The organism is Glycomyces arizonensis DSM 44726 (assembly GCF_000482705.1).
Lineage (GTDB): Bacteria > Actinomycetota > Actinomycetes > Mycobacteriales > Micromonosporaceae > Glycomyces > Glycomyces arizonensis.
Genome location: NZ_AXWO01000013.1, coordinates 1 through 56,101, shown reverse-complemented (window position 1 = coordinate 56,101; position 56,101 = coordinate 1). Strand labels below are relative to the sequence as shown.

The following is a 56,101-nucleotide window of genomic DNA, read 5'->3' as shown; positions in this document are numbered from 1 at the left end:
CAGGACCTCAAGCCGCGGCCGCTGGCCGACATGTTCCAGGGCACGGGCGTGCGGCTGCGCGTCGACCGGGTGACCGCCGTCGACGTCGAGGCCAAGACCGTCGCGCTCAAGAGCGGCGACGAGCTCGCCTACGACACCCTCGTCTACGGTCTGGGCAGCGCCGCGGCCGACCACGGGGTGCCCGGCGTCGCCGAGCACGCCTACGAGCTCGCGAGCCGCCCGGGGGCGCTGCGCCTGCGCGAGCGCCTCGCCGAACTCGGTGCGGGCGCGCGGGTCCTGGTCGTCGGCGGCGGGCTGACCGGCCTGGAGGCCGTCACCGAGATCGCCGAGACCCGGCCCGACCTCGACGTCGCGCTCGCCGCGCGCGAGGGCCTGGGCGGCTGGCTCAGCGGCAGGGGCCGGAGTCACCTGCGCGGCGTCGTCGAACGGCTCGGCATCACCGTCCACGAGCGCGCGGCCGTCGAACGCGTCGAGGCGGGCGGCGTGGTCCTTGAAGGCGGCCGGGCCGTCGGGGCCGACGTGACGGTGTGGACCGCCGGTTTCGCCGTCCACCCGATCGCCGCCGCCTCCACGCTCGAGGTCTCCGGCACCGGCCAGATCGTCGTCGACGCCACCATGCGCTCGGTCTCGCACCCGGACGTGTACGCCGTCGGCGACGCCGCGCTGGCGATGGGCCCGGGCGACAAGCCGCTGCGCATGTCCTGCGCCTCGGGCGTTCCCGTGGCCTGGCAGGCCGCCGACGCGATCGCCGCGCGCCTGACCGGCCGCAAGATCCCCAAGGCCCCGCTGCGGTACTTCAACCAGTGCATCAGTCTCGGCCGCCGCGACGGGCTCATCCAGTTCGTCACCGCCGACGACCGGGCCAAGGGCTCGCTGCTCAAGGGGAGGACGGCCGCCCGCTACAAGGAACTCGTCTGCAAGGGCGCGGTGTGGGGCGTCGCCCACCCGACGCTCGGGCTGCCGGTGCGCCGCCACCGCATGGAGCGGGAGGCGGCCGCCGAAGGCCGGGCGGTCGAGGCGACGGCCTGAACGGATGATCGCCGGGCGCCCCGAGAGGGCGCCCGGCGTCTCGCTATCGGGCGGCAGTGCTATTCGGTGACGATGCTATTGGGCGACGATGCTCGGGTGGAGGTCCTCGGCCGGGGGCTCCCAGGCGTCCACGTCGACCGCGACCTGCTCGCCTGAGCGGATGTCCTTCATCTGATGTCCGTCTTCCCCTGAGAAGAGCACGAACGGGATGCCTCGCTTGTCGGCGAACTTGATCTGCTTGCCGAACTTGGCCGCCGAGGGCGAGACCTGCGTCGGGATGCCGCGGGCGCGAAGCCTCTGGGCGATCGCGTTCGACGCGGGCCGCTCGTCCTCGTTGGCGAGGGCCACGAGCACGCAGGTGGGGACCTCGCGGGTGGCCGTGAGGCTTCCAGCCTGGAGCAGGGGCACCAGGATCCGCGAGACGCCGATCGACAGGCCCACGCCGGGGTAGGTGTGCTTGCCGTCGGAGGCGAGCGTGTCGTAGCGGCCGCCCGAGCAGATCGAGCCGAGACTCTCGTAGCCCTCCATGACGGTCTCGTAGACCGTGCCGGTGTAGTAGTCGAGGCCGCGGGCGATCTTCATGTCGGCGACGACCAGGCCGGGGGCCTCCTTCGCGGCGGCCTCGACGACGGCGGCGAGCTCGGCGAGGCCCTCCTCCAGGAGCGGGTCGGTGACGCCCAGGGCCTTGACGCGGTCGACGAAGGAGGCGTCCTCGGCGCTGATCTCGGCCAGGCTCAGGCACGCCTCGGCCTGCTCGGGGGTGGCCCCGACCTCGTCGACGAGGAGCTTCGCGACCGCGTCGGCGCCGATCTTGTCGAGCTTGTCGACGATCCGCAGGGCCCCTTCGGTGTCGCCGATGCCCACGCCCTGGTAGAAGCCCTGGGAGAGCTTGCGGTTGTTGACGTGCATGCGCACCGGCGGCAGCGGCAGGCCGCGCAGGGCGTCGGCGATGACGAGCGGGATCTCGACCTCGTAGTGGGCGGGCAGCTCGCCTTGGTCGACGATGTCGATGTCGGCCTGGAGGAATTCGCGGTAGCGGCCCTCCTGGGGGCGCTCGCCGCGCCAGCACGGCTGGATCTGGTAGCGGCGGAACGGGAAGTTGAGCTTCCCGGCGTTCTCCAGGACGTAGCGCGCGAACGGCACGGTCAGGTCGAAGTGGAGACCGAGCCCGGCGTCGGCGCCCTCGGCGTCGGCCTGGAGGCGGCGCAGCACGTAGACCTCTTTGGACGTCTCGCCCTTGCGGAGCAGCTGGTCCATGGGCTCGACGGCGCGGGTCCGGAGGTTCGCGAAGCCGTGGAGTTCGAAGGCCCGGCGGAGATGGTCGACGACCTGCTGCTCGACGATGCGCTGCCGGGGCAGCAGTTCGGGGAATCCCGAGAGCGGCTGGGGTCGTGGCATGGCGGTCTCCTCGTTCGGACTGGCTGCGTGCGATGTGCGGACGGTGGCAGGGCGGCGCTCAGCGCCGCGAATGCTCCGCCACCTGCTTGAGGTACGGGTTGGACTCGCGCTCGGCGGCCATCGTGGTGCGCGGGCCGTGCCCGGGCAGGACGACGACCTCGTCGTCGAGCGGCAGGACCTTGCGTTCGAGGCTGTCCCGCATCTGGGCGTCGCTGCCGCCGGGCAGGTCGGTGCGGCCGATGGCGCCCGCGAAGAGGACGTCGCCCGAGAGCGTGTGCGGGGCCTCGGCGCCGGTGCCGTGTTCGGCGCCGGTGTGGAACATGACCGAGCCGGGGGTGTGCCCGGGGGCGTGGTCGACGCGGAAGCGGAGCCCGGCGAGTTCGAGGGTGGCGCCGTCGGCGAGGACCTCGACGTCGTCGGGTTCGGTCCAGTCCAGGCCGGTGCCGAACATGGCGCGGCTGGCGGGGCCGAAGCCGAGCGCCGGGTCCTCCAGCATGTGGGTGTCGCCGGGGTGGATGTAGGCCGGGACGTCGTTCGCGCCGCAGACGGGCGCCACCGAGTACGTGTGGTCGATGTGCCCGTGGGTGAGGATGACGGCGACGGGCTTGAGCCGGTGCTCGGCGAGCACGTCCTCCAGCCGCGGGGCGATCCCGACGCCGGGGTCGACGACGACGCACTCCGAGCCGCGGCCACCGGACAGCACGTAGCAGTTCGTGCCGAACGCATCAGCCACAAGCGTCTCGATGAGCACCCGCTCCCCCTTCTCTCGCCGCGCCTCAGGATACACCTGGCAGGCAGCAGTGGCCCGCCTGACAGCGCCCGATACACTCCAGTTCGCGTAACCCCTTGCTACGCGAACCGGGCCGATGCACGGCCCGGCGGCTTCAAGACCGGTAACCGAGGAGGCCCCGCAGTGCCCGCCAAGTCCAAGCACATGGAGCGGCGCAAGCAGCGCATCGCGAACGCGAAGAAGAACGCGCGCCTGGCGGGCAGGCTCCGCAGGCGCCGCCAGCTCCAGGCCGCCTTCGGACTGCTGGCCATCGCCGTGCTCCTGACGGCCGGGTACCTGTGGCAGAGCGGCTTCTTCGACTCCGAGGAGCCCGCCGACGACCCGGCCGTGACCCAGACCCCCACCTCCCAGGTCACCGACGCGCCCAGCACCGAGCCGACGGACGCGGCGAGCGAGGCCCCCAGCGGCGAGGCCAGCGCCACCGCCGAGGCGAGCGAGACCCCCAGCGGCGAGTCGACCGAATAGCCCCCTCAGCAGACGACGAATTCGAAGGAGAACCGACGGTGGCGTCGAAACAATCCCAGCGCATGGCCGCCCGCCAGCAGCTCCAGCAGCGCATGTCCCAGAAGGCGGAGCAGGAGCGCAGGCAGCGCACCGTCTGGTGGAGCCTCGGCGGCGTCGGCGCGCTCGTCGCGCTGGTGCTCATCGCGTGGATCGCCGTCACCGTGTTCTCGCCGGACGACGAGAGCGACTCGGCGACCCCGGGCGACACCGAGACGAGCGCCGAGACCCCCGCGGGCGGCAACGACACGCCGATCGAGGAGACCGTGGCGAACGCCGAGGGCGCCGCCGCGCGCTGCGACGGCATCGAGCCCAGCGGCGAAGGTGCGACCGGCGAGTCGAGCGGGGCCGGCGACGGGCAGCCCGCCACCGACGTCTACCTCGAGTGCATGTCGCTGAGCGCCCCCGACGCGTCGTCCACCGCCGAGTGCGCGTACACGCCGACCGGCGGCGACACCGTGCCCGCGACCGTCGAGCCCGCCGCCGGGACGCAGGAGATGACGATCGTCACCAACCTCGGCGTCGTCACCGCCGACATCGACACGGCGAACGCCCCGTGCACGGCCGGCTCGTTCACGCACCTGGCCGGGCAGGGCTACTTCGACGGCCAGCAGTGCCACCGGCTGACCACCCAGGGCATCTATGTCCTCCAATGCGGTGATCCCGACGCGCGCGCCGCGATCGAGTCCGGCAACCCGCAGGGCGCGGGCATGGGCGGCCCGGGCTACGAGATGGCCGAGGAGAACATGCCCGCGGGCACCGAGAACAACTACCCGGCCGGGACCCTCGCGATGGCGAACGCCGGGGCCGGGACCACCGGCAGCCAGTTCTTCATCGTCTACGAGGACTCGACGCTGAACCCGGCGAGCTACACGATTCTGGGGCAGATCACCTCCGGTCTCGACATCGTGCAGGAGGTCGCCGCCGCGGGCGTCATGTGACCTGGTCGCTCTGGTCCGCTGGTAGACCCGGCTACGATGGGAGCCTAAGCTTGATGAGCGTTGCAGGCTCCCACGGCGAGTCCTGCGGGCCGCTACTTGGTTCAGTGAGTTCGAGGAGGCGACGGTGGTGACCGAACGAGCCGCAGGGCCGGACGGCAAGGCCGCGGACACCGGGACGCGGGCCTCCGGCTCGGAGGCCGTCTCGGTCGGGCCCCCCACCGGCAGGCGCATGCGCGCCCGCTTGGCGCGGTTCAACGCGCCATGGCAGTCCTCGACGCTGCCCGAGGTCCTCGAACCCCTGGTGGCGGCCCACCGGGCCGCCCACCCGCGGGCCGACGTGCGGCTGCTCCAGCAGGCCTACACGAGGGCCGAGGGCCTGCACAGCGGCCAGTTCCGCAAGTCCGGTGACCCGTACATCACGCACCCGCTCGCGGTGGCCTCGATCCTCGCCGAGCTCGGCATGGACACGAACACGCTGGTCGCGGCGCTGCTGCACGACACGGTCGAGGACACCGAGTACACGGTCGAGGAACTGTCGGAGGAGTTCGGCGGCGAGGTCGCGCTCCTGGTCGACGGCGTCACCAAGCTCGACAAGGTGAAGCTCGGGGACGCGGCCAAGGCCGAGACGATCCGCAAGATGGTCGTCGCGATGGCCAAGGACCCGCGCGTGCTGGTCATCAAGCTCGCCGACCGGCTGCACAACATGCGCACGCTGACGTTCCTGGCGCCCGAGAAGCAGGAGCAGAAGGCCCGCGAGACGCTTGAGATCCTCGCGCCGCTCGCCCACCGGCTCGGGATGAACACCATCAAATGGGAGCTCGAGGACCTCTCGTTCGCGACGCTGTACAAGAAGCGCTACGCCGAGATCGCGCGCCTGGTCTCCGAGCACTCCCCGCAGCGCGAGATGCTGCTCCAGCAGGTGACCGCGCAGGTCAAGGACCAGCTGAAGGACTCCCGCATCAAGGCGGAGGTGACGGGGCGGCCGAAGCACCTGTACTCGATCTACCAGAAGATGATCGTGCGCGGCCGCGACTTCAACGACATCTACGACCTCGTCGGCCTGCGGATCCTCGTCGAGGACGAGCGGGACTGCTACGCGGCGCTCGGGGTGATCCACGCGTCCTGGCAGCCGGTGCCGGGCCGCTTCAAGGACTACATCGCGATGCCGAAGTTCAACATGTACCAGTCGCTGCACACGACGGTCATCGGGCCGAACGGCAAGCCGGTGGAGATGCAGATCCGCACCATGGCGATGCACCGCACCGCCGAGTACGGCATCGCGGCGCACTGGAAGTACAAGGAGACGAAGAACTCCACCGTCGCCGGTCCCCCGGCCCACATCGACGACATGGCGTGGCTGCGCCAGCTGCTGGACTGGCAGCGGGAGGCGGCCGACCCCTCGGAGTTCCTCGACGCGCTGCGCTTCGACCTGGCCTCCTCGGAGGCGTACGTGTTCACTCCCAAGGGTGATGTGATCGCGCTGCCCGCGGGCTCGACGCCGGTCGACTTCGCCTACGCCGTCCACACCGAGGTCGGCAACCGGTGCATCGGCGCGCAGGTGAACGGCAAGATCGTGCCGCTGGAGTCGACCCTGTCGAACGGCGACGTGGTCGAGGTGTTCACCTCGAATTCGGAGACGGCCGCGCCGAGCGAGGACTGGCTGAACTTCGTCAAGAGCCCGCGCGCCCGCACCAAGATCAAGCAGCACTTCAAGAAGGAGCGCCGCGAGGAGGCGATCGAGCTCGGCAAGGAGGAGCTCACCCGCGCGATGCGCAAGCGCCGCATGCCGATGCAGCGGATGCTCACGCACGACAATTTGACCTCGCTCGCGAAGGACCTGAACCTCAAGGACGTCGAGGCGCTGTACGCGGCGCTGGGCGAGCACCACATCTCGCCGACGCACGTGGTGACGCGGCTGCTGGAGGTCCAGGGCGGCGCCGAGGGCGCCACCGAGGACATGGCGGAGGCGACGGCGCCGACGCAGCCGGCCAGGATCGTGCCGGAGGCGCACGGCGACATCCACGTCGCGGTGACGGTGGCGGGCATGGACGAGGGCGACATGCCGGTGCGCCTCGCGCACTGCTGCAACCCGATCCCGGGCGATTCGATCATCGGCTTCGCGACGCGCTACCACGTGATCAGCATCCACCGCAGGGACTGCGAGAACGCCGAGGAGCGCATCGAGCTGCAGCCGGACCGGGTGCTGGAGGTCCGCTGGTCCGACGAGGACGACCAGGCGACCTTCGTGGCGACGGTGCAGGTCGAGGCGCTGGACCGCCACCGCCTGCTGGCCGACGTGACGCAGGTGCTGTCCGGTGAGCGGGTGTCGATCCTGTCGGCCACGGTCACCACGACCAGGGACCGGGTGGCGCTGTCGCGCTTCACCTTCGAGATGGCGAACCCGGAGCACCTCGACCACATCATCAAGGTCATCCGCAAGGTCGACGGCGTCTACGACGCCTACCGCCTCACCGGGGCCGAGTCCAAGATCTGAGGCGCGCCGTCCTCTACTAGGCGGCGGCCTCCCAGTCGATGCGGTAGGCGTACTGCCAGGCGGTCTTCTCGGGCGTGTTGAACTTCTCCATGAAGAAGGGCATGAAGCGGTCGCGGAGCCTCGCCGCCACCGGGCCCGCGGCCTTGGCCCGGTTCGTCCTCGCCGCCATCGCGATGACGCGCTCGACGCGGTCGCCGCGGCGGTGCCGGTAGGCGCGGAAGGCCGCCTCGGGCGGGAGGTCGCGCAGGCATATGGCGAGTTCGACGGCCGACTCGGCCGCGAGCGACGCTCCTTGGCCCGAGGACGGGGAGGTGGCGTGGGCGGCGTCGCCGACGAGCACCGTCCGGCCCTTCGACCAGCGCGGCACGCGCGGCAGGTCTTCGAGCCTGTGCGCCGGGATGAAGGTCTCGGGCGTCACGCGGTCAAGGATCGCCAGGGCGGGGCTGTCGTCGCGGGCGAAGGCGAGGCGCAGGCGCTCGGTCCAGGCGTCGATGCCGGTCTCGCGCAGCTCGCCCTGGCCGATGCGCTTGACGGGGAGGTTCGCGTACCAGCCGCACTCGCCCGCTTCGATCTGGTATCCGAAGAAGGCCTTGCGGCCGAACACGAAGTGCTGGGCGCCGCCGGTGTCGGGCAGGCCGCCCGCGTCGACGTGGCCGCCGAAGCCGACCAGGCCGGTGTAGCGCGGTTCGGGCGCCTTCGGGTCGATGGCGGCGCGCACGGCCGAGTGGATGCCGTCGCAGCCGATGAGGACGTCGGCCTCGGCGGTGGTGTGGTCGTCGAACCGGGCTATGACGCTGCGGCCGGTGTCGACGGCGCCGACGAAGCGCTTGCCGTAGGCGAACTCGACGCCCTCGGACTCGGCGTGGCGCCCGAGCGCCGCGGTCAGGGTGCCGCGCGGGAGGGTCATGCGGGGACGCCGGTCGGGGGCGTCGTTCATCTCGCCGAGGACCTTGCCGGTGTAGCTCTGGACGATGAACCGGGGCGTGGGCACGGCGATGCCGTCGAGCAGGTGCCCGGCGCCGACGAGGTCGAGGGCGGCCTGGCCGTTGGCGGCGACCGAGAGCGGACCGCCGCCGGGCTCGGGGCGGGTGTCGCGGGCCTCGTGGACGACGGCCTCGATACCGGCCCGGCGCAGCGCGAGCGCGGCCGTCGGACCGGCCACGCCTCCGCCGACGATGATCGCTGTTCTGGCCTTGGCCTGGGGTTTTACTGTGTCGTTCATGTCGTCTCCACTGCCGGTGGTGCGTCGTTGCGGCCACGCTACGGCGGAGGCGGGGCGCGGCGAATCAGCCTGGAGTCGCGTCCGGGATTCGACCACGGGTGTACGCGGGGGCGGTCCGCGCTCTTCCGCGAGTGCGCCCCCGAGGCGCCTCTGAGCCCTTATATTGAACGGACTCACGCAAGGAGGGGGTTCACCGTGGGGATGGACGACAAGTTCAACGAGATGAAGGACAAGGCCAGGGACAAGGCCTCGGACATGGGCGACCAGGCCAAGGACAAGGCCGGCGACATGTTCAACAAGGACCAGGAGTCCGGCGAAGAGGACGAGCAGGGCGGCTTCATGGACGACCTCAAGGAGAAGGGCCGCGACGCCGCCTCGAAGATGCGGGGCGACGAGGAATAGCGGGCGACTCCCGAGGACGCGAAGGGCGGGCGGATCCGATCGGATCCGCCCGCCCTTCGCCGTGTCCTGCGCTAGCGGCGCTTCCTGCGGCGCTGCTGCGGGCGCGAGCCGCCCGATCCGGCGCCCGCCGTGGCCTTGGGCTCGTCGAGCAGTTCGAGCGGGATCTCGTCGGTCTTCGCGGTGCGGAGCCGGTCGTCGTCCTCGTGCTCCGCCGCCGCGTCGGTCTTGGACTCCGAGCGCTTGTTGGCGATCTTCTGGTTGTGGCGGCGGTAGACCGCGCTGCGCTCGGTCATGTCGACCACCCACGGCGCGGCCAGGATGACCGAGGAGTAGGTGCCGACGATCATGCCGATGAACAGCACGAGCGCCAGGTCGGTCAGGGTGCCGACGCCGAGGACGCCCACGCCGACGACCAGCAGCGCGGCCACCGGCAGCACGCCGATGATCGTGGTGTTGATCGACCGCATGAGGGTCTGGTTGATCGCGTCGTTGACCGCCTCGGCGAAGGTCTTCTGCCGCGTCTGGAGCAGGTGCGCGGTGTTCTCCTGGACCTTGTCGAAGACGACCACGGTGTCGTACAGCGAGTAGCCGAGGATCGTCAGGGCGCCGACGATGGTCGACGGCGTGACCTCGAAGCCGACCAGGGAGTAGACGCCCGCGGTCAGCACGAGGTCGTGGATCAGGGCCGCGAGGGCGGCCGCGGCCATGCGCCGCTCGAACCGCAGCCAGATGAACGCGGCGATGAGGACGAGGAAGACCCCGAGCGCGATGAGCGCCTGATTGGACACCGCCGCGCCCCAGGTCGCCGAGACCGTGGAGACGGAGATCTGTTCCGAGGCGATGCCGGCCTCCTCGGCCATGGCGTCGCGGACGGCGTCGGTCTGCTCCCGGTCCATCTCGCCGGTGCGGATGATGTAGGAGGCGTCGTCGCCCGAGCCGGCGATCTGGCCGGAGCCGAGGTCGGCGCCCGCGGCGACGGCCGCGTCCTCCACCTCGGTCAGGGACGCCTCGGTGTGGGGCACGGTGTACTGCACGCCGCCGGCGAAGTCGATGCCCAGGACGAAGCCCTTGGTGAGCATGACGACGGCGAGGCCGACGACGAGGACGGCCGAGACGAGGTACCAGCGCCTGCGGTACTGGACGATCGGGAACTGGGTCTCGCCGCGGTACAGCTGGCTCCAGATGGAGAGGCGCTTGGGGCTCTCGGCGTTCTTCTGCTTGGTGCTCATCGGTGCTCCTTAGCCGCGCGAGGCCGCTTTGCCGGGGGCCGGGACCGTCTTCGTGTGGAGCCCGGACAGGTGGACGTTGCTGAGGACCCGGCCGCGGGCCAGCCATTCGGCGATCGGGTGGGTGAACACGAACACCACCAGGACGTCCACGAGCGTGGACAGGCCGAGCGCGAAGGCGAACGCCCGGACGGGGCCGATCGCCAGGAAGTACAGGACGACCGCGGAGATCATCGAGACGGCGCTGGCGGAGATGATGGTCCGCCGGGCGCGCACCCAGGCCCGGGGGATGGCCGAGCGCGGCGATCTGCCTCCGGCCATCTCCTCCTTGATGCGTTCGAAGTACACCACGAACGAGTCGGCGGTGATGCCGATGGCGACCACGAAGCCCGCGATGCCCGCGAGGGTCAGCGTCATGCCGATCTGCGAGCCCAGGAGCGCGATGGTCGGATACAGGATCACCGTGGAGACGACGAGGCTGCCGAGCACGACGAAGCCGAGCAGGCGGTAGTACAGCATGCAGTAGAGGAAGACCAGGCCGAGGCCGACGGCCGCGGCGATCATGCCCGCCTGGAGCTGCTCGACGCCGAGGGTCGCGGTGACCTCGTTGAGGGTCTGGACCTCGAACGTGGTCGGCAGGGAGCCGAAGTTGAGCTGGTCGGCCAGCTGGTTGGCCTCGGTGGCGGTGAAGTCGCCGGAGATCCGGGTGGAGTTGGTCGACGCCTCCTGGATGTTCGGCGCGCTCACCACGTCGTTGTCGAGGACGATGGCGACCTGCTGGCCGACGTTCTCGCTGGTGAGGGCCCCCCACCTGTCGGCGCCGTCGGCGGTGAACTGCACGTTGACGACGAAGTTGTTGAGATTGGCCTGGTCGTTGCCGACGTCGGCCTTGGAGACGTCCGAGCCGAGCACGGTGGCGGGCTCGAGCAGGTACTTGGTGGAGAACTTCATGTCGGGCTCGTCCTCGGAGACCGGCTCGGGTTCGGAGCAGGCGACGACCGCGGCGTCGGGGTCCTGGACCGCGTTCGGCGGACGGTCGCCGAGCTGCTCGCAGGTGATCGAGGGGACGTAGAACTGCACGTTGGGGGGCAGGACGTTGACCTCGTCGCCGGTGAGCTCCCCGAACGGCGCGAGGGCGGCGATGGAGGCCTCGTCGGTCGGGGCGGCGGTCAGGCTCTGGGCGAGCGAGGCGGCCTGCTCGCCGACCTTGGCCCACACGTCCTCGACGGTGATGTCCTCGTCGGCGGTGGCGACCTGCGGGGAGCCGGTGGTCTCGTCCTCGGCCGACTGCGTCTCGGTGGACTCGGCGGTGGTGGACTCGCCCGTGGGCTCGTCGGTGGCCGCCGCGGAGGACTCCTCGCCGCCTTCGGCGGGCGCCTCGCTCTCGGTGGACTCGGCTTCGGGGGTGGTCTCCCCTTCGGGGGCCTCCTCGGCCATCGCGTCCTGGAGCGCCGAGTAGTCGGGGGCGGAGTCGGTGACGATGCGGAAGCGCAGCTCGGCGGGGGCGCCGACGTCGCGGAGGGCCTCTTCGCTGATGTCGTCGCCGGCCACGTTGACCACGATGTTCTCGTTGCCTTCGACGAAGACCTCGGGCTCGGCGACGCCGGTGGAGTTGACGCGGCCCTCGATGATCTGGCGGGCCTGCTCCATCGTGTCGGCGCTCGGCGGCTCGTCGCTGCCCTCCTGGAGGGCGGTGAGCGTCATCGACAGGCCGCCCTGGAGGTCGAGACCGAGTTTCGGCGTCGGGAACTTCCATCCTGAGCCCGCGAGGGCGGCGGCCCAGAGGATGCCCACGACGGCCAGCAGCGCGACAAAATAGGGGGCGACGGGCAGGCGCTTGCGCTGGATCTTCTTCCGTGGGCGGTCAGCGCCCGTGGTTGCACCCATGTTCGACGGCAATGGTCAGTCTCTTCCTCGCTTGGTGCGGAGCGGGCGCAGGGAGAGCCCGGTCCGGCGGTGCCGGCCTCCGCGGCTCCGCCCGGTAGGGCGGGCGCCGACCGGAGGGAGTGGCCTTGGACACGCAGTGTCGGCGCGGCTCATTCTAGACGGCCGCGATCGACGGCTTTGTCCGGCCTGACTGCGGGCCGGGAGCTTCGCGTCGCCGACCCCTCTAGTACTCCTTGCGATCGGACTTGCCGGTGTGCTTGTCGTCGCCCTCGTCGGTGGAGCGGAGCTTCTCGAGGTCCTCGTCGGTGAGCGTGGCCTCGTCCTCGTCGATCGGGGCGGTCTCGCCTTCGGCGGGGGCCTCCTCCTCGGTGGGCAGGACCCGGGCGACGGCCTGGCGGGCGAACACCAGGAAGACGTCGTCGGAGGCCTCAAGGGTCACGGTCTCCTCGTCGGAGTCCACCACGGTGCCGTACAGGCCGCCGATGGTCATGACGCGGGCGCCGGATTCGACCTGGTTCTGCATGTTCTGCTGCTCGCGCTGGCGCTTCCTCTGGGGCCTGATCATGACGAAGTACATCAGGACGATGAACCCGACGATCATGATCAGGAAGAGCAGGTTGCTGCCTCCGGCGGCGTCATCCTGCGCGAGAACGTCTACGGCTGAGAGCACGGCGGTGCCTTTCGTTGGTGGTCACTTGAGACGTGGGCGGAGTCTATCTCGCGCGCCCGGGCGTCCGGTTCGCGCCGCCCGCGCCTTTCGACCCGTCCGTGCCGGACGGGCGGAGCGGAGCTCCTGCTTGCGGTTCCAACCCTACGCGTCGCCGGTCCCGAACAGCCCTTCGGTGGCGGGCGGGGCCAGGCCCAGGTGGCGCCACCCCGCGGCGGTGGCCACGCGCCCGCGCGGCGTGCGGGCCAGGAGCCCGGCGCGGACCAGGTAGGGCTCGCTGACCTCCTCGACGGTGTCGGACTGCTCCCCCACGGCCACCGCGAGGGTGGTGAGGCCCACCGGGCCGCCGCCGAACGTCTTGACCAGGGCGCCCAGGACGGCCCGGTCGAGGCGGTCGAGGCCGAGCTCGTCGACGTCGTAGAGCGCGAGGGCTTCGGAGGCGACCGGCGTGGTGATGGTGCCGTCGGCGCGGACCTGCGCGAAGTCGCGGACGCGGCGCAGCAGCCGGTTGGCGATGCGGGGCGTGCCGCGGGAACGGGAGGCGATCTCGGCGGCGCCCTCGTCGGTGATCGCGACGCCGAGGATTCCCGACGAGCGCTTCACGATGGCCTCGAGCTCGGCGTCGCCGTAGAACTCGAGCTGGCCGAGGAAGCCGAAGCGGTCGCGCAGCGGCCCGGTGAGGAGCCCGGCGCGGGTGGTGGCGCCGACGAGGGTGAACGGCTCGAGTTCGAGCGGGATGGCGGTGGCGCCGGGGCCCTTGCCGACGATGACGTCGACGCGGAAGTCCTCCATGGCGGTGTAGAGGAGCTCCTCGGCGGGGCGGGCCATGCGGTGGATCTCGTCGATGAACAGGACTTCGCCTCTCGCGAGGCCGGTGAGGATCGCGGCGAGGTCGCCGGAGCGCTCGATGGCCGGGCCGGAGGTCTGGCGCAGGCCCACGCCGAGCTCGGCCGCGACGATCATCGCCAGGGTGGTCTTGCCGAGGCCGGGCGGGCCGGACAGCAGCAGGTGGTCGGGGGTGGCGCCGCGGCGCCTGGCCCCTTCGAGGAGGAGGCCGATCTGCTCGCGGACGCGGGTCTGGCCGATGACGTCGTCGAGCTTGCCGGGGCGGATGCCGGCCTCGGCGAGGCGGTCGAGCTCGGTGGCCTCGGCGGCGGTGAGGGCGGCGTCCCACTCCTCGGGGGTGTATTCGGGTTCGTCGTCCATGGCCTATCGCTTCCCGAGCAGTCGGATGGCTTGCTTCAGCAGCGTGGGCACGTCCGCGCCGTCGACACCCTCGGCGTCGAGCTTCTCGATGGCGGTCTCGGCGTCCTTGGCCGACCAGCCGAGCGCCTGGAGGCCCTGGCTGACCTGGGTACGCCAGCCGCCGGGGCGGGGGCCGGCCTGTTTCGGCGAGCCGAGGTCGACCGGGCCGATCTTGTCGGCCAGGTCGAGGACGATCCGCTCGGCGCTCTTCTTGCCCACGCCGGGGATCCGCGAGAGCGTGGCGGTGTCGCCGGTGGCGATGGCCTGGCGGATGACGTCGGGCCGCAGGGCCTCGACGGCGTCGCGGGCGATGCGCGGGCCGATCTTCTGCGCGGTCTGGAGCAGCTCGAACAGGTCGCGCTCGGCGGGGCCGTTGAAGCCGAACAGGGTGATCGAGTCCTCGCGGACGATCGTGGAGACGTGGAGGACGACCTGGGAGCCGACCTTCAGGTTGGCGAGCGTGTGGGCTCCGGCGTGCACGGCGTACCCGACGCCGCCGACGTCGACGACGGCGTAGGACTCCCCTACGGCGGCGACCGTTCCGGTCAGCTGGGCGATCATCGCGGTCCTCCCCTCCTGTGCGGCGCGCGCGAACCGCGGGTCCGCTCCGGGTTCGCGGCGGCGGCGATCCTGGCCTTCATGCCGCCCCTCCAAAGGTGGCAGATGGCGATGGCGAGCGCGTCGGCGGCGTCGGCGGGCCTCGGCGCCTCGCTCAGGCGCAGCACTCTTGTGACCATGGCGGTCACCTGGCGCTTGTCGGCGGTGCCGTTGCCGCAGATGGCGGCCTTGGCCTCCGAGGGGGTGTAGGTGGCGGTGGGGAGTCCGGCCCTGGCGGCGGCGAGGAGGGCGATGCCGGAGGCCTGGGCGGTGCCGATGACGCTGGCGACGTTGTGCTGGCTGAAGACCCGCTCGACGGCGACGGCCTCCGGTTCGTGCTCCTCGATGTGGCGGCGCAGGCCCTCGTCGAGGGCGAGGAGCCGGTCGGCAAGGGGCGCTTCGGGATCGGTGCGGACGACGTCGACCGCGATCATGCGGCCCGGCGCTCCGGGCCGTCCTTCGACGACGCCGACGCCGCAGCGGGTCAGCCCCGGGTCGATCCCCATGACGCGCAACTCGCCCCTCCGTTCTGTCGTTCGCGCCAGCTTATCCGGGCGGGGTGACAGGTGTGTTCCGCGACGCCCGTGGCATGGCCCATAAACCACTTGCCGGGCGGCTAGGCGGGGGTTACGTTCGTATGGGCCCGGAGCCGACGACGACGTACTCACGGCGACACTTGCGAACCGCAGCAAGCCGGCCCTCCCCCCATCCTGTTCTCTGCCAAGACGTTCTTTGTGAGATGCCTGTGTCTGCCGCTGCGCTCAATCCGACCGCTGCTCACGACGGCTATCCCCGCCGTTTCATCGCGATGATGGTGTTCGTGCTCGGCGCGCTCACCGCGACCGCGCCACTCGCCACCGACCTGTACCTTCCCGCCTTCCCCGACATGGCCGAGTCGCTGGGCTCGACCGAGAAGCACATCCAGCTGACCCTGACGTCCATGATGGTGGGTCTGGCGCTCGGGCAGGCCGTCCTCGGCCCGCTGTCGGACCGGTTCGGCCGCCGCGTCCCGCTCCTGATCGGCATGGGCGCGTTCACCCTGACGGCGCTGCTGTGCACGGTGGCCACCAACGCCGACCAGCTGATCGCCATCCGCTTCATCCAGGGCCTGTCCGGTGCGGCGGGGATGGTGATCGCCCGGGCGATCATCCGCGACCACTTCCAGGGCGACGACATGACCCGGTTCACCTCCAAGATGATGTTCATCACGATGCTCGCGCCGATGCTGGGCCCGATCATCGGGGCGCAGCTCATCATCGTGGCCCCTTGGACGGCCGTGTTCGTGTTCATGGCGGTCATGTCGGCGCTGGCGACGGTCCTGGTGTGGCGCTACCTGCCCGAGAGCCTGCCGGCCGACCAGCGCCAGACGCTCGAGGCCCGCGAGTTCGCGGCGACGCTGGGCCGCCTGGTGCGCGACAAGTACTTCATCGCCCCGGTCCTGGCGGTGTGCCTGAACTTCTCGATGCTGTTCACGTACGTCTCGACCTTCAGCTTCATCTCGCAGAACGAGATGGGCGCCTCGGCGGGAGCGTACTCGGCGATCTTCGCCATCGGGACGCTGTCACTGCTGGCGGGCAACCAGGTCAACCTGTTCATGATCGACCGCGTCGAGACGCACCGCCGCATGGTGATCGGCCTGACGTGCTCGCTGACCGGCGTCGCGCTGCTCACCGGCGTGCAGCTGGCCGGGGTCGACAACCTGGTGACCGTGCCGAGCGGCATCGCGATCATGATGTTCGGCTGCGGCGTCGTCTTCCCGAACCTCGGGGCGGCGGCCATGTCCTCGCAGGAGCCGAAGGTGGCCGGGACGGCCTCGGCGTTCATGGGCTGCCTGCAGATGGCCGCGGGCGGCGCGATGCCGGCCCTGGCCACGATGGGCGGCGTGACCCTGGCGAACATGACCGGCGGCATCATCGTCTACGGCATCGGCACCACCATCGCGGTCCTCGCCACGATCCGCATCTACCGCAGGCAACCGGTCCTCGCCGCGTAAGCGAGGAAGTGGCGGCGGGCGGCTCCGGCGGGGCCGCCCGTCGTGGTTGGACCGGGCCGTTTAACCGGGCCGGCCGGCGGGCATCTCCCCGGCATGCCGAACGTGGTCTTCCGCGATCGAGGCGACGCCGGCCATGCGCTGGCCGCGCTGCTCGACCCCTACCGGGGCCGCTCCGACACGCTGGTCCTCGGACTGCCGCGGGGCGGTGTGCCGGTGGCCTACGAGGTGGCGCGGGCGCTCAGGGCCCCGCTGGACGTGTTCACCGTCCGCAAGCTCGGCGTCCCCGGCCACGAGGAGCTGGCGATGGGCGCCATCGCCTCGGGTGGCGTCGAGGTCCTCAACGACGAGGTGGTGCGCCTCAGCGGCGTCGACCGGGCGACGATCGACCGGGTCGCCGAGCGCGAGGGCGAGGAGCTGCGCCGCCGCGAGCGGGCCTACCGGGGCGAGAGGCCCCCGCCGGACGTGTCGGGCAGGACGGTGCTGCTCGTCGACGACGGCCTGGCCACCGGCTCGACGATGCGGGCCGCGATCCGGGCGGTGCGCAGCCTCGGCCCGGCGGGCATCGTCGTGGCCGTGCCCACGGGATCGGCCGCCACGTGCCGGGAGCTGGGCGGCATGGTCGACGAGATGGTGTGCGCGACGAACCCCGAGCCGTTCAGCGCGGTGGGCCAGTCCTACCGCGAGTTCGGCCAGACGAGCGACGCCGAGGTCGAGGAACTGCTGGCGTCCGCGAACGGGCCGGACTCCGAGGAGGCGGCCGATCCGCCCCGCGCAGATCCACCTGATGCCGGCTCGGCGGTGGCGATCGTCCGCGCCGAGGCCCGGCCGGTGGCCGACGGCCTGCCCGACGACGACACCTGGCTGGACCTGGTGGGCGACGCCCGCTTCGTGCTGCTGGGCGAGGCCTCGCACGGCAGCGAGGAGTTCTACTCCGCCCGCGAGCGCTTGACGCGGCGGCTCATCGAGGAGCGCGGCTTCCGCGCCGTGGCGGTGGAGGCCGACTGGCCCGACGCCTACCGGGTGAACCGGTACGTGCGCGGCCACGGCGGGGACCGCAGCGCCGAGGAGGCGCTGCTCGGATTCGAGCGCTTCCCCACGTGGATGTGGCGCAACACGGCCGTGGTGCGGTTCGCCGAGTGGCTGCGCGTGAGCAACGACCGGCGCGAGCCGCAGGAGCGGACCGGCTTCTACGGCCTGGACCTCTACAGCCTCTACCGCTCGATCCACGAGGTGATCGCCTACCTGGAGCGCGTCGACCCGGACGCGGCCGCTCGGGCCAGGGAGCGCTACGCGTGCCTCGACCACCGGGGCGGCGGGGACGACGGCCAGGCCTACGGGTACGCGGCCGCGTTCGGCGCCGGGGAGCGGTGCGAGCAGGAGGTCACCGAGCAGCTGCTGGAGCTCCAGCGGCGCGGCGTGGAGGCGGCGAAGCGGGACGGTTTGCTGGCCGAGGACGAGCGGTTCTACGCCGAGCGCAACGCGCACACCGTCCGGGCCGCCGAGGAGTACTACCGGTCCATGTTCGGCGGCTCCGTCGACTCGTGGAACCTGCGCGACACCCACATGGTCGACACGCTCGACGCGCTCGCCGGGCACTTGAGCGAGCGGCGCGGCGAGCCCGCGAAGATCGTGGTGTGGGCGCACAACTCCCACCTCGGCGACGCGCGCGCCACCGACTCGGCCGAGCGCGGCGAGGTCAACGTCGGGCAGCTGGTGCGCGAGCGCCATCCAGGCGAGAGCCGCTCGGTCGGGTTCACCACCTACACCGGCACGGTGACCGCCGCCGACGACTGGGGCGGGCCCGCGCTGCGCAAGCGGGTGCGGCCGGGGCTGGGCGGCAGCGTCGAGGAGCTGTTCCACCAGGTCGGCCAGAAGGAGTTCCTGGTCAGGTTCGACACCGCTCATCGGGCCGCCGAGGTGCTGAGCGAGGACCGGCTCGAACGGGCCATCGGCGTGGTCTACCGGCCCGAGACCGAGCGGCTGAGCCACTACTTCCCGGCCAGGCCCGCCGAGCAGTTCGACGCGGTCATCCACATCGACGAGACGCGCGCGCTCGAACCGCTGGAGCGCACCCCGCACTGGGAGCGGGACGAGGCGCCCGAGACCTACCCGTTCAAGGTGTGACGCCGCCCAGGTGCTCGTTGAACCAGTCTTGGGCGAGTTCGGCGACGGACTCCAGGGCGCCCGGCTCCTCGAACAGGTGCGTCGCGCCCGGGACGATCGTCACGCGACTCGGGCCGCCGAGGCGGCGCTGCGCGTCGTAGTTCAGGCGCAGCACGTCCTCGTCGCGCTCGCCGACGATCAACAGCGTCGGCGTCCTGACGTTCGGCAGGTCATCGGCGGCCAGGTCGGGCCGTCCCCCGCGGGAGACGACGGCGCGCACCTCCACGCCGGGGGCGGTGGCGGCCCGCAGCGCGGCGGCCGCGCCGGTGCTGGCCCCGAAGTAGCCGACCCACTCGTTCTCCGGGCCGGGCCGGTTCTGAAGCCAGTTGGTGACCTCGACGAGCCGCTCGGCCAGGAGGTCGACGTCGAAGACCTTGGCCCGGTCGTCGGACTCTTCGCGCGTGAGCAGGTCGAACAGGAGCGTCCCAAGCCCGGCCTCGTGCAGTGACCGGGCGACGAAGCGGTTGCGCTCACTGTGGCGGCCGCTGCCGCTGCCGTGGGCGAACACGACCACGCCCGCCGCGTCGTCCGGCACGCGCAGCTCGCCTTCGAGCTCCACCGGCCCGGCCGGGACCATCATCGTCTCTTCGATCATCGGGCAGACGTACCCGCGGCCGGAGCCCTTAAGCCCTAGGCGTCGAGTTCGGCGAGGACCTCGTCGGAGACGTCGACGTTGGTGTAGACGTTCTGGACCTCGTCGGAGTCCTCGAGCGCGTCGACGACGCGGAACACCTTGCGGGCGCCCTCGGCGTCGACCGGGACGCTCGTGGAGGGCTGGAAACCGGCCTCGGCGGAGTCGTAGTCGATCCCGGCCTCCTGGAGCGCGGTGCGCACCGCCACCAGGTCGGTCGGCTCGCACAGGACCTCGAAGCCGCTCTCGCCGAGGTCGTTGACCTCCTCGGCGCCCGCGTCGAGGACGGCCATGAGGAGGTCGTCCTCGCTCAGCCCGTCGGCGGCGGGCACGATGATGACGCCCTTGCGGGAGAACAGGTAGCCGACGCTTCCGGCCTCGCCCAGCGCCCCGCCGTTGCGGGTCAGGGCGACGCGGACCTCGGAGGCGGCGCGGTTCTTGTTGTCGGTGAGGCACTCGATGAGGACCGCGACGCCGCCGGGCGCGTAGCCCTCGTACATGAGCGTCTCGTAGTTGACGCCCGCGCCGTCGAGCCCGCCGCCGCGCTTGACGGCCCGGTCGATGTTGTCGTTGGGCACCGAGCTCTTCTTGGCCTTCTGGATGGCGTCGTAGAGCGTGGGGTTGCCCGCGGGGTCGGGGCCGCCGGTGCGGGCCGCGACTTCGATGTTCTTGATCAGCTTCGCGAAGATCTTGCCGCGCTTGGCGTCGATCGCGGCCTTCTTGTGCTTGGTCGTCGCCCACTTGGAGTGGCCACTCATCCCGGCGTTCCCCTTGTCGTTCTACTCCACCGCTCCGGCGACGGCGCGCCGGACCATGTCCACGAAGTACTGGTGCACCCGCGCGTCCGGCGTCACCTCCGGGTGGAAGGAGGTGGCCATGCAGGCGCCCGCACGTACGGCGACGATCCTACCGCCCGCCTCGTCGGGCGATCCGTCCCCGCTGCTGACGCGGCCCAGGACCTGGACACCCTCGCCGACCCGCTCGACCCACGGCGCTCGGATGAACACGCCGTGGAAGGGCCCGCCCGCCATGCCCTCCAGTTCGATCGGGGCTTCGAACGAGTCGACTTGCCGTCCGAAGGCGTTGCGGCGCACCGTCATCGGTATGGTGCCGAAGGAGCGCTGGTCGGCTCGGCCGTCGAGCACCTCGCCGGCGAGCATGATCATCCCGGCGCAGGACCCGAACGCGGGCATCCCGGCGTCCAGGCGCTTCCGGAGGGGATCGAACAGGTCGAAGACGGTCAGCAGCTTGCTCATGGTCGTCGACTCGCCGCCGGGGATGACCAGGCCGTCGACCGAGTCGAGCTCGGATTCGCGGCGGACGGGCACCGCGCGGGCGCCCGCGGCCTCGATCGCGCGCATGTGGTCGACGACGTCGCCTTGCAGGGCGAGCACGCCGACCTCGGGTACGGCTCCCATCGGGACTCCTTCTCGGCGGGGAATGCGGTGGATCGGCCCGCGCGGCGGGCCGCGCCCCGGTCGGGCGGGTCGCGTTCGGCGGGCGATTCAAGGGTAATTCGAGCGGCCTCGACTGCCTACCTGGGCAATCGGCGCTGTGACAGGGCCGGGTCCGGCGGTGGCGTCCCGGTGTCGCCGAGGTGGGCGAATTCGGGTCACTGGGTGTGATCCGTTAGGCTCTGCGGGCGAACGTGCCGCACCCCTAGGAGCAAGAGGACCATGCCTGAGATAGTGAAGCGCAACCCTATGCCCCGTTCGGTCCGGGCCGGACGCAACGCCATGTGGTTCCAGGCGGCGATCAGCGTCGCCACCGGCGGCCTGATCGTGCTGCTCCACCACACCGCCCGCGACTTCGTCCCCTCGGCCGCGAAGGACGACGTCTACCGCGGCGCGGTGGGCCTCGGCGCCCTCGCGGTGTGGCTGGTCCTGGCCGTGCTGCTGCTGCGCACCCAGTGGCGCGTCCTGTGGATCCTGATCCTCATCAGCCAGGTCCTGAGCCTGGCCGGCCTGGCGTGGCTCATGGTCACCGGCGGTCTGTACTGGGCGCTGTGCATCGGATTGGCTATCGTTCCAATCATCATCATCGGAACGTTGACCGAGCGGTTCGCCCGCCGCTGGTTCAACCACTGACCGCCCCGGAAGGCTGACGCCAATGCTCCCGCAACCGAACTTCGGTCCCTCCTCCCCCGTCCCCGACAGCGTCGACGAGGAGGACGAGGGGCCGCCGAAGAAGCTCGGCCGGTTGCGGATCGCGCTGTGGGTCCAGACGGTGTTCGCCGTGCTGGCCGGGAACCTGCTCGTCGTCAACCTGATGGCGTTCCGCCAGGCGAGCCGCGACGAGCTGGTGGAGGCCCGCACGGACCTGTACCTGGACGGCGGCGCGACGCAGGCCGACGCCGAGTCGCTCGCGCGCGGCGACGCCGATTACTTCCACGGGACGACGTACCTGAGCACGACGATCGCGATCGCGGCGCTCTTGATCCTCGCGGCGATCCTGTCGGCGCTGTGCGCGATCCGGCTCAAGACGCGGCTGAAGGTCGTGCGCCGCCTGGCGATCACCGCCTCGATCGTCCTGCTGCTGCTGGGGATGCTCTCCACGCTCCAGAGCGGCGGACTGTTCCTGCTGCTCATGCTGTGGGTGTTCGCGTCGATCCTGGCGGTGTGGTGGCTGTTCTCCGGCGACGTCAAGCATTGGATGACGGAGTCGACGCGCTCGGGACCGGCCGCACTGTAGGCCGTCAGTCGACGGTGTCCTCTCCCTCGCGGAGGTAGTCGACGAACCGGGCGCGCGCCAGCGGTTCGGCCTCGCCCCATTCGCCTTCGGTCATCTGGCGCCACATCGCGACGAGGTCGTCGATGGCGACGCCGATCTCGGCGACGTCGGGGTCGAGGTTGTCGGCTTGGGCCGCGGCCGGGGTGTGGCGGAACAGGTCGATGAAGAAGCCCCAGTCGTGCCGGTGGCGGGCCAGGGCGAACGCCCGCTGCTGGAGTTCGGCGGTGGGGAGCTGGTCGAGGTCGTCTGCGTTCATGCCCCCAGACTAGGCCGGGCGACCGATTCGGGTGTGTCGATGGTGTTTTGCGAAGCTTGCGCACTTAGGATCGCGGGATGGTCAAGAAGCTCTCACGCGCCCTCGCGGTCCTCGGCCCGGCGGCGCTCACCGTGCTCGTCACCGCCGGAGCCGCCGGGGCGCAGGCGAATCAACCGGCCGAGCCGCAGCAAGGCGGGTCGGCCTACTACGTGGAGGTCGAGCTCCCCGACGGCACCGAGCGCCACGCGGTGCTGGTGTGCCCGGGCGGCGGCACCCATCCGCACGGCGCCGAGGTCTGCGCCCAGCTCGCCGAGGTCAACGGCGAGATCGCGGCGCTGACGTCATCGGGCGGCATGTGCACCATGGACTACCGGCCGGTGTCGGTCCGGGCGCACGGGATATGGAACGACGACTTCCACTCCTACCAGGGCCAGTTCGGGAACTACTGCACCGCCGTGGACTACACCGGCGGCCTGCTGTTCGACCTCGCGCCGCGGTAGCGCGACGGGCCCCGGCCCGCGGCCGGGACCCGCGGTGCGTCCGCGCGGCTACCAGCCGCGGGAGGCGAGCCTCTGGTCCGCCGGGAGCGTGTCGACGTTGATGCCGACCATGGCCTCGCCCAGGCCGCGGGAGACCTCGGCGATGACCTTCGGGTCGTCGTGGAAGGCGGTGGCCTTGACGATCGCGGCGGCCCGCTTGGCCGGGTCGCCGGACTTGAAGATGCCCGAGCCGACGAAGACGCCCTCGGCGCCGAGCTGCATCATCATGGCCGCGTCGGCGGGGGTGGCGATGCCGCCGGCGGTGAACAGCACCACCGGGAGCCTGCCGAGCCTGGCGACCTCGGCGACCAGCTCGTAGGGGGCGCGCAGCTCCTTGGCGGCGGCGTACAGCTCGTGGTCGTCGAGGATGGTCAGGCGGCCGATGTCCTGGCGGATCTGGCGCATGTGGCGGGTGGCCTCGATGACGTTGCCGGTCCCGGCCTCGCCCTTGGAGCGGATCATGGCCGCGCCCTCGGTGATGCGCCGCAGCGCCTCGCCGAGGTTGGTCGCGCCGCACACGAACGGCACGGTGAACTGCCACTTGTCGATGTGGTTGGCCTCGTCGGCGGGGCTGAGCACCTCGGACTCGTCCACGTAGTCGACGCCGAGGGTCTCCAGGACCTGGGCCTCGACGAAGTGGCCGATGCGGGCCTTGGCCATCACCGGGATCGAGACGGCGTCGATGATGCCGTCGATCATGTCGGGGTCCGACATGCGCGAGACGCCGCCCTCGGCGCGGATGTCGGCGGGGACGCGTTCGAGCGCCATGACCGCCACGGCTCCGGCGTCCTCGGCGATCCTGGCCTGCTCGGGCGTGACGACGTCCATGATGACGCCGCCCTTCAGCATGTCGGCCATGCCGCGCTTGACGCGGGCGGTCCCGATCTCGGCCTCGGTCTTCTGGGTCTCTGACACGGTCACCGGCTCCATCTGCTGGTCTCGTTGGGGGTGCCTGACCTGGTCGATTCTACGCCGCGACGGGCCTCACACCGCTGTGGCGGAACGCACGGCCGTTCTAGTGGAGCGGGTCCTCGATGTCCCAGTACTGCGGCCTGGGCAGGCGGTGGTGGAGGCGCATGAGCACGGCGATGGGGAGCGACCGGGAGGCGACGGCGTCGCGCACGAAGTCGGTGTGGATCTGGCGGGCCAGGGCGACGCGCCGGTTGGCGGCCTCCAGGTCGTCGGCGCCGACGTGGTCGCGGTCGAGCTCGCGCAGGGCCCGCGTCAGGTCGTTCTCGGCGTACTCGCGCAGCTCCCGCTGGCGGCGGGTCTCGGCGGGGACGGCGACGACGGACAGGGCGAGGGCGACGGCCTCCTCGAAGCCGGGGCGGCCGACGAACTTGAGGACGGTCTCGGCGCGGTCGTCGAGCTTGGTCAGCAGCGCGGCCTCGGCGGTGCGGGCGCGCCGGTGCAGCCGTTCGACGCGCGTGACCGTCCATGTCGCGTACGCGCCGACGGCCGCCACGATCGCTACGAGCACCGCCAGCCACCACACCCGGATCATCGTAATGGGGCCCCGCGCGTCCGGCCTCCCCGGCCGAGGCCGGTGTGGTCAGCGGCGTTCGGCGCCCGCCTCGATGGCGGCGCGGTAGACCTCGATGACGCGCCCGGCGACCTCGGGCCAGTCGTAGCGGCGGACCCACTCGTTCGCGCGTTCGACGTAGGCGGCCCTGAGGGCGGCGTCGTCGAGCAGGACTCGGGCCTTCACGGCGAGGTCGGCGGCGTCGCCGACGGCGAACAGGCCGCCCGCCTCGCCGTCGTCCAGGACGCTCTTGAACGCCTCGATGTCGCTGGCGAGCACGCAGGTTCCGGCGGCCATGGCCTCGGTGAGGATCATCCCGAACGACTCGCCGCCGGTGTTGGGGGCGACGTAGAGGTCGACGCCCGCGAGCATGCTCGCCTTCTCCTCATTGGAGACCGCGCCGAGGAAGTGGACGCGCTCGGCGAGCTCGGGGTCGAGCCCGGCGAGGGCGGCCTCGGGGTCGCCGCGGCCGACGACGAGCAGGTGCAGGTCGGGCCGGTCGGCGGCGAGGCGGGCGAAGGCGGTGCGGAGGATCCCGAAGCCCTTGCGGGGCTCGTTGTAGCGGCCCATGAACCCGATGGTGGGCCCCTCCGGTTTGGACTCGAGCGGGAGGGCCTTGCGGTAGAAGTCGACCGGGACGCCGTTGGGGATCTCGACGGCGCCGCCGCCGAGGTGCTCCACCTGGACCTTGCGGGCGTAGGGGCTGACGGCGATGCGCGCGGAGAGGTTCTCCAGGACCAGCTGGGCCATGTTCTTCCCGGCCGCGAGCATCCGCGAGCGGGTGATCGCGGTGTGGAAGGTGGCCACGACCGGGCAGCGGGCGGTGAGCACGGCCAGGCACGACAGGCTCGGTGTGAGCGGCTCGTGGACGTGGACGACGTCGAAGTCGCCGTCCAGGCACCAGCGCCGCACGCGCGAGGCCGAGAGCGGCCCGAAGGCGAGGCGGGCGATCGAGCCGTTGTAGGGGACGGCGACGGCCTTGCCGCCGGAGACGACGTAGTCGGGCAGGTCGGTGGTGTCGGTGGCCGGGGCGAGGACGGACACCTCGTGCCCGGCGTCGATGAGGGTGTCGGCGAGGTCGCGGATGTGGAACTGGACGCCGCCGGCCACGTCGAAGGAGTACGGGCTCACGATCCCGATCCGCAGGGCCCCCATCAGGACTCCGCGGCGGGTGCGAAGTCGGCGGCCCAGAACCGCTGGAGCATGTGCCAGTCGGCCGGGTGGTCCCCGATGCCCTCGGCGAAGGCGTCGGCCATGGCCTGGGTGGTGGAGGCGACGCGTTCGCGCAGGCGGCCGGTGCCGGTGTCGACCGGCCCGGTGATGTGGCAGACGGCCCGGTCGGCCTCGTAGTGGATGTGCGCGGTGTAGAGCGGGACGTTGTTGCGGATGGCCAGGAGCGCCGGTCCCGAGGGGAACGTGGTGGCCTCGCCGAAGAACTTCACCTCGACGCCGCTGCGGCCCAGGTCGCGGTCGGCGACGAGGGCGACGACGTGCCCGGCGTCGAGCGCTTCGCCGAGGATCGCCTGCGGGTTGCGGTCGCCTCCGGAGGCGGGGACGATCGTCATGCCCAGCGACTCGCGGTAGGCGACGAAGCGGCGGAAGACGCCTTCGGGTTTGAGGCGCTCGGCGACGGTGGTGAGGGGGTTGCCGGCGATCTGGGGCACCCAGGCCCCGGCGAAGTCCCAGTTGCCCGAGTGCGGCAGGGCGACGACGCTGCCCTTGCCCTCGGCGGCGCGTTCGGCGACCGGCTCGTAGCCGTGCATCTCGAAGCTGCGGCCCAGGGCCTCGCGGCTCATCGAGGGGAGCCGGAACGCCTCCATCCAGTACCGGGCGTACGAGCGCAGGGCGTCGCGCACCAGTTCGTCGCTCGGCTCACCGTCGATGACGCGGGCGAGGTTGCGGCGCAGCTGCTGGACGGCGCGGCCGTTTTTGGACCAGGCGCGGTCGGCGAAGCGGCGGAAGGTGGCCGCGGCGGACCGCTCGGGCATGAGGCGGACGCCCCGCCAGGCGGCCAGGTAGCCCCATTCGGTGAGCTTCTCACGCATCGACGCGCTCCTCGACGGCCTCCAGGACGGTTCGGGCGTGGACGAGGCGCTGGACGACCGTGATCGTCGACAGCAGTGCCAGCAGGGCCATGCCGACCTCCATCGCGAACGGGACGCCGACGACCTCGGCCAGGACGGCCACTCCGGAGAGGATGAGGCGTTCGGGCCGCTCGGCGACGCCGACATTGCACTCGGCGCCGAGGCTCTCGCAGCGGGCCTTGACGTAGGAGACGACCTGCGAGGCGATGAGCGCCAGCAGCGTCATCGCGCAGGCGAAGAAGCGCTCCTCGGCGAGCAGCCAGTAGGCCAGGCCGGCCAGGATAGCGCCGTCGGCGAGCCGGTCGCAGGTGGAGTCGAGCAGGGCGCCGAAGCGGCTCGTGGTGCCCTTGACGCGGGCGATCGCGCCGTCGATCAGGTCGGTGAAGGCGATGAGCGTGACCACGATCAGGCCGGCCAGCAGGTGCCCCTGGGACAGCAGGAAGACCGAGGCGGCCGCGATGACGGCGGTGCCGGTGACGGTGACGGCGTTGGCGGACACGCCGATGCGGATGAGGACCTTCGCCGCGGCGTCGATGTAGCGCCGCAGTCCCGCGCGTCCAGAGGTCCGAAGGAACTTCGCCATGGTCTCCTGATTCCGTACTCATTGACGGCTCGCAAGCTTCGCCGTGGCCGGCGCCGCCCGTCGGGTGTTCGGGCATTGGGCCGGTGGTGGGTGCGCCTTGACTCTATAGTGCCCGCCTGGCTACGAGCGCCCCCAGGCGGCCGCCAGCTCGGCGCGGGTGTCGCCCAGCAGCTGCGGGAGGGTCTTGGTGCGGCCGATGATGGGCATGAAGTTCGCGTCGCCGCCCCAGCGGGGCACGATGTGCTGGTGCAGGTGCCCGGCGATGCCCGCGCCGGCGACCTGGCCCTGGTTCATGCCGATGTTGAACCCGTGGGCGCCCATGGCGGCGCGGATGGTGCGCATCGCCTCCTGGGTGAGCGCGCCCATCTCGGCCACCTCGTCGGTGTCGAGGTCGGTGTAGTCGGGGACGTGCCGCAGCGGCACCACCATGAGGTGCCCGGAGTTGTAGGGGAACTTGTTCATGACGACGTACATGGTGCGGCCCCGGGTGACGATGAGCCCTTCGGCGTCGCCGAACTTGGGGATCTCGCAGAACGGGCACCCCTCGATGTCGGCGTCGTCGCCGGTCGGCTTGCCCTCGCCTTTGATGTAGGCCATCCGATGGGGCGTCCACAGTCGCTCGTACTCGTCGGGGACTCCGGCGCCTTCGGGTGCAACTTGGCTCACGGAGACGATCTTAGATGAGTGCTCGCCGATTGCGGAGGTCCGCAGTGCCCGAGGATATTTTTCCGCTCCCGAGGCGGCCGAATGTCCGCCTACCGAAAGTTGTAAACGGGCATTCGACAACGAAGGGAGCGGGAAAATAGACCGGGCAACGCTCCTGCGCAATCGGCGAGCACTCATCTGAGCTACCGGTGCCGCGGCGTCGACCAGGCGGGCGCGGGACGGGTGGGGCCTGCGGCGCCAAACTATCCGGTTTCGGCCCTGGAGACCCGGATATGCTGCGAAGTGTGACGTCGCCTCAGCTGTATCTCGTGCTGCTCATCGGCTGCGTCACCGTGCTCGTCTCCATCGCGGCCATCCGGGCCACCCACCGGCTCGGGCTGCCCGCGCTGCTGGTGTTCCTCGGCGCGGGCATGGCCCTCGGCGAGGACGGGCTGGGGATCGCCTTCGGGGACTTCGGGCTGGCGCAGGTCATCGGCACGTTCGCGCTGGCGCTCATCCTCATCGAGGGCGGCCTGTCGACGCGGTGGAAGGCGATCTCGGGGCAGTTGGCCCCGGCGAGCCTGCTGGCGACGTTCGGGGTGTTCATCACCGTCGCCGTGGTGGCCGCGGGCGCGCACTACCTGCTCGGCTTCGCGTGGCAGGCGGCGCTGGTCTTCGGCGCGGTGGTGGCCTCGACCGACGCGGCGGCGGTGTTCTCCGAGCTGCGCAACGTGGGCCTGCCGAGGCGGCTGAGCGGCACGCTGGAGGCCGAGTCGGGGTTCAATGACGCCCCGGCGGTGATCCTGGTGCTGGCGTTCTCCTCGGCGGCGGGCATACCGAGCGCGGGCGATTTGGTCGTGACGCTGGTCTGGGAGCTGGCGGCGGGCGCGGCGATCGGGCTGGTGATCGGCTTCGGCGGCGCGTGGCTGCTGCGGCGGCTGGCGCTGCCGGTGTCCGGGCTGTACCCGCTCGCCGTGTTCAGCCTCGGCATGGCGGCGTTCGCGGCCTCGGGGGCGCTGCACGCCTCGGGCTTCATCGCCGCGTACCTGGCGGCGCTCGTCCTGGGCAATTCGCGGCTGCCGCACCGGGCGGCGACGCAGTCGTTCGCGACCGGCCTGGGCTGGATGGCGCAGCTGGGCATGTTCGTCATGCTGGGCATGCTGGCGAGCCCGGCGACGCTGCTGGACGCGGTCGTCCCGGCGCTCATCCTCGGGGCGGTGCTGACGCTGGTGGCGCGGCCGCTGTCGGTGGTGCTGTGCCTGCTGCCGTTCAGGTTCTCGATCAGGGAGCAGGCGCTGATCGCGTGGGCGGGGCTGCGGGGGGCGGTGCCGATCGTCCTGGCCACCATCCCGCACTCCGAGCGGCTGCCGGGCGCGCAGGCGCTGTGGGAGATCGTGTTCATCCTGGTGCTGGCGTTCACGCTCCTCCAGGGGCCGACGCTGCCGTGGATGGCCAAGCGGCTCCGGCTCTCGCAGCCGGGGCTCGTCCAGGAGGTCGACATCGAGACCGCGCCGCTGGACGCCGTCGACGCCGAGGTCTTGACCATCACCATCCCCAGGCGCTCGGGCCTGGCGGGGCTGCGCCTGTTCGAGCTGCGGCTGCCGGAGGGCAGCGCCGTGGCGAGCGTGGTGCGCGCGAACCGGCTGTTCGTGCCCGCGCACGGCGAGCGGCTGCGCTCGGGCGACCAGCTCATCGTGGTCACCTATCCGGATCTGCGCGAGGCCACCGAGCGGCGCCTGACGGCCCTGGCGCGGGCGGGACGCCTGGCGCGCTGGCTCGGGGAGACCGGCGAGGACTGAGGGGCCGGTCCCAGCACCTGGACGGGTCGGTTGACAGGCCGGTGATCGCGGCGCATCATATTCCTACTAATTTTGTAGGATTAATAGGAAAGGATCTCCCCGTGCGCACCCTCGTTCTGCTCGGCCTGGTCGGGCTCGCCGCGCAACTGGTCGACGGCAGCCTCGGCATGGCCTACGGCGTCACCTCGTCGACGCTGCTCCTGGCCATCGGCACCAGCCCGGCCGCCGCCTCGGCCACCGTCCACCTCGCCGAGATCGGCACCACCCTCGCCTCGGGCGTCTCCCATTGGCGCTTCGGGAACATCGACTGGAAGCTCATCGGCAGGATCGGCCTGCCCGGGGCCATCGGCGCCTTCGCCGGGGCCACGGTCCTGTCGAACCTGTCGACCGAGGTCGCGGGGCCGATCATGTCCCTGATCCTGTTCGGCCTCGGCGTCTACCTCCTGGTCCGCTTCACGGCCTTCGGCTTCAGTCGCGACAGCCTCGGCAAGCCGCTGCGGCACCGCTTCCTGTGGCCGCTGGGGCTGGTGGCGGGCTTCTTCGACGCCACCGGAGGCGGCGGCTGGGGCCCGGTGGGCACCCCGGCGCTGCTGGCCAGCGGGCGCATGGAGCCGCGCAAGGTCATCGGCTCGATGGGCGCCGCCGAGTTCCTGGTGACGCTGGCCGCGAGCATCGGCTTCCTGGTCGGCCTGGGCACCGCGGGCGTCGATTTCGCGTGGGTCGCCGCGCTGCTGGTGGGCGGGGTCATCGCCGCGCCGGTCGCGGCCTGGCTCGTCCGCCACGTCCCGCCGCGCGTCCTCGGCTCACTGGTCGGCGGCCTGATCGTCATCACCAACGCGCGCACGCTGCTGCGCAGCGACTGGATCGGCGCGTCCGCGCCCGCCGCGGCCCTCGCCTACGCGGTCATCGCGCTGGCGTGGGCCGGTGCGGTCGCCCGGTCCGTCCGGGAGCACCGCAAGGAGCGGGCCGAGGAGGAGGCCGACGAGTCGCAGCACGAGGAACCGGTCCCCGAACAGGCCTGAGAGCACAGAACGGCGGCGCGCACCGGCAAGGGTGCGCGCCGCCGCCCTCGCCGAATCAATGAGGCAAAACGGCCAGCTTTGGTGGTACCATATGCCATATGCACAAGACGACGCTGTACCTCTCGGAGGAGCTCGAAGCCGAGATCGAAGCGGCCGCTCGACGCCTCGGGGTCTCCAAGGCAGAGTTCGTGAGGCGCGCGGCGAAGCGCCTCGCCTCCGAAGTCCAGTCCGACCGGCCGCGCCGGAACCGCCCGTATCCGGTCCTCACGGGAGGAAAGCGCCGCAGCCTTGAGGAGATGGACGAAGCGATCTACCAGAGCATCAAGCGACGGGTGTCCAAGCGGTGATCATCGTCGCGGACACCTCAGCGCTCCTGGCGGCCTTCGATCCCGCTCAGGACTGTCACGAGCAGGCTTCGACGATCCTCCAGACCGAGACGCTCCATATCTCGCCGCTGGTGATGACCGAGTTCGACCACATGCTCCGCCGGGACTACGGCTACGACCAGGCCGCGAAGGTGAGTTCGGCGATCATCGAGGACCTGAACACCGGAGTGCATCAGCTTGCGCAGCTCACTCCCGAGGACTTCGCCACAGCCGACGAAGTGCGGAACAAATACGTCGGCCTTCGCCTCGATCTGGCCGACAGCATCGGGGTCGCGCTGGCCGCCAAGTATCGGACGAACCGCATCTTCACGTTGGACCAACGCGATTTCCGTGCCATCTCGCCGCTGACCGAGTCCTTCGGCTCCTTCGAGATTCTCCCAGCGGACCTCGACTGAGGCCGACGCATCGATTCGGAAGAGCCGAACGCGGCGGGGCGAGCCCCGCCGCGTAGCGGTCGCTACTCCCCCGCCTCCTCGGCGGGCGGCGCCGCTGGGCCCTGGTTCACGCGGGACTCGACGACGTCGACCACGTGCGCCACCGCCTCGTCGATCGGGACGCCGTTGCGCTGGGAGCCGTCGCGGTAGCGGAAGGAGACCGTCCCGGCCGCCTGGTCGTCGTCGCCCGCGATGACCATGAACGGGATCTTCTGCAGCTGGGCGTTGCGGACCTTCTTCTGCATCCGGTCGTCCGAGTGGTCGACTTCGCCGCGGATGCCCTTCGCGCGCAACTGCGCGAAGAAGCCGTCGAGGTAGTCGGCGTTCGCGTCGCGCACCGGGATGCCGACCGCCTGCACCGGCGCCAGCCACGCGGGGAACGCGCCCGCGTAGTGCTCGGTGAGGACGCCGAAGAACCGCTCGATGGAGCCGAACAGGGCCCGGTGGATCATGACCGGTCGCTGGCGGGAGCCGTCGGCGGCCGCGTACTCCAGCTTGAACAGCTCCGGCTCGAAGAAGTCGAGCTGGATGGTCGAGAGCTGCCAGGTCCGGCCGATGGCGTCCTTGACCTGGACGGAGATCTTCGGGCCGTAGAAGGCCGCGCCGCCCGGGTCGGCCACCAGGTCGAGCCCGGAGGCCGCGGCGACCTCGGCGAGGACCTGGGTGGACTCCTCCCAGGTGGCGTCGTCGCCGACGTACTTCTCCGGGTCCTTGGTGGACAGTTCGAGGTAGAAGTCGTCGAGCCCGTAGTCCTTCAGCAGGTCCAGCACGAACTGGAGGAGCGAGGTCAGCTCCTCGCCCATCCGCTCCCTGGTGGTGTAGATGTGGGCGTCGTCCTGGGTGAAGCCGCGGGCGCGGGTGAGCCCGTGGACCACGCCGGACTTCTCGTACCGGTAGACCGAGCCGAACTCGAACAGCCGCAGCGGCAGCTCGCGGTACGAGCGGCCCCTGGAGGCGTAGATCAGGTTGTGCATCGGGCAGTTCATCGGCTTGAGGTAGTACTCGGCGCCCTCCAGCTCCATGGGCGGGAACATGCCCTCGGCGTACCACTCGAGGTGCTTGGAGGTCTCGAACAGCTGCTTCTTGGTGATGTGCGGGGTGTTGACGAACGAGTAGCCCGCCTCCACGTGCTTCTTGCGCGAGTAGTCCTCCATGACCATGCGGACGACGCCGCCGTTCGGGTGGAACACCGGCAGGCCGGAGCCGAGCTCGTCGGGGAAGGAGAACAGGTCGAGCTGCTGGCCCAGCTTGCGGTGGTCGCGCTTGGCGGCCTCCTCCAGGCGCTGGAGGTACTCCTTCTGCTCGGCCTTGGTCGGCCAGGCGGTGCCGTAGAGGCGCTGGAGCTGCGGGTTCTTCTCCGAGCCCATCCAGTAGGCCGCGGCCGAGCGCATGACCTTGACCGCCCCGATGAGCCTGGTCGAGGGCAGGTGCGGGCCGCGGCACAGGTCCGACCAGACGCGCTCGCCGCTCCGGTCCAGGTTGTCGTAGGCGGTGAGCTCGCCGCCGCCGACCTCCATGACCTCGTCGGCGTCGGTGCCCTCGCCCTTGGTCTCGATGAGTTCGAGCTTGTACGGCTCGTGCGCGAGCTCGGCGCGGGCCTCCTCCAGCGAGGCGTACTTGCGGCGGTGGAAGGTCTGCCCCTGCTTGATGATCTGAAGCATCCGCTTCTCGATCTGCTTGAGGTCCTCGGGGGTGAACGGCTCTTCGACGTCGAAGTCGTAGTAGAAGCCGTCGGTCACCGGCGGGCCGATGCCGAGCTTCGCCTCGCGCAGCTCCTGGACGGCCTGCGCCATGACGTGGGCGGCCGAGTGGCGCATGACGCTGAGCCCGTCGGGGCTGTTCAGCGGCACCGGCTCGACCTTGGTGTCGGCCTCGGGGGCCCACGCGAGGTCCCTCAGGCGGCCTTCGGCGTCGCGGACGACGACGATCGCGGCCGGGCCGTGGGCGGGGAGGCCGGCCTCGGCCACCGCGTCGGCGCACGTAGTGCCAGCCGTCACCCAGAGCGGTTCGGTCGCGCTCACGGCGGGGTCTGGACTGGTGTTCGGCGCTGCGGATGCCACGGTTCTCCCTCAATCGACAGGCCGAGCGGGGCTCGGCGCTCGTGTTCGCGGTCAATGGTAATCGCCGCCTGAGACCGGGCTCCAACGCATTACCGGCGGGTCCCGGCCGTTCGGGGATTTCCCGGTTCCGGACTTGACCTTGGAGTCGGCTCCAAGGTCTACGTTCGATCCATGACCACCGCGACAGCGACACTCACCGTCGGGAAGATCGCCGAGGCCGTCGGCGTCACGGCCGACACCATCCGCCACTGGGAGCGCGAGGGCCTGTTCCCGCCCGCGGGGCGCAGCGCGGCCGGGTACCGGCGCTACGGCGCCGAGGCGATCGACCGGGCGCGGTTCATCCGCGCCTGCCAGGGCGCGGGCCTGCGCCTGGGCGACATCGCCGACCTGCTGGCCGTGCGCGACACCGGGGTGTGCCCGTGCGAGCCGGCCGAGCAGCACCTGGAGCGGCGCCTCGGCGAGATCGGCGCCGAGATCGCCAGGCTGGAGGGCCTGCGGTCCCAGCTCACGTCGATGCTGCGGGCCGTCGAGGACGGGGGCTGCGGCGAGCCGCTGCCCGCGAACTGGTGCCCGCCCGAGCAATGCGAGGAGGGAGGTGCGACGCGATGAACGACGAGACATGCTGCCCGTGCGACCCCGGATGCTGCGGCTGACGGTGGCACGAGCCGCGCCCGCCCGTGCCGAGCGCGGGCGGGCGCGGCTGCGTCAAGGCGTCAGGACGGTCTTCCCCAAGTGGCCTCCGGCGCTCATGACGCGGTGCGCCTCGTCCGCCTCGGTCAGCGGGACGCGGGTGGTGACCACCGGCTTGACCCTGCCGTCGTCCAGCAGGGGCCAGACGTGCGCGAAGACCTCGGCGAGGATCTGGCGGCGCTGCTCGATCGGGCGGGAGCGGAGCGCGGTGGCAGCCACGGTGTGGCGCTTGGCGAGCAGTGCGCCCAGGTCGATCTCGGCGGTGCGGCCCTGCTGGAGGCCGATGATGACGAGGTGCCCGTCGGTGGCGAGGGCCTTGAGGTTGGCCTCGAAGTAGGCCGCGCCGATGACGTCGAGGATGGCCTGCGCGCCTCCGGCGGCCTGGAGTTCGGCCGAGAAGTCCTCGCTGCGGTAGTCGATGACGCGCTCGGCGCCGAGGTCCTGGAGCTGCGAGGCGAAGTCGTCGCGGGCGGTGGTCCAGACGTGGGCGCCGACGAGCTTGGAGGCGTACTGGATGGCGAAGGTGCCGATGCCGCCCGCGCCGCCGTGGACGAGCACGCGGGGCTCGGCCTCGGAGAACCGCGGCTCGATCAGGTAGCCGAGGTTGGAGTGGACGGTGGCGGCGACCTCGGGCAGGCCCGCGGCCTCGACCAGGTCGACGCCCTCGGGCCTCGGCAGCACGAGCCCGGCGTCGACGGCGGCGAGCTGGGCGTAGCCGCCGCCGGGGAGCAGGGCGCACACCTCGGAGCCGACGAGGGCGGCGTTGTCGTCGTCGCCGACGGCGATGATGGTTCCCGAGACTTCGAGGCCGGGCCAGGCGGGCGCGCCGGGCGGGGGCGGGTAGTGGCCGGCGACTTGGAGCAGGTCGGCGCGGTTCACTCCGGCCGCGGCGACCTCGATGAGCACTTCTTCGGGGCCGGGCTCGGGGTCGGGCACCGTGTCGGCGATCAGTTTCCCGTCGGCGACGGTCATGGCAAGCATTCCCGCATCCTAAGACTCCCCGCGCGGGACAGGGCATCACACCCGAATATTTCGCCTCCGCAGTAGAACGTGAGCACGGGAACCATTGCGGCGCAGAAGGTCCCCGCTAGGTCCCTTCACTCGAATGGCCGGGGAAGAGGTGCGCGTCGGGATCGATGGCGACGGCCGCGTTGTTCACGGCGGTGGCCGCCTCGCCGAAGCCGGTGGCGATGAGGCGGACCTTGCCGGGGTACTGGACGATGTCACCGGCGGCGAAGACGCGCGGCAGGTTCGTCGCCATCGCGGAGTCGACGAGGATGCAGCGCTTCTCGATGTCCAGGCCCCAGTCGGTCATCGGCCCGAGGTCGGCGGTGAAGCCGAGCGCGGCGACGACCGTGTCCGCGGGGAGCTTGCGCGCCTCGCTCTCGCCCTTGACCGCGGCTTCCACGCCGATCACGCGCTCGTCGCCGAGGATGCGGTCCACTTGGGCGTTGACGATGATCGGGACGTCGAGGTCGCGGACGCGCGCGACGGTGCCCGCATGGGCGCGGAACTTCTCGCGGCGGTGGACGAGGGTGACGCTGCGGGCGATGGGGTGCAGGGCCAGCGCCCAGTCGAAGGCCGAGTCGCCGCCGCCGACGACCACGACGTCGTGGCCCGCGTGGGCGGCGAGCTCGGGGACGAAGTAGACCACGCCCTCGCCGCCGAAGTCGGCCGCGGCCGGAAGCGGCCGGGAGGTGAAGCTGCCGAGGCCGCCGGTGATGAGGACGGCGCCGCAGGAGACGCGGGTGCCGTCGTCGAAGTCGAGCACGGGCTTGCCGCCTGAGCAGTCGAGCTTCTCGGCGCGGCGGCCGAGCAGGTAGGACGGCTCGAACGGGGCGGCCTGGCGGACGAGGTTCTCGACGAGGTCGCGGCCCTTGATCTCGGGGAAGCCGCCGACGTCGAAGATGAGCTTCTCGGGGTACATGGCGGTGATCTGGCCGCCGGGCTCGGGCAGCGCGTCGGCGACCACTGTCGACAGGCCGCGGAAGCCCGCGTAGTAGGCCGCGTAGAGGCCGGTCGGCCCGGCACCGATGATGGCGAGGTCGACTGAGACTTCCGGCATTGGACACCACCGACTCCGTTGTCAGGACTTGTGGTGCCATCGTATCCATTCGCGCCTCCCGTTGGGCGGTCCGCGGCATCCGGTCTTCGGGAAGCCCCATTAGGCTGGTTCGGGGCCGCGCCGCGGCCGGGAAGGACCGAGCGCATGACCAGGACCGCGCTGATCACCGGCATCACCGGCCAGGACGGGTCGTACCTGACCGAGCTGCTGCTGTCCAAGGGCTACGAGGTCCACGGGATCGTCAGGCACACCTCGTCGCTGATCGCCAACACCTCCCGGCTGGACGCGGTCTACCAGGACCCGCACGAGTCGGGGCGGCGACTCTTCCTCCACAAGGGCGACGTGACCGACGCCGGGCTCCTGGGCAACCTCGTGCGCGACATCGCCCCGGACGAGATCTACAACCTCGCGGCGCAGAGCCACGTGCGCGTCAGCTTCGACCTGCCCGAGTACACGGCGAACGTGACCGCGCTGGGCGCGGTCCGGCTGCTGGAGGCGGTGCGGGCCTCGCGGGTGGAGGCGAGGATCTACCAGGCGTCGACCTCGGAGATGTTCGGGCTGGCCGCGCCGCCGCAGAGCGAGACCACCGTTTTCCACCCGCGCAGCCCGTACGGGGCGGCGAAGCTGTACGCGCACTGGGCGACGGTCAACTACCGCGAGTCCTACGGCATGTTCGCCGCCAGCGGGATCGCGTTCAACCACGAGAGCCCGAGGCGCGGCGAGACGTTCGTGACCCGCAAGATCACCCGGGCCGTGGCTCGCATCGCCGCCGGGATCGAGAAGCACGTCTACCTGGGCAACCTCGACGCCGTCCGGGACTGGGGGTACGCGCCCGAGTACGCCGAGGCGATGTGGCTGATGCTTCAGCACGCCGAGCCGGTCGACTACGTGATCGCCACCGGCCGCCCGGCACGGGTCCGCGACTTCGCCGAGGCCGCGTTCGCGCACGCCGGGCTCGACTGGCGCGACCACGTCGAGCACGACGACCGGTACGAGCGGCCCGCCGAGGTGCCCGAGCTCATCGGCGACCCGGCCAAGATCGGGCGCGAGATCGGCTGGAGGGCGAAGGTGCACTGGGACGAGCTGGCGCGGGTCATGGTCGACGCCGACCGGGCGGCCCTGCGCGCGGGCGAGTGAGGCCGTAACCGGTGCGGGAGGCCCGGGCGAGTGGATACCATCGCGGGCATGACTGATCTCAGCGCACCGATCACGCTCAATGACGGCGTCGTCATGCCCCGCATCGGGTACGGGACCTACAAGGTCGGCGACGACGAGGCGCGGCGGACCGTGGAGACGGCGCTGGAGCTGGGGTACCGGCTGGTGGACACCGCCGAGATGTACGGCAACGAGACCGGCGTCGGGCGCGCCGTCGCGAATTCCGGGCTCGCCAGAGGGGACGTGTTCCTGACCAGCAAGCTGTGGAACGACCACCACGGCTACCACAAGGCCCGGGCGGCGCTGGAGTCCTCGCTGGAGCGCCTCGGCACCGACCACCTCGACCTGTTCATGCTCCACTGGCCGTCCCCGAAGCAGGGCCTGTACGTGGAGACGTTCCAGGCGCTGCTGGAGGCGAAGGAGGAGGGCCTGATCCGCTCGGCGGGCGTCTCGAACTTCCTGCCCGAGCACCTCGAGCAGGTCCACGCCGAGCTCGGGGTGTGGCCGTCGGTCAACCAGGTCGAGCTGCACCCCTACTTCAACCAGGCGGAGCTGCGGGCCTGGCACGCCGAGCGGGGCATCACGACCGAGTCGTGGGGGCCGCTGGGCCAGCGCACCGGCTCGCTCCTCCACGAGCCGGCGGTGGTCGAGGCGGTCACGGCGCACGAGAAGACGGCCGCGCAGGTGGTCATCCGCTGGCACCTGCAGCACGGCTGCGTGGTGATCCCGAAGTCCTCGCACGCCGAGCGGATCGCCGAGAACCTCGCCGTGTTCGACTTCGCCCTCACCGACGAGGAGATGGCCCGAATCGACGCCCTGGACACCGGCGAACGCCAGGGCATCGACCCGGGGAGCGGCGAGCGCTGACGGCAGTCGGGTCCCGGCCTTCCACAGCGCTGGAAGGCCGCTATCGTTCGGTGGCCTCAAGTGGGTCGAGCGCTTCGTGGCGCACTGTCAGCATCACTTATCGGCCGATCGGCACGACCGCAGCCGCGCGTCAGAAGGTCACCTCGCTGTCGGTGATCCTGGGCAACACCTCCAGCTCATAGGTCGCCCCGGTACGTTCATCGATTACTTCGCCCACCGGCGCGAAGAGAATTCGGAACCTTTCGACATCGCTCGGCACCTCGAAGACGGCGGTGTACACGGCTCCGCCGCTTTCATAGGGGCGCTCTTCCAGCACTGACGATTGGACGATCTCCGAATCGATCCAGACCGTCATCGCCTTGTCAGCGTCGAGCACCCAAATCGCGCCGTCGTAGACGCCTTCGCCGCTGCACCACCAGAACTCGGCCACGAGAAAGGCCTTCCCCTCGGGCGCCCACCCCTGGTCCTCGAGCCAAACGGCACGTGTGACATTCGCTCCGATGCTGTCGCAGCTGAGGTCCCACGTCGCTCCACCGTTTCGGAATCGGACGTCGTCATAGTCGTAATCGGGCAACTTCTCGGTCCACAGACCCGGCTCCTCGTAATAGGCGCTCACAGGGTCGAGTTGCTCGCCGTTCCTCAGATCGAGTCCCTGCGCCCTTTCCGCATCCTCTATCCACAGTGCCGATTTTTCACCCTCTGGGACGATGACGGCCAGGTATCCGCCTTTTGTCGGCGGCGCATCGAGCGCGATGCGCTTGCGCCCGATTTCGACCCAGGCTCGTACGGAAGTCGCATGCACGGCGGGAAAGCGCTCGGTTTCAGGAAGGTAATCGGCGGCGTGGGCTATCTGGACGAGCAGCAGTTCCGTATCGTCGGCGAGCTGTCGCGCCGTGCTGGTCTCCTCGAACGCGAATTCCGGAATGCGGCTCTCTACATATCCGCATAGGAGCGAAAGGGAGAAGTGCGGTCCTCGGAGGTCGGCGTCCTCGTCGAGGAGGTACGCCGCATCGTCCGTACCGCACCAGGGGTCCTGCACCGAGCCGGTCCACACCTCATAGGCGTCCACGGTCGCCGGCGGCACCGCTCGGGAGCCCGCCGCCGAGCCCACCGCGAGCAAGGTGAGGATCAAGAGAAAGGGGGATATGAATTTACGCTGAAGGGGCACGCGCCGATTCTACGTGGGCGTCCCTTTATGAATCATCGGTGAACGGTCAGCCGACGCCGTGGCGGACGGCCCACAGGGCCGCCTGGGTCCTGTCGGCGGCGCCGATTCGGCGCAGCAGGTTCGTCACGTGCGTCTTCACCGTCTTCTCCGAGACGCCGAGGGCCCGGGCGATCTGGCGGTTGGTCTGGCCCTTGGCGATGAGGCCGAGGACCTGGCTCTCGCGCGGGGTCAGCTCGGGGGCGGCGGCGGGGCCGCCGGACATCAGGCCGCGCATCGCCGCGGGTGACAGCAGCGTCTGCCCGGCGTGGACGGTCCGGATGGCGGCGGCCAGGGCGTCGGGGTCGATGTCCTTGTAGACGAACCCGGCCGCTCCGGCCTCGATCGCGGCGGGCACGCGCTCGCTGTCGGTGGCCGAGGTCAGCACCAGGACGCGCGGCCCGTCGCCGCCGAGGCGCTCCAGCACGGCCTGGCCGTCGGTGCCGGGCATCTTGAGGTCGAGGAGCACCACGTCGGGCTCGTCCTCGCCGATGGCGGCCAGCGCCTCCTCGCCGTCGCCGGCCTCGGCGACGATGTCGAAGTCCGCTTCGAGTTCGAGGTAGGCGCGCAGGCCCTGCCTGACCACGGGGTGGTCGTCGACGATGAGCAGCCGGATCGGCTCATGCACGGTGCAGCTCCAGGGTGATGACGGTGCCCTCGCCGGGGGCGGTGGCGACGCGGAGGTCGCCGCCGAGGGCCTTCGCGCGCTCGCGCATCGACAGCAGGCCGAGCCCGCGCGTGGCGGCCTCGTCGGCGTCGAAGCCCTCGCCATCGTCGGCGACGGTGATGCGCTCGGAGTCGACGGTGACCGCGACGCTTCGCGCTCTGGCGTGGCGGATGGCGTTGCCGAGGGCCTCTTGGACGAGCCGGAGCACCTCGACCTCGGCGTCGCGGGAGAGGTCCACCGGGGAGCGGACGGTGAAGGCGACGTCGGTCTCGTGCAGGCGGTCGAGCAGGGCGACGTGGCGGCGCAGCGTCTCGACCAGGCCGTGGGCGTCCAGGTCGGCCGGGCGGAGCTCGACGATGACGCCGCGCAGCTCCCCGATCGCGTCGGCCGCGAGGGTCTCGACCTCCTCCATGCGCGCCGCGGCGGCCGCCGGGTGGGTGTCGATCTGCTTCGCCGCCGCGCGCGCCGACAGTCGCAGGGAGAACAGGCGCTGCATGACCGCGTCGTGCAGTTCGCGGGCGAGCCGGTTGCGCTCCTGGACGATGGTCAGCTCCCGGCTGTGCTCGTAGAGCCGCGCGTTGGTGAGCGCGATGGCCGCGTGCGAGGCGATCAGCTCGATGAGCTCGACGTCGGCCTCGGTGAACAGCGGGCCGCCGAGGTCGTTGGTGAGCACCACGATGCCCAGCGTCTGCTCGCCGTCGCGGATGGGCACGCCGAGCAGCGCCGCCATCGTGGGGTGGGCCTTGGGCCACCACCGGTAGCGCGGGTCCCGGCGCAGGTCGGGCAGGCGGATCGGCTCGGTCTCGGTGAGGATCGCGGCGAGCATCCCGTGCTGGCGGGGCAGGGGCCCGATCTCCAGGCGCTGCTCCTCGCCGATGCCGTCGGTGATGAACTCGGCGAAGCCGCCCTCGTCGTCCGGGATGCCGATCGCGGCGTAGTCGGCGCCGACGAGGCGCCGGGCCGAGGAGACGATCACCTCGAGCACCTGCGCGACCGACAGGTGTCGGGTGATCGCGCCGACGGCCGCCGACACCTCGTGCAGCAGCGCGGTCGAGTCCGAGCGGGAAGCGGTCACGCCTCCAACCTAGTCGAATCCGGCGCCCGTGCCTTCCGACGCAGGTCTTAAGACCAGCGGTGCAGGACCGACCGCGACTTCGGCCCGATGACGCCGGAGGCATGCGCCCATAGCGTCGGAGGCATGAACAACGAATCGCGTACCGCCATCATCACCGGCGCCTCGGCCGGACTCGGGAAGGCACTCGCCGAGCGGCTCGCCGCCGACGGCTGGGACCTGGTCCTGACCGCGCGCGGCGAAGACCGGCTCGCCGAGGTCGCCGGGAGGCTCGGGGCCGCGCACCTCGCGGGCGACGTCGCCGACGCGGCCCACCGCGAGCGGCTGGTCGCGCTGGCCGAGGGCCGGATCGACCTGCTCGTCAACAACGCTTCGACGCTGGGCCAGGTCCCCCTGCCAGAGCTCGGCGAGGCCGACCTGGACGCGTGGCCGCGCCTGTTCGACGTGAACGTGACCGCGCCGGTCGCCCTGGCCCAGCTGGCGCTGCCGTCGCTGCGGGAGCGGCGCGGCGCGATCGTCAACATCACCTCCGACGCCGCCGTGGGCCCGTACGCCACGTGGGGTCCGTACGGGGCGACGAAGGCCGCGCTCGACCAGCTGTCGAACGTCTTGGCCGCCGAGGAGCCGAAGGTGGCCGTCTGGGCGGTCGACCCCGGCGAGATGCGCACCGGGATGCTCGCCGACGCCGTCGGCGAGACCGACGCCGAGCAGGCCCCGCCGCCCGGGGAGGCGGCCGACGCCATCGCCCGGATCGTCGCGGCCCGGCCGGACAGCGGCCGGATCGAGGCCCGGGATTTCCGGGGAGTGACGGTGGCATGAGCACCACATTGACCTCACCGTTCGCGTTCGCGCTGGACGCCGCGCTGGAGGCGAGGGAACCGGCCGAAGTGCGCGGCACGGCACGCTCGGACGTGCGGATGCTGGTGTCCGACAAGGCATCGGAGACGATCGCACACCACCACTTCGACGACCTCCCGGCGCTGATCCGCCCGGGAGACCTGCTGGTGGTCAACAACTCCACGACGCTCCCGGCGTCGGTGCCGACGAAGCACGGCTGGCGAGTCCACTTCTCATCGAGCAGGCCGGACGGCTCATGGCTGGTGGAACTGCGCGACGGCCCGAGGCCGTACCTGGGAGAGGTTCCCGGAAACACGGTCCGACTGCCGGGCGGGGTGACGCTGCGGTTGGAGGAACGGTTCGGCAAGCGGCTGTGGGTGACAAGACCGCCGGTGGCGTCGGTCCCGGAGTACCTGGCGCGGTACGGCAAGCCGATCCGGTATTCGTACATCGATAGGGACTGGCCGGTGTCGGCGTACCAGACGGCGTTCGCGACGGTGCCGGGATCGGCCGAGATGCCTAGTGCGGCAAGGCCGTTCACTCCGGAGATCGTGACGCGGCTGGTCTCGGGCGGCGTCGCCATCACCCCGATCACTCTGCACACGGGCGTGGCGTCGCTGGAGAGCGACGAGGACCCCTACCCGGAGTGGTTCGAGGTGAGTGAGTACACCGCCAGGGCGGTGAACGGTGCGAGGGAATCCGGCGGCAGGGTGCTCGCGATCGGCACGACAGTGGTGAGGGCGCTGGAGAGCGCCGTGCGGCAAGGGCGAGTCGAAGCCGCTTCGGGTCACACCGGTCGGATCATCTCCCCCGCCGAACCGCCCGAGGTGGTGGACGGCCTCTTGACCGGTTTTCACGAGCCGCGCTCGACGCATCTGTCGATGCTGGAGGCGATTGCGGAGACCGAGCTGCTGCGCGAGTCCTACGAGGCGGCCATCGAGGCGAGGTACCTGTGGCACGAATTCGGCGACGTCCACCTCATCGCCTGAGCATGGCCGCTACGGGCGGCCTGAGGAGTATTCGAGCTCATAGGCACTGCCGTCGAGGATCATCTCCGTGACTTCCACGCACCGGCCCTCGGCGGCATACGCCGCCCGAAGGACGGCGAAGACAGGAGTGCCGCCTGGCAGTTCGAGCTGTTCGCCCTCCTCCGGGGACGGCATCCGGGTGCACACTGTCTCGATGAACTCGACCGGTTCGTGGCCGATCTCCGCGAGACGGGCATAGGCGCCGCCCGGACCGGTGTCGTTCTCGGTGATCTGCGTGCCGCGCACCAGTTCGAGCGGATAGTAGGAGCGGGCCAGCTGGACCGGACGGCCTTCGACCAGGAATCGCCGCGAGCGCAAAAGGAGGGGCGCATCGACCTCGGTCGCGAGCAATTCGGCGATCTGCTGCGGTGCGGCCGCTTCGCGAATGACGACGTCGACCGCGCGGGGCCGCCGACCGGTGTCGGCGTCTTGGATGGCGCGACCGCTACGCCAGGCGAACATCCGGCCGGGGAAGCCGCGCCGGATCGGCTGGAAGCGGTCGGCCTGGCGTGTCACGCCGAAGGAGTCTCGTCGAAGTCGAACTCGCCGTCTCTGGCACCGGCGAGGAAGGCATCCCACTCGGCGCGGGTGTACACGATGACCGAGCCTTCCGGATGGTGCGAGTGTCGGACCGCCACCCGGCCCGAGCCGTCCGAGAGCGGTCCGGCCTCGACACAACTGCCGCCGTTGTCACTGCTGCGTGTGCTGATTCTCCAGCGAACCCCGGCCAGCTCCTCGTCAGAAAGCCGCTGGACAGTGCCGGTGATCCTCACTTGGTTTCCTCCAGTGCCGCTTCGATGAGCGCTGCGGACCGCATGGGGTCGAGCGCGTTGCTGAAAAGATCCTCCCATGCGTGTTCGAAACGCTCGACTCCAGGTGATTCGACATAGAGCGCCCCGCCGAGCGTCTCGACATAGGCCACATTGGGAAACTGCTCTGGCATTACGAACAACTGGAAGCTTCCGTGATGGCCTCCGTGCGGGCCGTGCGCGGTGGGCATCACCCGCAGGTCGATGTTGCTCCGGCTGGCGAGGTCGAGCAGGTGCTCCAGTTGTCCGCGCATCGTCTCCAGGCCGCCGATCGGCCGGTGGAGCACCGGTTCCTCCAGCACCAGCTCGTAGTTCAGCGGCTCGTCTTCGGACAAGATCCGCTGCCGCTCGAGCCTGAGATCGATCCACCGCTGCATCTGGTCCTCATCGGCACCGCGTTCGGCATTGCGGATGACCGCCTCCGCGTAGGCGGGTGTCTGCGCCAACCCGTGGACCAGCATGTTCTGGTACACGCACAACCAGTCGGTTCGCGACTCCAGCCACGGCAGATTGATGAAGTCCCTGGTGACGTCCTCCCTGTAGGGGTCCCACCAGCCTTTTCGCCAGACCTCCTCACACAGGTCGAGCAGCTCGCTCCGAGGCTTCTCGTCCTCTACCCCGTAGAAGGTCAGCAAGGCGTAGACGTCCGCTCTGCGGATCGGATATTCACCGGTCTCGTGGCGGCTTACCGCGGACCGGTCTCGCTGCAAGAACTCCGCGGTCTCCATGACCGAGACACCCGCCTCCTCGCGCAGCGCGCGAAGCTTCTCGCCAAGCCAGCGGGAGCGCAGACTCGGTCCCGGCCCTTTCGGTCGTCCAGGTCCCGCCATGTCTCCGCTCCCTATCCTCATCAACCCGCTAGAATTTTAACGCACATTGAGATTTAACGCTTGTATACATTGTCTCTTTGTGCAAAGATACCAGTCAGGTGTGAGACAGCGAACACGAGCCAACAGCTACCGGGGGTTCGCAAGACGAGACGTTTCGCGCCTCTCTCAGAAACCGACCGGGGCGGGGCCAGAGTTTGGACGCCGAGGCCCGCCCCGGTCTTGAGACATCGGAGGTAACACCGTGTCCTCGCCCATTGTCGCCCATCCGACAGGTAGGGCCGACCTCGATCCGCCCGCCGCTCCGCAGACCTTCACCATCCGGTGCGCCGGATGCGAAGGTGACGAGGGCATTCACCTGGCCGAGTGCCCCGGCGCACTCGCCATCGGCTACGACACCGGGCGCGGTGCCGCCTCCATGCAGGTGTATCCGGAAGCCGGCGCGAGCTTCGGCAAGCACGCCGACGCGCTTGGTTCACTCCGCTTCTACTCCATCTTCGGTCCCGTCGAGATGCACATGGAGGACGGCACCGTGGTCACCTTCGACGGATTGATCAGGTGATCAGTCCACGTAGATGTCGGGTTGGAAGTCGGTCTGGCCCGGCACCACGGCGTAGCCGGACAGGTCCGTGATCCCTTCCGCCGCCAGCACGTCCTCCACCAGGGCCGCGTTGCCGGTGTAGGCGGCGGGGTCCTTGGCGAGGATCGCCAGTGCGGCGTCGGCGACGATCTCGGGCCTGCGGCTGCGCTCGACCATGGGCTGGCCGCCGAGCGCGAACTCCACCGCCGCCGTGGCGATCGTCGTCGCGGGCCACAGGCAGTTGGCGGCCACGCCGGGCTCGCTCTGGGCCGCGCCGAGGGTCATGATCGTCATGCCGTACTTGGTGGCCGTGTAGGGACCGCCGTCGAACCACTTCGGGTCCGTGTTCAGCGGCGGGGCGATGGTCAACAGGTGCGCGTGGTCGGATTCGCGCAGGTGCGGGAGCGCTGCCGTCAGGGTCGCGAAGGTGCCGCGCAGGTTGACCTGCGTGATGAGGTCGAATTTCTTCAGGCTCATCTCCCCCACCGAGGTGAGGTCGAGCGCCGAGGCGTTGTTGACGCAGATGTCGAGCCCGCCGAATTCGGCCGCCGCGCGGTCGACGGCCTCGGTGACGGCGTCGGCGTCGCGCAGGTCGCCGACGATCGGCAGGGCCCGTCCGCCCGCCTCTTCGATCTCGGCGGCGGTCTCGTAGAGCGTCCCGGGGAGCTTGGGGTGCGGCTCGCCGGTCTTGGCGAACAGCGCCACCTGTGCTCCGGCCGCGCCGAGCGCGACGGCTATGGCCTTGCCGATGCCGCGGCTGGCGCCGGTGACGAAGGCCGCCCTCCCGGCGAGGGGGTGGTCGTTGACGGCTCGCTCCATTGCTGTGCCTCCAGGTCGGTGGGCGCCGAATACTACTAATGGGTAACTTACAGGTCCGCAAGGCTCGATGCCACCCCGACTCGCCGCGTGGCTGAACGGAAGCTGGGAGCCGCGCCAGAAGTGGCGTGGAAACGGCCGCGAGCCCTACACGTCCGCCGCGGGCTGCACTAGGCTGGCCGGGCGCGACCAGCGCACAAGCAGCGATAGGAGCGGTGATGACGTCGAGCAGCGGGCCCGCCGCGGCCACGCCACCAGAGGTGCCGCTCCGGCCGGACGGGTCGGCGGCGCGGCTCCTGATCGTGGACGACGAGGAGAGCCTGGCCGATCTTCTGGTCGAGGCGCTCTCGTTCCAGGGCTACGATGTCGCCTCGGCCGCCTCCGGCACCGCCGCGCTGGCCGCGGTCGACGCCTCCCGACCGGATTTGATCATCCTCGACGTCAACATGCCCGGCCTCGACGGCTTCGGCGTCGCCGAACGGCTCCGCTCGACCGGCGACAAGACCCCGATCATCTTCCTGACCGCGCGCACCACCCCCGACGACCTGCGCGAGGGCTTCGGATCCGGCGGCGACGACTACCTGATGAAGCCGTTCCGACTCGAAGAGCTGTCGTTGCGGGTCTCGGCGGTCCTGCGGCGCACGCTCATCGGCGCGGACGGCCCCCGCGCCGACGACTCCGTGACCGTCGCCGACCTGACGCTGGACCTCGCCGAGCACCGCGTGACCAGGGGCGGCAAGGCGGTCGACCTCTCCCCCACCGAATTCCGGCTGCTGCGCTACCTCGCGGCCAACGCCGGGCGCGTCGTCTCCAAGCAGGAGCTGCTCAAGCAGGTGTGGGGCTACGACTTCGACACCGAGTCGAGCCTGGCGGAGACGTACGTGTTCTACCTGCGCCGCAAGCTCGAAAAGTTGGGTCCCCGGCTCATCCACACCGTCCGGGGCGTGGGCTACATGCTGCGCCCGCCGCGGGAGTAGCCGTGGCGATCAGGACCAAGATCGCCGCGGCGATGGCGGTGCTGCTCATCGTCGCGGTGGCCGTCATCGGGTTCGTGACCGTCACGACGGTCTCGGACCACCTGACCGGGCAGGTCGACAAGAAGCTCCTCGAGTACGCGCGCCACCTGGGCGACCCTCCCGACGGGAACCCGGCCGAGGACTTCGGCTACTCCGAGTTCGCGGTCATGGCCTTCGATCAAGAGGGGGAACTCGTGGCAGTCCAGAACTCGGGCTACATCGACGAGCCGTTCGCACTGCCCGACCTGTCGGCCTCACCGGACACCGACGAGTACTTCAACGTCGAGAGCACCGACGACGAGGTGACCTACCGGGCCCTCGCCGTCAACGACTACTACGCCATCAAGGACGTCCCCGTCGACGTCGTGATCGCCACGCCGATCGACGACGTCGAGGCGACCATCGGGACGCTGACGAGGACCGTCATCATCACCGCGCTCGTGGTGGCCGCCATCGGGATCGCGGCCGCGTGGATCATCACCCGCCGCGGCATGCGCCCGGTCGACCGGATGGTCGCCGACGCCGAGACCGTCGCCTCCGGCAGGCTCGACCACCGCATCACGCCCGCCGATCCGCGCACCGAGATGGGGCGGCTCTCGTTGGCGCTCAACCGCATGGTCTCGCGCCTGACCGACGCCATCGGCCAGCGCGACCGCCAGCACGAGCGGCTGCGCCAGTTCGTCGCCGACGCCGGGCACGAGCTGCGCACGCCGCTGACGGCCATCGGCGGCTACGTGCAGCTCTACCAGTCCGGCGTGGCCGCCGAGGGCGAGAAGCTCGACCGGGCCATGGACCGCATCGGCTCGGAGAACGCCCGGCTCGCCGGGCTCGTCGACGACCTGATGGTGCTGTCCCGGCTCGACGAGGAGGTCGGCGGCGACCGCGAGCTCGTCGAGCTGCGCCAGCTCGCCCAGGACGCGGTCGACGACGCCGAGGTGGCCGATGCCGACCATCCGATCGAGCTGCACGCGCCCTACGAGATCACCGTGGTGGCCAACGACGGCCAGCTGCGCCAGGTGCTGGTCAACCTGCTGAACAACGCCCGCGTCCACACGCCTCCGGGCACCCGCATCGACGTCTCGGTCGACAGCGACGGCCCGCAGGCCGTGCTGCGCGTGGCCGACCAGGGGCCCGGCATCCCCGAGGAGCACCGGCAGCGCGTGTTCGACCGGTTCTACCGCGCCGACCCCTCGCGCTCGCGCGCCACCGGCGGCTCGGGGCTCGGGCTGTCCATCGTCACCTCGATCGTCGGCGGGCACGGCGGCGAGCTGCGCCTGGAGAGCGCCGAGGGCGAGGGCACCGCCATCGAAGTGCGGATCCCCAAGGCGCAGCTCGAATAGCGGCCCGAGCAGCCGGGTTAGTATTGCGCGTGCTCGCAGACAGACTCCCTCAATGGTTCGTGGAGAACATCGAACCGACCAAGGACGAAGACGAGCTGAGGGTCAGCACGCTGGAGATCTTCTTCGACCTCATCTTCGTCTTCATCGTCACCCAGTTCACCGCCCTGATCGCCCACCACCCGCTCACCGGCCTCCTCCAGTCGGTGCTCATGCTCGGGTTCCTGTGGTGGATGTTCGCCGGTTACAGCTGGCTGACGAACGTGATCCCGCCGGTGCGCCCGGCGCGCCGCATCCTCGTCCTGGTCGCCATGGCCGGCTGGCTGCTGGTCGGCATGAGCGTCCCGGTCGCCTTCGAGGAGGGCGAGGTCTGGATCGCCGTGGGCATGCTCGTCGTCGTGGTCATCCACGGCCTGATGTACCTCCAGGCCACCAAGGCGGTCGGGCCGGTCTTCGTCGCCAACATGGCCGCCGTCGCCGCCGTCTTCGCCGCCCAGCTGGGCCCCGAGGGGCTGTGGCGGCACCTGCTGTGGGCGCTCGCGGCCGTCATCGTGTGGTCGGTCCCGATCTTTCACAACCAGAAGGGGCTCACCCTGCACCCGGGGCACATCACCGAGCGCCACGGCCTGGTCGTCATCGTCACCCTCGGCGAGTCGGTGGTGGCCATCAGCATCGGGGCCGCGGGGCTGGCGCTCGACGGCGATCTGCTCTTCGCGGCGATCCTCAGCCTCGCCGTCGCCGCCTGCCTGTGGTGGGCGCTGTTCGTCCACGAGATGCCGCGGACCGAGGAGGCGCTGGCCGAGACGAGCGACCAGGTGCAGCGGGTCCGGAAGGTCCTCAACGGACTCTCGTACGCGTTCATTCCGGTGCTGCTCGGCATCATCGTGTTCGCCGCGGGGGTCGAGCACGCCATCGGGCACGCCACGTCCCCGCTCGATCTCACGGCGATGCTGCTGGTGTCGGGAGGCGTCGCCGCGTTCCTGCTCGGCACGGCCTGGCTGCGGTCCGCCATGGCGCTGCAGCGCCCGCTCGACCGGGTCTGCCTGGCCGCGGCGGTCCTGGCGGTGACGCCGGTCGGCCTGTACAACGCCGCGAGTCAGCTGGGCGCCATAGCGATCGTCCTCATCGGCGGCTTGGCGCTGGAGTACCGGTCGAGGAGGCTCGCGGCGCGGAGCTTAGCGACCGGACTTGGGAATCACCAGGGGCGTGGCCGTCTCGGGGTCGTCGATGATCCGGCACGGCAGGTCGAAGACCTTCTCGACGATGTCGGCGGTGACGATGTCGGCCGGGGCTCCCTCGGCGACCACCGCGCCCTCGCGCATCGCGATCAGGTGCGTGGCGTAGCGGGCGGCCTGGTTGAGGTCGTGCAGCACCGCCACGAGCGTGCGGCCCTCCCGGTGGAGCTTGGCGCACAGGTCGAGGACCTCGAGCTGGTGGGTGATGTCGAGGTAGGTCGTGGGCTCGTCGAGCAGCAGCAGCGGGGTCTGCTGGGCGAGCACCATCGCGATCCACACCCGCTGCCGCTGGCCGCCGGACAGCTCGTCGACGCTCCGCGAGGCGAGGTCTTCGATGTCGGTGGCCTCCATGGCCTCGGCGACGACGGCCTCGTCCTCGGCCGACCACTGCCGCAAGAGGCCCTGGTGCGGGTAGCGGCCGCGGGCGACCAGGTCGGCGACGGTGATCCCGTCCGGCGCGATCGGCGACTGCGGCAGCAGGCCCAGGCGCTTGGCGACCGACCTCGTGGGCTGGGAGTGGATGTCGCGCCCGTCGAGCAGCACCCGCCCGGCCGAGGGCTTCAGCATGCGCGCCAGGGCCTTGAGCAGGGTGGACTTGCCGCAGGCGTTGGGGCCGATGATGACGGTGAACTCGCCTTCGGGGAGGTCGACGGTGAGCCCTTCGCTGATGGCGACGCGCCCGTATCCGATCGTGGCGTTCCGGACGGCCAGCGGGCTCTGCGATGCGACGGTCACGGCATGATCCCCTTCTTGCGCTGTGTGGCGAGCAGCCACATGAGGTAGACGCCGCCGACGACGCCGGTGACGACGCCGGTCGGCAGCTGGTGCCCGGCGACGCCGTAGACGGCCGCCGCGTCGGCGGCGGCGACGATGAGCGCGCCGACCAGCGCGGCGCACAGGAGGCTGCGGGACGAGCCGGTCAGGCGGGCGGCGATGTGCGGGGCGGCCAGCGCGACGAACGCGAGCGGCCCGGCCATGGCGACGCCTCCGGCGGTGAGGACCGAGGCGGTGACCAGCGCGGTGATCTTGACCGCGCCCACGCGCGTGCCGAGGCCGACGGCGGCCGCGTCGCCGAGCCGCAGCGCGTCGAGGCCGCGGCCGATCGCCACGGTCGCGACGGTCCCGGCGGCGAGGACGACGGCGGCGGTGGCGGCCTGGCCCCAGTCGCGCCCGCCCAGGTCGCCGGTGAGCCAGTAGACCGCTCTGGAGGCGTCGACGATGTCGCTGCGGGTCAGGAGGTAGCCGTTGATCCCGGCGAGGATCGCCGCGACGCCGATGCCGACCAGGACGAGCCGGTAGCCGGACGGGTCGCCGCCGCGGGTGAGCAGGTAGATCCCGAGGCCGGTGGCGAGCGCTCCGGCCGCGGCCGAGCCGGTGACCGCCGTGCTGGAGGCTCCCGCGATGACGATGGCGCCGAGCGCGCCGACCGAGGCGCCCTGGGTGAGGCCGAGGATGTCGGGGCTGCCGAGCGGGTTGCGGGTGAGGGTCTGGAAGACGGCCCCGGCCAGGCCGAGGCAGGCGCCGACGGCCACGGCGGTGGCCAGCCGCGGCAGGCGCACCGTCCAGACGATGAAGTCCTCGGCGCGGGTGCCCGAGCCGTTCAGCGTGGCCCAGAGCCGGTCGAGGGTGAGCTCGAAGGTGCCGGTGGTGGTCGACCAGGTGGCGACGGCGACGAGGGCGAGGAGGCATCCGGCGGCCGCGGCGGCGGTGCGGCCGTGCAGGCGGACCGAGCGGCCGCCGACGCGGACGACGGCCGTGCGGGCGAGCGCGGGCGCGGTGCTCACAGGCGGGCCACCTTCCTGCGGTTGACCAGGTAGAGGAAGAACGGGCCGCCGACGACGGCGCAGACGATGCCGACCTGGAGTTCGGAGGGGCGGGCGACGACGCGGCCGATGATGTCGGCGGCGACGAGGAACGCCGCGCCGGTCAGCATCGAGTACGGCAGGACCCAGTTCTGGTCGGGTCCGGTGAAGGCGCGCACGACGTGCGGCACGACCAGCCCGACGAAGACGATCGGCCCGCACGCGGCCGTGGCGGTCCCGGCCAGGACGGTGATGGCACCGATCCCGGCGACGCGCAGCACGCGCGGGTCGATGCCCAGGCCGGTGGCGGTGGCGTCGCCGAGTGCCAGCGCGTTGAGCGGCCTGGCGAGGAGCACGCCGCCGATCCCGGCGGCCGCGATGAGGCCGATGACCGGCCACAGCGGGACGGTGTGGGCGTTGACGAGGGACCCGACCGACCAGAACCGCATCTGCTCGAGCGTGGCGGTGTCGAGGAGCTGGATGGCGGAGACGTAGGCGTACCCGGCGGCGGTGACGGCGGCCCCGGCGAGGGCGAGCCGCGCGGGGGTGGCTGTGGCGGCGCCGCCGATGAGGTAGCAGGCCACGGCCGCGACGGCGGCGCCGATGAACGCGAAGGCGAGCGTGCCGGTGAAGGTGGTCAGCCCGATGAAGTGGACGGCGGTGACCACGGCCGCCGCGGCGCCGGTGTTGACGCCGAGGAGCCCGGGGTCGGCCAGCGGGTTGCGGGTCATGGCCTGCATGAGGGCGCCGGACAGGCCGAGGGCGGCCCCGGCGGCGAGGCCGAGGGCGGTGCGGGGCAGGCGGAGCTCGGTGACGACGGGGTAGGCGTCCGAGGCGGCGTCGGTGAGCCCGGACCAGACTTCGGGCAGGCTCAGCGCTCGCGAGCCGACGGCGACGCTGAGGACCGCGAGGGCGACCAGGACGCCCGCGAAGACGAACAGGCCGGTCACGCGGCGGTTCGTTCGCGGGGCGACGGTGGCGGTGGTGGACAACTGCGGGCTCCGAGGGACGGTCGTTTATTTTGTTTAGGCTAACCTAAGCCGGATCGATGGAGGCCGTGCGCCCGCCCGGCGGGGTACCTCATGTCACTCGCCTCCCCGCCGGATTCACGCCGCCTCCTTTGCTTAGGCTAACCTAACTGACATCCCGGCGGTCACCTGCCCTTCACTGAGGAGATACACATGGCATTCGATGTCGACAGCGTCAAGCTCGCCAGGCGCGGGCTGCTCGCGGGCGGCGGCGCCCTCGGCCTCACCGGCATGCTCGCCGCCTGCGGTTCGGGCGGCGACGGCGAGGACTCCGGCGACTCGGGTTCGAGCGGCCCGTGGTCGTTCACCGACGACACCGGCGAGACCGTCGAATTGGACCAGGTGCCCACCAAGATCGTCGCCTTCACCGGCATGGCCGCCGCGCTCCACGACTTCGGCATCACCCCGGGGGCCGTCTTCGGCCCCACCACCAACGAGGACGGCAGCGCCACCAGCCAGGCCGGGAACCTCCCCGTCGACGAGTTGACCGTCATCGGGAACACCTACGGCGAGTTCGACATCGAGGCCTACATCGCGTTCGGCCCCGAGGTCCTGATGACCCACTACTACCTCGACCCCGCCTCGCTGTGGTACGTGCCCGCCGAGAGCACCGAGGAGATCACGAGCTTCGCCCCGCCCGTGCTGCTGGCCGCCGACGACGGCTCCAACACCCTCAGCGACGTCATCGGCCGCCACGCCGAGCTGGCCGAGAGCCTCGGCGCCGACCTCGAATCCGAGGAGAACACCGGCGCCAAGGAGCGCTACGACGCCGCCGTCGAGACGCTGCGCGCCGCCGCCGCGGCGAACCCGATCACCATCCTGGCCTGCTCGGGCTCGGCCGAGTACTTCTACGCCTCGAACCCCGTGATGGCCAACGACCTGCGGCTGTTCACCGAGCTCGGCGTCGACTTCATCGTGCCCGACAACCCCGACGAGAACGGCGGCGCCGGCGGGTACTTCGAGAGCCTGTCGTGGGAGAACGCCGGCAAGTACACCGCCGACCTGCTGTTCCTCGACGCCCGCGAGCTGACGCTGCAACCGGACGCGCTCGCCGAGTTCCCCACCTGGAACGCGATGCCCGCCGTCGAGGCCGGCCAGATCACGCCCTGGAACTCCGAGCCGATCTACTCGTACGCGAGCGCCGCGGCGAACCTGGAGGCCTTGGCCGAGGCGATCACGAACGCGCAGAAGCTCACCTGATCACGTTGCGACGGCGGCGAGCGGCAGGGCCGCTCGCCGCCGTTCCGCTATCTGCAGAGGTGCTTCAGGTCGAGCGTGACCACCTCGGGGTCGTGGTCCGAGACGCCGTACGCGCCGTAGGCGGGCTCCTCGCCGGGGGCGTCGGCCGGGTAGTCGGCGTTGATGTGCGCCGAGGCCACGTCCTCGATCCGCCGCTGGAGCCACGGCGAGGCCCACATCTGGTCGAGCGTCTGCGTCTGCCCCATGTAGGTGTACGAGTACGCGGCCGCGGGGTGCTCGTCGAGCATCGTGTCGTACAGGCTCGACAGGCCTGAGTCCTCGTACATCGGCGCGAGCTGGTCGGAGGGGCCGACCCAGTCGCCCGCGATCGTCTGGCCCGGCGCGAACGGGTCGTCCGGGCGCGGGAAGACGTTGAAGTCCCCGGCTGCCAGCACCTTGGCCCGCCGGTCGTCGGACAGGATCGCGTCGCTGATCGCGGCCAGGTAGGCCGCCTGCTCGGTGCGGTGCAGGACGCGGCGGTCCGGCCCGGACGAGAAGTGGTTGTCGACCAGGTAGACGTCGGCGTGCTTGTCGCGGCCGGGCTTCTCGTAGGTGAAGCGGAACAGGCCCACCTGCGCGGGACGTGAGAACACGTCCGAGCCGTTGCAGGCGAACACGCCCGAGCCCGAGCACTGCTCCAAGACGTCCTCGGGCAGAGACGCGTTGAGCGCCTTCGGGTTCTGGACGTCGGCGTTGATCTCATCGGCCTCGGTGCCGTAGTCGACCTCCGGGTCCGAGCCGAGCACCGGGTCGCTCCGGCGGGCGTCGAGCAGCTCGACGTCGTCGGCGCGGTAGAGGAAGGCGGTCATGATGCCGCGCGTGTCGCCCGCGTCGAGGTCGCCCGCGGCGGTGTACTCGGCGCCGCCGCTCTCGGCGATGATGAGCGCCAGTTCCTGGAGCGAGTCGGGCTGCCCGTCGGCGTGCGCGTTGGCCTCGCCGGTGTTCTCCAGGTCGCAGACGAGGCGGTCGGCGCCGAGGTCGGCATCGGGAGTCCACTCGGGGTTGGCCTCGCAGACGTCCTGCGTCTCGGTCTCCTGGACCATGAGGACGTCGGGGCTGTGCAGGTCGCCGGTGATCTGGGCGGCCATGCGGCCCATGCGCGCCTCGTACTCCGCGTAGGAGGCCGGGACGTAGTCGAACGGCGGGTCGACGTTGCCTTCGGGGTCGTCGGGGTCGACGCAGCCGGGGTCGGCGAGGTCGTCGCACTCGGAGTTCGGGTTGTCGCGGGTGTCGTAGAGGTTCTCGACGTTGTAGGAGCCGATGGCGGCCTCGCCGCGCCCGGCGGGCTCGACGGGGTGGTTCTCGGCGGGCTGGGGGCCGCTTTCGAGGTCGAGGTTCTCGGCGACGTTGACGGTGTACTTGCCGAAGGTGAGGTACACGCCGCCGGTGGCGGCCTCGGTGATCACGTCGTAGGTCTTGGCGGGCGCGATCATCGCGTCGGCGTTCCCGGCGGTGGCCTTGATCCCGAAGGAGCCGATGGTGAACAGGTAGCCGTTGCCGTCGTCGAAGGCTTCGCCCGGGACGTTGTCGAGCGGGTGGGCGTCGCGGTAGGCGCGCTGGGAGTAGTCCTCGCGCTGGGCCACCTCGTGGTCGCCGCGCATGGCCCAGACCTCGCCGTCGGTGCCGAAGACGTCGCGTCCGGCGGTGACGACCGAGTCGGCGGGGACGGTCAGCTGCATGCCCAGGTGGCGGCGGAAGTAGCGCTCGGCGTCCGCGGCGTCGTCGGGCGGGTCCACCTCGGCGGCCTCGACGGCCTCCAGCGGGTCGAGGCCGGTGTCGACCACGTCGTAGACGTAGGCCGAGCCGCCGCTGAACTGGACGTTGCCGTAGTAGGTGCCGACCTTCGCCTCCAGGACGATCTCGTCGCCGACGGCCACGGTCCAGCGCGGGCCGAGCTCCTCGGCGGCGGGCGAGCCGGTGGCGGTGCGCAGGCTGTCGAAGGTGCCGTTGTAGACGAAGATGCCGTCCGAGGAGTTCGGGTCCCCGTCGGTGGCGTCGGCGCGCTCCTGGACGAAGAAGCCGCTGTTGCCGTTGCCTTCGAGGGTCAGCTGGGTGACCACGCCCTGGACGCGGACCGTCTCGTTGTGCAGCGGCGATGCGAAGTCGGTGTCGTCGTCGCCGATCGACCCCTGGACCTCGCCGATGTGGATGATCGGGATCTCGTCGGCGTGGGCGGCCTGCGGGAAGGCGAGCCCGGTGATGCCGAGGGCCGCCAGGCCCGCGGCGGCGGTCGCCGTCCGGGCTCTCCGTCGGAGGGAATGCACGAGGAGCTGCTCCAATGCTGTTGTGCTGGACTCACGGCGCGCGCCGTGAGTGACTCGTCTTCACACTCAAGCGCAACGAGGGGACGCGCGCAAGGCCTACGCGTGAATTCCTCGTATCATCCCATGTTTGGCGGAGCGGTCGTCGTCAACGCGAAAGCGGGGTCCCCCGAAGGGAACCCCGCTCATCGATGGTCGTCTACTCCAGTTGGTCGATCACCTGCTCGGCCTGGTGGGCCAGGACGGTGCCGGCCTCGCCGTCCACGCGCTCGGCGAAGAACACGAAGCCTTCGAGCGATCGCACCGCCTGCGAGGTCTTG

At 70.9% G+C, this 56,101-nt stretch carries 55 protein-coding genes and 2 pseudogenes (1 of these 57 cut by a window edge); 24 read left to right on the top strand and 33 right to left on the bottom strand.

The window, feature by feature from the left end:
• Positions 1 to 1,029 carry the 3' portion of an NAD(P)/FAD-dependent oxidoreductase gene (locus H613_RS0110570; RefSeq protein WP_026923769.1) on the top strand. 159 nt of this gene lie to the left of the window's left edge, so 1,029 of the gene's 1,188 nt are visible here — the last part of the coding sequence; its start codon lies off the left edge, out of view; its stop codon occupies positions 1,027 to 1,029.
• Between the two features lie 75 nt (positions 1,030 to 1,104).
• Here the strand turns inward: H613_RS0110570 and hisS are convergent, their stop codons facing one another.
• Positions 1,105 to 2,427: a histidine--tRNA ligase gene (hisS, locus tag H613_RS0110565; protein ID WP_026923768.1), complete on the bottom strand. Its 1,323-nt coding sequence runs from the start codon at positions 2,425 to 2,427 to the stop codon at positions 1,105 to 1,107.
• 58 nt (positions 2,428 to 2,485) lie between these two features.
• Entirely contained in the window at positions 2,486 to 3,178 is a 693-nt protein-coding gene (locus tag H613_RS0110560; RefSeq protein ID WP_026923767.1) for an MBL fold metallo-hydrolase, read from the bottom strand.
• 162 nt (positions 3,179 to 3,340) lie between these two features.
• Here H613_RS0110560 and H613_RS0110555 point away from each other — a divergent pair, with 162 nt between their 5' ends.
• From H613_RS0110555 to H613_RS25830, 3 genes are all read left to right on the top strand, one after another.
• Positions 3,341 to 3,682 (top strand): hypothetical protein, encoded by a 342-nt coding sequence (locus tag H613_RS0110555; RefSeq protein WP_026923766.1) that lies wholly within the window; start codon positions 3,341 to 3,343, stop codon positions 3,680 to 3,682.
• A gap of 38 nt (positions 3,683 to 3,720) precedes the next feature.
• A complete protein-coding gene (locus H613_RS31675; protein ID WP_211234770.1) occupies positions 3,721 to 4,659 on the top strand; it encodes a peptidylprolyl isomerase in 939 nt (312 codons plus the stop codon).
• A gap of 127 nt (positions 4,660 to 4,786) precedes the next feature.
• Positions 4,787 to 7,153 carry a RelA/SpoT family protein gene (locus H613_RS25830; protein ID WP_439330244.1) on the top strand — a complete coding sequence of 789 codons (2,367 nt, stop codon included), beginning with the start codon at positions 4,787 to 4,789 and terminating at the stop codon, positions 7,151 to 7,153.
• Between the two features lie 16 nt (positions 7,154 to 7,169).
• Here H613_RS25830 and H613_RS0110540 read toward each other — a convergent pair whose 3' ends face one another.
• A complete protein-coding gene (locus tag H613_RS0110540; RefSeq protein ID WP_026923765.1) occupies positions 7,170 to 8,375 on the bottom strand; it encodes an FAD-dependent oxidoreductase in 1,206 nt (401 codons plus the stop codon).
• 195 nt (positions 8,376 to 8,570) lie between these two features.
• On the opposite strand from H613_RS0110540, the gene H613_RS0110535 reads away from it, so the two are divergent.
• Complete coding sequence (locus H613_RS0110535; RefSeq protein WP_026923764.1) at positions 8,571 to 8,777, top strand: hypothetical protein; 207 nt, start codon at positions 8,571 to 8,573, stop codon at positions 8,775 to 8,777.
• A 71-nt stretch (positions 8,778 to 8,848) separates the two neighbouring features.
• Here the strand turns inward: H613_RS0110535 and secF are convergent, their stop codons facing one another.
• The 6 genes from secF to ruvC all read right to left on the bottom strand — a co-directional run bounded on the left by secF (position 8,849) and on the right by ruvC (position 14,914).
• Positions 8,849 to 10,006, bottom strand: coding sequence for a protein translocase subunit SecF (gene secF / locus H613_RS25825; protein ID WP_035737545.1), 1,158 nt, complete (start codon positions 10,004 to 10,006; stop codon positions 8,849 to 8,851).
• 9 nt (positions 10,007 to 10,015) lie between these two features.
• Entirely contained in the window at positions 10,016 to 11,890 is a 1,875-nt protein-coding gene (gene secD, locus H613_RS0110525) for a protein translocase subunit SecD (RefSeq protein WP_051393219.1), read from the bottom strand.
• A gap of 223 nt (positions 11,891 to 12,113) precedes the next feature.
• Positions 12,114 to 12,560, bottom strand: coding sequence for a preprotein translocase subunit YajC (gene yajC, locus H613_RS25820; protein WP_211234769.1), 447 nt, complete (start codon positions 12,558 to 12,560; stop codon positions 12,114 to 12,116).
• A 141-nt stretch (positions 12,561 to 12,701) separates the two neighbouring features.
• Entirely contained in the window at positions 12,702 to 13,763 is a 1,062-nt protein-coding gene (gene ruvB, locus H613_RS25815; protein WP_051393218.1) for a Holliday junction branch migration DNA helicase RuvB, read from the bottom strand.
• Positions 13,764 to 13,766: 3 nt separating this feature from the next.
• Entirely contained in the window at positions 13,767 to 14,363 is a 597-nt protein-coding gene (gene ruvA / locus H613_RS0110510; RefSeq protein WP_026923762.1) for a Holliday junction branch migration protein RuvA, read from the bottom strand.
• Complete coding sequence (ruvC, locus tag H613_RS25810) at positions 14,360 to 14,914, bottom strand: crossover junction endodeoxyribonuclease RuvC (RefSeq protein WP_035737542.1); 555 nt, start codon at positions 14,912 to 14,914, stop codon at positions 14,360 to 14,362. Before ruvC ends, ruvA begins: the two co-directional genes overlap by 4 nt.
• A gap of 230 nt (positions 14,915 to 15,144) precedes the next feature.
• On the opposite strand from ruvC, the gene H613_RS0110500 reads away from it, so the two are divergent.
• Positions 15,145 to 16,392 carry a multidrug effflux MFS transporter gene (locus H613_RS0110500; RefSeq protein WP_026923761.1) on the top strand — a complete coding sequence of 416 codons (1,248 nt, stop codon included), beginning with the start codon at positions 15,145 to 15,147 and terminating at the stop codon, positions 16,390 to 16,392.
• Between the two features lie 93 nt (positions 16,393 to 16,485).
• Entirely contained in the window at positions 16,486 to 18,516 is a 2,031-nt protein-coding gene (locus H613_RS0110495; protein WP_026923760.1) for an erythromycin esterase family protein, read from the top strand.
• Here H613_RS0110495 and H613_RS25805 read toward each other — a convergent pair.
• The 3 genes and pseudogenes from H613_RS25805 to pdxT form a co-directional block, all read right to left on the bottom strand.
• Positions 18,506 to 19,153 (bottom strand): annotated as a pseudogene (locus H613_RS25805) (dienelactone hydrolase family protein); the annotation flags it as partial. The gene H613_RS0110495 and the pseudogene H613_RS25805 overlap by 11 nt on opposite strands.
• Before the next feature lie 32 nt (positions 19,154 to 19,185).
• Positions 19,186 to 19,944 carry a YebC/PmpR family DNA-binding transcriptional regulator gene (locus tag H613_RS0110485; protein ID WP_026923759.1) on the bottom strand — a complete coding sequence of 253 codons (759 nt, stop codon included), beginning with the start codon at positions 19,942 to 19,944 and terminating at the stop codon, positions 19,186 to 19,188.
• 21 nt (positions 19,945 to 19,965) lie between these two features.
• The gene (gene pdxT / locus H613_RS0110480; protein ID WP_026923758.1) at positions 19,966 to 20,604 is read right to left on the bottom strand and encodes a pyridoxal 5'-phosphate synthase glutaminase subunit PdxT; all 639 of its coding nucleotides are present in this window, start codon (positions 20,602 to 20,604) and stop codon (positions 19,966 to 19,968) included.
• Positions 20,605 to 20,862: 258 nt separating this feature from the next.
• Here pdxT and H613_RS0110475 point away from each other — a divergent pair, with 258 nt between their 5' ends.
• The gene (locus tag H613_RS0110475; RefSeq protein ID WP_156925954.1) at positions 20,863 to 21,273 is read left to right on the top strand and encodes a hypothetical protein; all 411 of its coding nucleotides are present in this window, start codon (positions 20,863 to 20,865) and stop codon (positions 21,271 to 21,273) included.
• A gap of 22 nt (positions 21,274 to 21,295) precedes the next feature.
• Entirely contained in the window at positions 21,296 to 21,877 is a 582-nt protein-coding gene (locus H613_RS0110470) for a hypothetical protein (protein ID WP_026923756.1), read from the top strand.
• 4 nt (positions 21,878 to 21,881) lie between these two features.
• On the opposite strand, the gene H613_RS0110465 is transcribed toward H613_RS0110470, so the two are convergent.
• Positions 21,882 to 22,172, bottom strand: a complete 291-nt coding sequence (locus tag H613_RS0110465) for a hypothetical protein (RefSeq protein WP_026923755.1) — start codon at positions 22,170 to 22,172, stop codon at positions 21,882 to 21,884.
• A gap of 77 nt (positions 22,173 to 22,249) precedes the next feature.
• Between H613_RS0110465 and H613_RS29180 the strand changes: the two genes are divergently transcribed.
• Complete coding sequence (locus tag H613_RS29180; protein WP_051393216.1) at positions 22,250 to 22,672, top strand: SSI family serine proteinase inhibitor; 423 nt, start codon at positions 22,250 to 22,252, stop codon at positions 22,670 to 22,672.
• A gap of 48 nt (positions 22,673 to 22,720) precedes the next feature.
• Here H613_RS29180 and pdxS read toward each other — a convergent pair whose 3' ends face one another.
• The 6 genes from pdxS to H613_RS0110430 form a co-directional block, all read right to left on the bottom strand.
• Complete coding sequence (pdxS, locus tag H613_RS0110455; RefSeq protein WP_051393215.1) at positions 22,721 to 23,641, bottom strand: pyridoxal 5'-phosphate synthase lyase subunit PdxS; 921 nt, start codon at positions 23,639 to 23,641, stop codon at positions 22,721 to 22,723.
• A gap of 85 nt (positions 23,642 to 23,726) precedes the next feature.
• The gene (locus H613_RS0110450; RefSeq protein WP_156925953.1) at positions 23,727 to 24,191 is read right to left on the bottom strand and encodes a hypothetical protein; all 465 of its coding nucleotides are present in this window, start codon (positions 24,189 to 24,191) and stop codon (positions 23,727 to 23,729) included.
• Positions 24,192 to 24,263: 72 nt separating this feature from the next.
• Complete coding sequence (locus H613_RS0110445) at positions 24,264 to 25,379, bottom strand: glycosyltransferase (protein WP_026923752.1); 1,116 nt, start codon at positions 25,377 to 25,379, stop codon at positions 24,264 to 24,266.
• Positions 25,380 to 25,387: 8 nt separating this feature from the next.
• Positions 25,388 to 26,278, bottom strand: a complete 891-nt coding sequence (locus H613_RS0110440; protein WP_026923751.1) for a phosphatidylinositol mannoside acyltransferase — start codon at positions 26,276 to 26,278, stop codon at positions 25,388 to 25,390.
• Positions 26,271 to 26,900, bottom strand: a complete 630-nt coding sequence (gene pgsA, locus H613_RS0110435) for a phosphatidylinositol phosphate synthase (protein WP_026923750.1) — start codon at positions 26,898 to 26,900, stop codon at positions 26,271 to 26,273. The genes H613_RS0110440 and pgsA overlap by 8 nt, the downstream gene beginning before the upstream one ends.
• Positions 26,901 to 27,020: 120 nt before the next feature.
• On the bottom strand, positions 27,021 to 27,566 hold the full coding sequence (locus tag H613_RS0110430; protein WP_245598524.1) for an HIT family protein: 546 nt from the start codon (positions 27,564 to 27,566) through the stop codon (positions 27,021 to 27,023).
• A 284-nt stretch (positions 27,567 to 27,850) separates the two neighbouring features.
• On the opposite strand from H613_RS0110430, the gene H613_RS0110425 reads away from it, so the two are divergent.
• From H613_RS0110425 to H613_RS0110410, 4 genes are all read left to right on the top strand, one after another.
• Positions 27,851 to 29,344 (top strand): potassium/proton antiporter, encoded by a 1,494-nt coding sequence (locus H613_RS0110425; RefSeq protein WP_026923748.1) that lies wholly within the window; start codon positions 27,851 to 27,853, stop codon positions 29,342 to 29,344.
• A gap of 101 nt (positions 29,345 to 29,445) precedes the next feature.
• Positions 29,446 to 30,366 carry a sulfite exporter TauE/SafE family protein gene (locus H613_RS0110420; protein ID WP_026923747.1) on the top strand — a complete coding sequence of 307 codons (921 nt, stop codon included), beginning with the start codon at positions 29,446 to 29,448 and terminating at the stop codon, positions 30,364 to 30,366.
• Between the two features lie 98 nt (positions 30,367 to 30,464).
• The gene (locus H613_RS0110415; RefSeq protein WP_051393214.1) at positions 30,465 to 30,713 is read left to right on the top strand and encodes a ribbon-helix-helix protein, CopG family; all 249 of its coding nucleotides are present in this window, start codon (positions 30,465 to 30,467) and stop codon (positions 30,711 to 30,713) included.
• Complete coding sequence (locus tag H613_RS0110410; protein WP_026923745.1) at positions 30,710 to 31,147, top strand: type II toxin-antitoxin system VapC family toxin; 438 nt, start codon at positions 30,710 to 30,712, stop codon at positions 31,145 to 31,147. The genes H613_RS0110415 and H613_RS0110410 overlap by 4 nt, the downstream gene beginning before the upstream one ends.
• 62 nt (positions 31,148 to 31,209) lie before the next feature.
• Here the strand turns inward: H613_RS0110410 and thrS are convergent, their stop codons facing one another.
• Positions 31,210 to 33,207, bottom strand: a complete 1,998-nt coding sequence (thrS, locus tag H613_RS0110405; RefSeq protein ID WP_026923744.1) for a threonine--tRNA ligase — start codon at positions 33,205 to 33,207, stop codon at positions 31,210 to 31,212.
• A gap of 210 nt (positions 33,208 to 33,417) precedes the next feature.
• Here thrS and H613_RS0110400 point away from each other — a divergent pair, with 210 nt between their 5' ends.
• On the top strand, positions 33,418 to 33,855 hold the full coding sequence (locus tag H613_RS0110400; RefSeq protein ID WP_026923743.1) for a MerR family transcriptional regulator: 438 nt from the start codon (positions 33,418 to 33,420) through the stop codon (positions 33,853 to 33,855).
• A gap of 96 nt (positions 33,856 to 33,951) precedes the next feature.
• Here H613_RS0110400 and H613_RS0110395 read toward each other — a convergent pair whose 3' ends face one another.
• Both H613_RS0110395 and H613_RS0110390 read right to left on the bottom strand, forming a co-directional pair.
• Positions 33,952 to 34,917 (bottom strand): NAD(P)H-quinone oxidoreductase, encoded by a 966-nt coding sequence (locus H613_RS0110395; protein ID WP_026923742.1) that lies wholly within the window; start codon positions 34,915 to 34,917, stop codon positions 33,952 to 33,954.
• 106 nt (positions 34,918 to 35,023) lie between these two features.
• Entirely contained in the window at positions 35,024 to 36,001 is a 978-nt protein-coding gene (locus tag H613_RS0110390; protein ID WP_026923741.1) for an NAD(P)/FAD-dependent oxidoreductase, read from the bottom strand.
• Positions 36,002 to 36,145: 144 nt separating this feature from the next.
• Here H613_RS0110390 and gmd point away from each other — a divergent pair, with 144 nt between their 5' ends.
• Positions 36,146 to 37,138 (top strand): GDP-mannose 4,6-dehydratase, encoded by a 993-nt coding sequence (gene gmd, locus H613_RS0110385; protein ID WP_026923740.1) that lies wholly within the window; start codon positions 36,146 to 36,148, stop codon positions 37,136 to 37,138.
• 48 nt (positions 37,139 to 37,186) lie between these two features.
• A complete protein-coding gene (locus H613_RS0110380) occupies positions 37,187 to 38,023 on the top strand; it encodes an aldo/keto reductase (RefSeq protein WP_026923739.1) in 837 nt (278 codons plus the stop codon).
• Between the two features lie 130 nt (positions 38,024 to 38,153).
• On the opposite strand, the gene H613_RS0110375 is transcribed toward H613_RS0110380, so the two are convergent.
• From H613_RS0110375 to H613_RS0110365, 3 genes are read right to left on the bottom strand one after another with little or no spacing between them, the layout of a single operon-like run.
• Complete coding sequence (locus H613_RS0110375) at positions 38,154 to 39,191, bottom strand: hypothetical protein (RefSeq protein WP_026923738.1); 1,038 nt, start codon at positions 39,189 to 39,191, stop codon at positions 38,154 to 38,156.
• 46 nt (positions 39,192 to 39,237) lie between these two features.
• Entirely contained in the window at positions 39,238 to 39,855 is a 618-nt protein-coding gene (locus H613_RS0110370) for a response regulator (protein WP_026923737.1), read from the bottom strand.
• Positions 39,848 to 40,969, bottom strand: coding sequence for a GAF domain-containing sensor histidine kinase (locus H613_RS0110365; RefSeq protein ID WP_211234768.1), 1,122 nt, complete (start codon positions 40,967 to 40,969; stop codon positions 39,848 to 39,850). The genes H613_RS0110370 and H613_RS0110365 overlap by 8 nt, the downstream gene beginning before the upstream one ends.
• A 123-nt stretch (positions 40,970 to 41,092) precedes the next feature.
• Between H613_RS0110365 and H613_RS0110360 the strand changes: the two genes are divergently transcribed.
• Positions 41,093 to 41,785, top strand: coding sequence for an SDR family NAD(P)-dependent oxidoreductase (locus H613_RS0110360; protein WP_026923735.1), 693 nt, complete (start codon positions 41,093 to 41,095; stop codon positions 41,783 to 41,785).
• Positions 41,782 to 42,792 carry an S-adenosylmethionine:tRNA ribosyltransferase-isomerase gene (locus tag H613_RS0110355; protein WP_026923734.1) on the top strand — a complete coding sequence of 337 codons (1,011 nt, stop codon included), beginning with the start codon at positions 41,782 to 41,784 and terminating at the stop codon, positions 42,790 to 42,792. The genes H613_RS0110360 and H613_RS0110355 overlap by 4 nt, the downstream gene beginning before the upstream one ends.
• 9 nt (positions 42,793 to 42,801) lie before the next feature.
• On the opposite strand, the gene H613_RS25795 is transcribed toward H613_RS0110355, so the two are convergent.
• Genes H613_RS25795 through H613_RS0110340 form a run of 3 tightly spaced genes read right to left on the bottom strand, consistent with a single transcriptional unit; the run spans position 42,802 to position 44,470 of the window.
• Positions 42,802 to 43,347: a GntR family transcriptional regulator gene (locus H613_RS25795; RefSeq protein WP_084546520.1), complete on the bottom strand. Its 546-nt coding sequence runs from the start codon at positions 43,345 to 43,347 to the stop codon at positions 42,802 to 42,804.
• Entirely contained in the window at positions 43,344 to 43,598 is a 255-nt protein-coding gene (locus tag H613_RS0110345; protein ID WP_026923733.1) for a DUF397 domain-containing protein, read from the bottom strand. The genes H613_RS25795 and H613_RS0110345 overlap by 4 nt, the downstream gene beginning before the upstream one ends.
• A gap of 2 nt (positions 43,599 to 43,600) precedes the next feature.
• Positions 43,601 to 44,470, bottom strand: a complete 870-nt coding sequence (locus H613_RS0110340; protein ID WP_026923732.1) for a helix-turn-helix domain-containing protein — start codon at positions 44,468 to 44,470, stop codon at positions 43,601 to 43,603.
• A gap of 241 nt (positions 44,471 to 44,711) precedes the next feature.
• Between H613_RS0110340 and H613_RS0110335 the strand changes: the two genes are divergently transcribed.
• Positions 44,712 to 45,029 (top strand): hypothetical protein, encoded by a 318-nt coding sequence (locus H613_RS0110335; RefSeq protein WP_026923731.1) that lies wholly within the window; start codon positions 44,712 to 44,714, stop codon positions 45,027 to 45,029.
• On the opposite strand, the gene H613_RS0110330 is transcribed toward H613_RS0110335, so the two are convergent.
• Complete coding sequence (locus H613_RS0110330; protein ID WP_026923730.1) at positions 45,030 to 45,866, bottom strand: SDR family oxidoreductase; 837 nt, start codon at positions 45,864 to 45,866, stop codon at positions 45,030 to 45,032.
• Between the two features lie 215 nt (positions 45,867 to 46,081).
• Here H613_RS0110330 and H613_RS0110325 point away from each other — a divergent pair, with 215 nt between their 5' ends.
• From H613_RS0110325 to H613_RS32780, 3 genes and pseudogenes are all read left to right on the top strand, one after another.
• Positions 46,082 to 46,840 carry a response regulator transcription factor gene (locus H613_RS0110325; RefSeq protein WP_084546517.1) on the top strand — a complete coding sequence of 253 codons (759 nt, stop codon included), beginning with the start codon at positions 46,082 to 46,084 and terminating at the stop codon, positions 46,838 to 46,840.
• A 2-nt stretch (positions 46,841 to 46,842) separates the two neighbouring features.
• Complete coding sequence (locus H613_RS25790; protein ID WP_051393211.1) at positions 46,843 to 48,219, top strand: sensor histidine kinase; 1,377 nt, start codon at positions 46,843 to 46,845, stop codon at positions 48,217 to 48,219.
• A 29-nt stretch (positions 48,220 to 48,248) separates the two neighbouring features.
• Positions 48,249 to 49,289 (top strand): annotated as a pseudogene (locus H613_RS32780) (low temperature requirement protein A); the annotation flags it as partial.
• A gap of 102 nt (positions 49,290 to 49,391) precedes the next feature.
• On the opposite strand, the gene H613_RS30820 reads toward H613_RS32780, so the two are convergent.
• From H613_RS30820 to H613_RS0110290, 3 genes are read right to left on the bottom strand one after another with little or no spacing between them, the layout of a single operon-like run.
• Positions 49,392 to 50,162: an ATP-binding cassette domain-containing protein gene (locus H613_RS30820; RefSeq protein WP_026923726.1), complete on the bottom strand. Its 771-nt coding sequence runs from the start codon at positions 50,160 to 50,162 to the stop codon at positions 49,392 to 49,394.
• 20 nt (positions 50,163 to 50,182) lie between these two features.
• The gene (locus tag H613_RS30815) at positions 50,183 to 51,235 is read right to left on the bottom strand and encodes a FecCD family ABC transporter permease (RefSeq protein ID WP_026923725.1); all 1,053 of its coding nucleotides are present in this window, start codon (positions 51,233 to 51,235) and stop codon (positions 50,183 to 50,185) included.
• Positions 51,232 to 52,245: a FecCD family ABC transporter permease gene (locus H613_RS0110290; protein WP_026923724.1), complete on the bottom strand. Its 1,014-nt coding sequence runs from the start codon at positions 52,243 to 52,245 to the stop codon at positions 51,232 to 51,234. The genes H613_RS30815 and H613_RS0110290 overlap by 4 nt, the downstream gene beginning before the upstream one ends.
• Positions 52,246 to 52,434: 189 nt before the next feature.
• Between H613_RS0110290 and H613_RS0110285 the strand changes: the two genes are divergently transcribed.
• Positions 52,435 to 53,481: an ABC transporter substrate-binding protein gene (locus tag H613_RS0110285; protein ID WP_026923723.1), complete on the top strand. Its 1,047-nt coding sequence runs from the start codon at positions 52,435 to 52,437 to the stop codon at positions 53,479 to 53,481.
• A 47-nt stretch (positions 53,482 to 53,528) separates the two neighbouring features.
• On the opposite strand, the gene H613_RS25785 is transcribed toward H613_RS0110285, so the two are convergent.
• Complete coding sequence (locus H613_RS25785) at positions 53,529 to 55,784, bottom strand: hypothetical protein (protein ID WP_051393210.1); 2,256 nt, start codon at positions 55,782 to 55,784, stop codon at positions 53,529 to 53,531.
• Between the last annotated feature and the right edge of the window lie 317 nt (positions 55,785 to 56,101).

Excerpts from the sequence above, each read along its gene's own strand:
- H613_RS0110355 (WP_026923734.1), top strand. The coding sequence starts at position 41,782 with ATGAGCACCACATTGACCTCACCGTTCGCGTTCGCGCTGGACGCCGCG.
- hisS (WP_026923768.1), bottom strand. The coding sequence starts at position 2,427 with ATGCCACGACCCCAGCCGCTCTCGGGATTCCCCGAACTGCTGCCCCGG.
- H613_RS0110465 (WP_026923755.1), bottom strand. The coding sequence starts at position 22,172 with ATGAACGCAGACGACCTCGACCAGCTCCCCACCGCCGAACTCCAGCAG.
- H613_RS0110470 (WP_026923756.1), top strand. The coding sequence starts at position 21,296 with ATGCTCCCGCAACCGAACTTCGGTCCCTCCTCCCCCGTCCCCGACAGC.
- H613_RS0110540 (WP_026923765.1), bottom strand. The coding sequence starts at position 8,375 with ATGAACGACACAGTAAAACCCCAGGCCAAGGCCAGAACAGCGATCATC.
- H613_RS0110440 (WP_026923751.1), bottom strand. The coding sequence starts at position 26,278 with ATGCGTGAGAAGCTCACCGAATGGGGCTACCTGGCCGCCTGGCGGGGC.
- H613_RS0110415 (WP_051393214.1), top strand. The coding sequence starts at position 30,465 with ATGCACAAGACGACGCTGTACCTCTCGGAGGAGCTCGAAGCCGAGATC.
- H613_RS0110485 (WP_026923759.1), bottom strand. The coding sequence starts at position 19,944 with ATGAGTGGCCACTCCAAGTGGGCGACGACCAAGCACAAGAAGGCCGCG.
- pdxT (WP_026923758.1), bottom strand. The coding sequence starts at position 20,604 with ATGGGAGCCGTACCCGAGGTCGGCGTGCTCGCCCTGCAAGGCGACGTC.
- secF (WP_035737545.1), bottom strand. The coding sequence starts at position 10,006 with ATGAGCACCAAGCAGAAGAACGCCGAGAGCCCCAAGCGCCTCTCCATC.
- H613_RS0110390 (WP_026923741.1), bottom strand. The coding sequence starts at position 36,001 with ATGCCGGAAGTCTCAGTCGACCTCGCCATCATCGGTGCCGGGCCGACC.
- H613_RS0110380 (WP_026923739.1), top strand. The coding sequence starts at position 37,187 with ATGACTGATCTCAGCGCACCGATCACGCTCAATGACGGCGTCGTCATG.
- ruvB (WP_051393218.1), bottom strand. The coding sequence starts at position 13,763 with ATGGACGACGAACCCGAATACACCCCCGAGGAGTGGGACGCCGCCCTC.
- ruvA (WP_026923762.1), bottom strand. The coding sequence starts at position 14,363 with ATGATCGCCCAGCTGACCGGAACGGTCGCCGCCGTAGGGGAGTCCTAC.
- pdxS (WP_051393215.1), bottom strand. The coding sequence starts at position 23,641 with ATGGAGCCGGTGACCGTGTCAGAGACCCAGAAGACCGAGGCCGAGATC.
- H613_RS29180 (WP_051393216.1), top strand. The coding sequence starts at position 22,250 with ATGGTCAAGAAGCTCTCACGCGCCCTCGCGGTCCTCGGCCCGGCGGCG.
- H613_RS0110330 (WP_026923730.1), bottom strand. The coding sequence starts at position 45,866 with ATGGAGCGAGCCGTCAACGACCACCCCCTCGCCGGGAGGGCGGCCTTC.
- H613_RS0110340 (WP_026923732.1), bottom strand. The coding sequence starts at position 44,470 with ATGGCGGGACCTGGACGACCGAAAGGGCCGGGACCGAGTCTGCGCTCC.
- pgsA (WP_026923750.1), bottom strand. The coding sequence starts at position 26,900 with ATGGCGAAGTTCCTTCGGACCTCTGGACGCGCGGGACTGCGGCGCTAC.
- H613_RS0110360 (WP_026923735.1), top strand. The coding sequence starts at position 41,093 with ATGAACAACGAATCGCGTACCGCCATCATCACCGGCGCCTCGGCCGGA.
- H613_RS0110495 (WP_026923760.1), top strand. The coding sequence starts at position 16,486 with ATGCCGAACGTGGTCTTCCGCGATCGAGGCGACGCCGGCCATGCGCTG.
- H613_RS0110475 (WP_156925954.1), top strand. The coding sequence starts at position 20,863 with ATGCCTGAGATAGTGAAGCGCAACCCTATGCCCCGTTCGGTCCGGGCC.
- H613_RS0110325 (WP_084546517.1), top strand. The coding sequence starts at position 46,082 with ATGACGTCGAGCAGCGGGCCCGCCGCGGCCACGCCACCAGAGGTGCCG.
- secD (WP_051393219.1), bottom strand. The coding sequence starts at position 11,890 with ATGGGTGCAACCACGGGCGCTGACCGCCCACGGAAGAAGATCCAGCGC.
- H613_RS0110400 (WP_026923743.1), top strand. The coding sequence starts at position 33,418 with ATGACCACCGCGACAGCGACACTCACCGTCGGGAAGATCGCCGAGGCC.
- H613_RS0110395 (WP_026923742.1), bottom strand. The coding sequence starts at position 34,917 with ATGCTTGCCATGACCGTCGCCGACGGGAAACTGATCGCCGACACGGTG.
- gmd (WP_026923740.1), top strand. The coding sequence starts at position 36,146 with ATGACCAGGACCGCGCTGATCACCGGCATCACCGGCCAGGACGGGTCG.
- H613_RS0110285 (WP_026923723.1), top strand. The coding sequence starts at position 52,435 with ATGGCATTCGATGTCGACAGCGTCAAGCTCGCCAGGCGCGGGCTGCTC.